The 52,123-nt window shown below is 62.7% G+C and carries 41 protein-coding genes and 1 pseudogene; 16 read left to right on the plus strand and 26 right to left on the minus strand.

Translation table 11 applies throughout. The annotated features are described in order from the left end of the window. The 5 genes and pseudogenes from GYH35_RS33685 to prpB form a co-directional block, all read right to left on the minus strand. A pseudogene (locus GYH35_RS33685) lies at nt 1-762 on the minus strand (flagellin N-terminal helical domain-containing protein); the annotation flags it as partial. 120 nt (nt 763-882) lie between these two features. Further along, the gene (prpF, locus tag GYH35_RS33690; protein WP_161816394.1) at nt 883-2,070 is read right to left on the minus strand and encodes a 2-methylaconitate cis-trans isomerase PrpF; all 1,188 of its coding nucleotides are present in this window, start codon (nt 2,068-2,070) and stop codon (nt 883-885) included. A gap of 3 nt (nt 2,071-2,073) precedes the next feature. After that, nucleotides 2,074-4,668 (minus strand): Fe/S-dependent 2-methylisocitrate dehydratase AcnD, encoded by a 2,595-nt coding sequence (acnD, locus tag GYH35_RS33695; RefSeq protein WP_161830675.1) that lies wholly within the window; start codon nt 4,666-4,668, stop codon nt 2,074-2,076. Nucleotides 4,669-4,712: 44 nt separating this feature from the next. Then, entirely contained in the window at nt 4,713-5,870 is a 1,158-nt protein-coding gene (prpC, locus tag GYH35_RS33700; RefSeq protein WP_161816396.1) for a bifunctional 2-methylcitrate synthase/citrate synthase, read from the minus strand. Nucleotides 5,871-5,909: 39 nt separating this feature from the next. Continuing rightward, nucleotides 5,910-6,788 (minus strand): methylisocitrate lyase, encoded by an 879-nt coding sequence (prpB, locus tag GYH35_RS33705; RefSeq protein ID WP_161816397.1) that lies wholly within the window; start codon nt 6,786-6,788, stop codon nt 5,910-5,912. A gap of 199 nt (nt 6,789-6,987) precedes the next feature. On the opposite strand from prpB, the gene prpR reads away from it, so the two are divergent. Then, nucleotides 6,988-8,919 (plus strand): propionate catabolism operon regulatory protein PrpR, encoded by a 1,932-nt coding sequence (gene prpR, locus GYH35_RS33710; protein WP_161816398.1) that lies wholly within the window; start codon nt 6,988-6,990, stop codon nt 8,917-8,919. On the opposite strand, the gene GYH35_RS33715 is transcribed toward prpR, so the two are convergent. The 4 genes from GYH35_RS33715 to GYH35_RS33730 all read right to left on the minus strand — a co-directional run bounded on the left by GYH35_RS33715 (nt 8,897) and on the right by GYH35_RS33730 (nt 14,335). Further along, a complete protein-coding gene (locus GYH35_RS33715; RefSeq protein ID WP_161816399.1) occupies nt 8,897-10,450 on the minus strand; it encodes a S41 family peptidase in 1,554 nt (517 codons plus the stop codon). The genes prpR and GYH35_RS33715 overlap by 23 nt on opposite strands. Before the next feature lie 99 nt (nt 10,451-10,549). Further along, nucleotides 10,550-11,896: a M20/M25/M40 family metallo-hydrolase gene (locus GYH35_RS33720; RefSeq protein ID WP_161830676.1), complete on the minus strand. Its 1,347-nt coding sequence runs from the start codon at nt 11,894-11,896 to the stop codon at nt 10,550-10,552. A gap of 92 nt (nt 11,897-11,988) precedes the next feature. Then, a complete protein-coding gene (locus GYH35_RS33725; RefSeq protein WP_161830677.1) occupies nt 11,989-13,662 on the minus strand; it encodes a flotillin family protein in 1,674 nt (557 codons plus the stop codon). Nucleotides 13,663-13,705: 43 nt separating this feature from the next. Then, complete coding sequence (locus GYH35_RS33730) at nt 13,706-14,335, minus strand: OB-fold-containig protein (protein WP_161830678.1); 630 nt, start codon at nt 14,333-14,335, stop codon at nt 13,706-13,708. 168 nt (nt 14,336-14,503) lie between these two features. On the opposite strand from GYH35_RS33730, the gene GYH35_RS33735 reads away from it, so the two are divergent. The 4 genes from GYH35_RS33735 (at nt 14,504) to GYH35_RS33750 (ending at nt 17,291) form a co-directional block, all read left to right on the plus strand. Continuing rightward, the gene (locus GYH35_RS33735; protein ID WP_161816403.1) at nt 14,504-14,824 is read left to right on the plus strand and encodes an ArsR/SmtB family transcription factor; all 321 of its coding nucleotides are present in this window, start codon (nt 14,504-14,506) and stop codon (nt 14,822-14,824) included. 13 nt (nt 14,825-14,837) lie between these two features. After that, the gene (locus tag GYH35_RS33740; protein WP_161816404.1) at nt 14,838-15,362 is read left to right on the plus strand and encodes an SRPBCC family protein; all 525 of its coding nucleotides are present in this window, start codon (nt 14,838-14,840) and stop codon (nt 15,360-15,362) included. Nucleotides 15,363-15,432: 70 nt separating this feature from the next. Beyond that, a complete protein-coding gene (locus tag GYH35_RS33745) occupies nt 15,433-16,068 on the plus strand; it encodes a TetR/AcrR family transcriptional regulator (RefSeq protein ID WP_161830679.1) in 636 nt (211 codons plus the stop codon). Next, nucleotides 16,065-17,291, plus strand: a complete 1,227-nt coding sequence (locus GYH35_RS33750; RefSeq protein WP_161830680.1) for a glycosyltransferase — start codon at nt 16,065-16,067, stop codon at nt 17,289-17,291. Before GYH35_RS33745 ends, GYH35_RS33750 begins: the two co-directional genes overlap by 4 nt. Here the strand turns inward: GYH35_RS33750 and GYH35_RS33755 are convergent. The 5 genes from GYH35_RS33755 to napE are packed head-to-tail and all read right to left on the minus strand — an operon-like array spanning nt 17,280 to nt 21,393. Continuing rightward, nucleotides 17,280-17,933 (minus strand): cytochrome c3 family protein, encoded by a 654-nt coding sequence (locus GYH35_RS33755; protein ID WP_161830681.1) that lies wholly within the window; start codon nt 17,931-17,933, stop codon nt 17,280-17,282. The two genes, GYH35_RS33750 and GYH35_RS33755, sit on opposite strands and share 12 nt — an antisense overlap. Continuing rightward, entirely contained in the window at nt 17,930-18,424 is a 495-nt protein-coding gene (locus tag GYH35_RS33760) for a nitrate reductase cytochrome c-type subunit (RefSeq protein WP_161830682.1), read from the minus strand. The genes GYH35_RS33755 and GYH35_RS33760 overlap by 4 nt, the downstream gene beginning before the upstream one ends. Next, entirely contained in the window at nt 18,424-20,922 is a 2,499-nt protein-coding gene (gene napA, locus GYH35_RS33765; protein ID WP_161830683.1) for a nitrate reductase catalytic subunit NapA, read from the minus strand. The genes GYH35_RS33760 and napA overlap by 1 nt, the downstream gene beginning before the upstream one ends. Then, nucleotides 20,888-21,241 (minus strand): chaperone NapD, encoded by a 354-nt coding sequence (locus tag GYH35_RS33770; protein ID WP_161816410.1) that lies wholly within the window; start codon nt 21,239-21,241, stop codon nt 20,888-20,890. Before GYH35_RS33770 ends, napA begins: the two co-directional genes overlap by 35 nt. 8 nt (nt 21,242-21,249) lie before the next feature. Further along, nucleotides 21,250-21,393, minus strand: a complete 144-nt coding sequence (gene napE / locus GYH35_RS33775) for a periplasmic nitrate reductase, NapE protein (protein ID WP_161816411.1) — start codon at nt 21,391-21,393, stop codon at nt 21,250-21,252. A gap of 176 nt (nt 21,394-21,569) precedes the next feature. Here napE and fdnG point away from each other — a divergent pair, with 176 nt between their 5' ends. Genes fdnG through selB form a run of 5 tightly spaced genes read left to right on the plus strand, consistent with a single transcriptional unit; the run spans nt 21,570 to nt 29,062 of the window. Further along, nucleotides 21,570-24,671 carry a formate dehydrogenase-N subunit alpha gene (gene fdnG, locus GYH35_RS33780; RefSeq protein WP_161830684.1) on the plus strand — a complete coding sequence of 1,034 codons (3,102 nt, stop codon included), beginning with the start codon at nt 21,570-21,572 and terminating at the stop codon, nt 24,669-24,671. A 10-nt stretch (nt 24,672-24,681) separates the two neighbouring features. Beyond that, entirely contained in the window at nt 24,682-25,596 is a 915-nt protein-coding gene (gene fdxH / locus GYH35_RS33785; protein ID WP_161830685.1) for a formate dehydrogenase subunit beta, read from the plus strand. After that, nucleotides 25,589-26,254, plus strand: coding sequence for a formate dehydrogenase subunit gamma (locus GYH35_RS33790; protein WP_161830686.1), 666 nt, complete (start codon nt 25,589-25,591; stop codon nt 26,252-26,254). Before fdxH ends, GYH35_RS33790 begins: the two co-directional genes overlap by 8 nt. Beyond that, nucleotides 26,223-27,152 (plus strand): formate dehydrogenase accessory protein FdhE, encoded by a 930-nt coding sequence (fdhE, locus tag GYH35_RS33795; RefSeq protein WP_161830687.1) that lies wholly within the window; start codon nt 26,223-26,225, stop codon nt 27,150-27,152. The genes GYH35_RS33790 and fdhE overlap by 32 nt, the downstream gene beginning before the upstream one ends. Beyond that, nucleotides 27,149-29,062, plus strand: coding sequence for a selenocysteine-specific translation elongation factor (gene selB / locus GYH35_RS33800; RefSeq protein WP_161830688.1), 1,914 nt, complete (start codon nt 27,149-27,151; stop codon nt 29,060-29,062). The genes fdhE and selB overlap by 4 nt, the downstream gene beginning before the upstream one ends. A 43-nt stretch (nt 29,063-29,105) precedes the next feature. Here the strand turns inward: selB and GYH35_RS33805 are convergent, their stop codons facing one another. From GYH35_RS33805 to GYH35_RS33840, 8 genes are all read right to left on the minus strand, one after another. Further along, on the minus strand, nt 29,106-30,755 hold the full coding sequence (locus tag GYH35_RS33805; RefSeq protein ID WP_161830689.1) for a hypothetical protein: 1,650 nt from the start codon (nt 30,753-30,755) through the stop codon (nt 29,106-29,108). A gap of 22 nt (nt 30,756-30,777) precedes the next feature. Then, on the minus strand, nt 30,778-32,073 hold the full coding sequence (locus GYH35_RS33810) for a conjugal transfer protein TraF (protein ID WP_161816418.1): 1,296 nt from the start codon (nt 32,071-32,073) through the stop codon (nt 30,778-30,780). A gap of 98 nt (nt 32,074-32,171) precedes the next feature. Further along, entirely contained in the window at nt 32,172-33,479 is a 1,308-nt protein-coding gene (locus GYH35_RS33815) for a peptide MFS transporter (RefSeq protein ID WP_161816419.1), read from the minus strand. Beyond that, entirely contained in the window at nt 33,476-34,474 is a 999-nt protein-coding gene (locus GYH35_RS33820; RefSeq protein ID WP_161830690.1) for a dipeptide epimerase, read from the minus strand. Before GYH35_RS33820 ends, GYH35_RS33815 begins: the two co-directional genes overlap by 4 nt. A 12-nt stretch (nt 34,475-34,486) precedes the next feature. Beyond that, nucleotides 34,487-36,415 carry a serine hydrolase domain-containing protein gene (locus GYH35_RS33825; protein WP_161830691.1) on the minus strand — a complete coding sequence of 643 codons (1,929 nt, stop codon included), beginning with the start codon at nt 36,413-36,415 and terminating at the stop codon, nt 34,487-34,489. Between the two features lie 2 nt (nt 36,416-36,417). Beyond that, the gene (locus GYH35_RS33830; protein WP_161830692.1) at nt 36,418-38,988 is read right to left on the minus strand and encodes a TonB-dependent receptor domain-containing protein; all 2,571 of its coding nucleotides are present in this window, start codon (nt 38,986-38,988) and stop codon (nt 36,418-36,420) included. A 95-nt stretch (nt 38,989-39,083) separates the two neighbouring features. Further along, entirely contained in the window at nt 39,084-40,124 is a 1,041-nt protein-coding gene (locus tag GYH35_RS33835; protein ID WP_161816423.1) for a FecR family protein, read from the minus strand. Continuing rightward, nucleotides 40,111-40,647: an RNA polymerase sigma factor gene (locus GYH35_RS33840; RefSeq protein ID WP_161816424.1), complete on the minus strand. Its 537-nt coding sequence runs from the start codon at nt 40,645-40,647 to the stop codon at nt 40,111-40,113. Before GYH35_RS33840 ends, GYH35_RS33835 begins: the two co-directional genes overlap by 14 nt. A 145-nt stretch (nt 40,648-40,792) precedes the next feature. Between GYH35_RS33840 and GYH35_RS33845 the strand changes: the two genes are divergently transcribed. Continuing rightward, complete coding sequence (locus tag GYH35_RS33845; protein WP_161816425.1) at nt 40,793-41,479, plus strand: DUF3313 family protein; 687 nt, start codon at nt 40,793-40,795, stop codon at nt 41,477-41,479. A 1-nt stretch (nt 41,480) separates the two neighbouring features. Here GYH35_RS33845 and GYH35_RS33850 read toward each other — a convergent pair whose 3' ends face one another. The 3 genes from GYH35_RS33850 to GYH35_RS33860 form a co-directional block, all read right to left on the minus strand. After that, the gene (locus GYH35_RS33850) at nt 41,481-42,998 is read right to left on the minus strand and encodes a phospholipase D family protein (RefSeq protein ID WP_161830693.1); all 1,518 of its coding nucleotides are present in this window, start codon (nt 42,996-42,998) and stop codon (nt 41,481-41,483) included. A gap of 81 nt (nt 42,999-43,079) precedes the next feature. Continuing rightward, a complete protein-coding gene (locus tag GYH35_RS33855; RefSeq protein ID WP_161816427.1) occupies nt 43,080-44,246 on the minus strand; it encodes a sensor histidine kinase in 1,167 nt (388 codons plus the stop codon). Continuing rightward, nucleotides 44,236-44,826: a response regulator gene (locus GYH35_RS33860; RefSeq protein WP_161816428.1), complete on the minus strand. Its 591-nt coding sequence runs from the start codon at nt 44,824-44,826 to the stop codon at nt 44,236-44,238. Before GYH35_RS33860 ends, GYH35_RS33855 begins: the two co-directional genes overlap by 11 nt. 93 nt (nt 44,827-44,919) lie before the next feature. Here GYH35_RS33860 and GYH35_RS33865 point away from each other — a divergent pair, with 93 nt between their 5' ends. The 5 genes from GYH35_RS33865 to GYH35_RS33885 all read left to right on the plus strand — a co-directional run bounded on the left by GYH35_RS33865 (nt 44,920) and on the right by GYH35_RS33885 (nt 51,408). After that, on the plus strand, nt 44,920-46,194 hold the full coding sequence (locus GYH35_RS33865) for an efflux RND transporter periplasmic adaptor subunit (RefSeq protein ID WP_161816429.1): 1,275 nt from the start codon (nt 44,920-44,922) through the stop codon (nt 46,192-46,194). After that, nucleotides 46,191-46,874: an ABC transporter ATP-binding protein gene (locus GYH35_RS33870; RefSeq protein ID WP_161816430.1), complete on the plus strand. Its 684-nt coding sequence runs from the start codon at nt 46,191-46,193 to the stop codon at nt 46,872-46,874. Before GYH35_RS33865 ends, GYH35_RS33870 begins: the two co-directional genes overlap by 4 nt. Then, entirely contained in the window at nt 46,874-49,309 is a 2,436-nt protein-coding gene (locus GYH35_RS33875) for an ABC transporter permease (protein ID WP_161816431.1), read from the plus strand. Before GYH35_RS33870 ends, GYH35_RS33875 begins: the two co-directional genes overlap by 1 nt. A gap of 147 nt (nt 49,310-49,456) precedes the next feature. Then, complete coding sequence (locus GYH35_RS33880; RefSeq protein WP_161830694.1) at nt 49,457-49,900, plus strand: DUF2231 domain-containing protein; 444 nt, start codon at nt 49,457-49,459, stop codon at nt 49,898-49,900. Between the two features lie 92 nt (nt 49,901-49,992). Further along, a complete protein-coding gene (locus GYH35_RS33885) occupies nt 49,993-51,408 on the plus strand; it encodes a DUF1963 domain-containing protein (RefSeq protein WP_161830695.1) in 1,416 nt (471 codons plus the stop codon). Nucleotides 51,409-51,674: 266 nt separating this feature from the next. On the opposite strand, the gene GYH35_RS33890 is transcribed toward GYH35_RS33885, so the two are convergent. After that, nucleotides 51,675-51,914 carry a hypothetical protein gene (locus GYH35_RS33890; RefSeq protein ID WP_161816434.1) on the minus strand — a complete coding sequence of 80 codons (240 nt, stop codon included), beginning with the start codon at nt 51,912-51,914 and terminating at the stop codon, nt 51,675-51,677. Between the last annotated feature and the right edge of the window lie 209 nt (nt 51,915-52,123).

Raw genomic sequence — 52,123 nt, forward strand, 5'->3', positions numbered from 1 at the left:
CGAAGCGGTCGTGTTCTGGATCATGTTGCCCAAGTTGTTGTACACGTGATCGAGACGGTTCGAAGCAGCACCGAGCTGCGCGCGCACCGTGCCGACCGCCGCGATGGCGTCGTTGATGTCCGTGATGACGGTGTTGGCACCCGACAACTCCGTGCCGGCGGTGGTCGGCGCCGTCGTCGCGTAGAAGGAGCTGACGGCCGCAAGAGCGTCGCCCAGATCGGCCAGGCCGGTTTCAGCATCGACCACCATCGTCTCGTTCTCGCTGGCGCCGATCTGGAACGTGATACCGCCCGCCGTGCCCAGCAGGCCCGCAGCCGCAGCCGCACCCGGCAACGTCACGCCGTCGTCGGTGAACAGCGTCGCGCCGCCGAACGAGGTGCTCTTGAAGATGTTCGCAACTTCAGCGCCGAGCGCGTCATATTCAGCCTGCAGCGCTTCCACGTCGTCGGTCGTCGAAGAGGCGTTGAAGGCTTCGGTCGCAAGGTCCTTCATACGCAGCAGCACGTTGGTCAATTCCGAGAACGCGCCTTCGGCCGTCTGCATCATGGAGATGCCGTTCTGCGTGTTGCGCTGAGCGACCGACATGCCCCGGGCCTGCGCATCGAGACGGGTCGCGATCTGCAAGCCGGCAGCGTCGTCCATCGCGCTGTTCACGCGGAAGCCGGTGCCGAGGCGGGTCAGCGAGGTGGTCAGGGCCTTCTGCGTGTTGCCGACCGAATTCTGCGACGACAGCGCCGCAGCGTTAGTGTGAAGAGAAAGCATGTCTGAAACTCCTGGTGGTTGTCGTCTTGAGCGCGACACCATCGGTTCCGCGCGCCCTCAGTCGTTGAAGGCGGCGGCCCGTTCGGAGTTCTTAAACAGCGAAGAGTTTTGTGACGACCGTCACATTTGTGCGGGCACCCGGACCCAACCTTCCATGAGTACGCGCGCGCTGCGGCTCATGATGGCCTTCGTGACCGTCCACTCGCCATCGACCTTGCCGGCTTCGGCGCCCACGCGCAGCGTGCCCGACGGATGGCCGAAGCGAACGGTATTCCGCTCTCCTCCGCCCGCCGCCAGATTCACCAGCGTTCCGGGGATCGCAGCCGCCGTGCCGATCGCAACAGCCGCCGTGCCCATCATCGCGTGATGCAGCTTGCCCATCGAGAGCGCGCGCACGAGCAGATCGATCTCGCTGGCCTGCACGTGCTTGCCGCTGGAAGAAACATAGCTCTTCGGCGGTGCAACGAACGCAACCTTCGGCGTGTGCTGACGCTTCGCCGCTTCTTCGAGCGTCTTGATCAGCCCCATGCGAATGGCGCCGTGCGCGCGGATGTTTTCAAACATCGCGAGCGCCTTGCCGTCGCCGTTGATGGCTTCCTGCAGTTCCATGCCGGTGTAGCCGATGGCATCGGCGTTCACGAAGATGGTCGGAATGCCGGCGTTGATCATGGTCGCCCTCAAGGTGCCGACGCCCGGCACCTCGAGATCGTCGACCAGGTTGCCGGTCGGAAACATCGAGCCGCCCGCGCCTTCTTCGTCCGCGGCCGGGTTGAGAAATTCGAGCTGCACTTCGGCGGCCGGGAACGTCACGCCGTCCAGCTCGAAATCGCCCGTCTCCTGCACGACGCCATCGGTGATCGGCACGTGCGCGACGATGGTCTTGCCGATGTTCGCCTGCCAGACGCGCACCACGACCGTGCCATTCCTGGGAATCCGGCTGGGATCGATCAACCCATTGCTGATCGCGAACGGCCCGACCGCGGCCGACAGGTTGCCGCAGTTGCCGCTCCAATCGACGAACGGTTTGTCGATGGACACCTGGCCGAACAAATAATCGATGTCGTGATCCGCCTTTGTGCTCTTCGACAGGATCACGGTCTTGCTGGTGCTCGAGGTCGCACCCCCCATGCCATCGATCTGCTTGCCGTACGGATCGGGGCTGCCAATGACACGCTGAAGGAGTGCATCACGGGCCGGGCCAGGCGCCTGAGCCGCCGCAGGCAGATCCTGCAGGCGGAAGAACACTCCCTTGCTCGTGCCGCCACGCATGTAGGTGGCGGGGATTTTGATTTGCGGTGCGTGGGCCATGCGCTATGCCACCTTCGAGGACTCGAGGAAGTCTTGAGCGAACCGTTGCAGCACACCGCCAGCCTCGTAGATGGAGACTTCTTCGGCGGTGTCCAGCCGGCAGGTGACCGGCACTTCGACACGTTCGCCGTTGCGGCGATGAATGACCAGCGTCAGATCCGCACGCGGCTTGCGCTCGCCAACGACGTCATAAGTTTCGGTGCCGTCGATGTTGAAGGTCTTGCGATTCACGCCCGGCTTGAACTCCAACGGCAGCACGCCCATGCCGATCAGGTTCGTGCGATGGATGCGCTCGAAGCCTTCGGCGACGATGGCTTCCACGCCCGCGAGACGCACGCCCTTGGCCGCCCAGTCGCGCGATGAGCCCTGACCGTAGTCCGCGCCGGCGATGATGATGAGCGGCTGCTTGCGCTCCATGTAGGTCTCGATCGCTTCCCACATACGCGTGACTTTGCCTTCCGGCTCAATGCGCGCGAGCGAGCCCTTCTTGACCTGGCCATCGACGACGGCCATTTCATTGACCAGCTGCGGATTGGCAAACGTCGCACGCTGCGCGGTCAAGTGATCGCCACGATGCGTCGCATAGGAATTGAAGTCTTCCTCGGGCAAGCCCATCTTCGCGAGATACTCACCGGCGGCGCTGTCGAGCAGGATCGCATTCGACGGCGACAGATGATCCGTCGTGATGTTATCGGGCAGCACCGCCAGCGGACGCATGCCCTTCAATGTGCGCTCACCCGCAAGCGCGCCTTCCCAATACGGCGGACGGCGGATGTACGTGCTCTGCGGCCGCCAGTTGTACAGCGGGCTGATCTTCACAGCGCTCGCGCCGCTGGCCTTGAACATCGGCTCGTAGACAGCGCGGAAGTGCTCGGGTTTGACGCTCTTGGCGACGATGGCGTCGATCTCCGCGTCGCTCGGCCAGAGGTCTTTCAGATAGACCGGCTTGCCACTCTTATCGTGGCCCAGCACGTCCTTCTCGATATCGAACCGGATGGTGCCGGCGATGGCGTAAGCCACCACCAGCGGCGGCGATGCAAGGAACGCCTGTTTCGCATACGGATGAATGCGGCCGTCGAAATTGCGATTGCCGGAGAGCACCGCCGTCGCATACAGATCGCGGTCGATGATCTCCTGCTGGATCTTCGGATCGAGCGCACCCGACATGCCGTTACACGTCGTGCAGGCAAACGCGACGATGCCGAAGCCCAGGCTTTCCAGATCGGGCAGCAGCTGCGCCTCTTCCAGATACAACTGCACCGCCTTCGATCCGGGCGCGAGCGAAGACTTCACCCACGGTTTGCGAGTGAGACCACGAGCATTGGCGTTGCGAGCGAGCAGGCCCGCAGCGATGACGTTGCGCGGGTTGCTGGTATTCGTGCAGCTCGTGATCGCTGCGATGATCACCGCGCCATCCGGCATCTGACCGGGGACTTCCTCCCACTTGCCTGCGATGCCACGCTTCGCGAGCTCCGTGACCGGCAGGCGCTTGTGCGGATTCGACGGGCCGGCCATGTTACGAACGACGGACGACAGATCGAACTTGAGCGTGCGCTCGTATTCGGCGGTCTTCAGGCTGTCGGCCCACAGGCCGGCCTCCTTCGCATAGATCTCCACCAGCTTCACCTGTTCGTCGGTGCGGCCGGTGAGCTTCAGATAGTCGATGGTCTGCTGGTCGATGAAGAACATCGCCGCCGTGGCGCCGAACTCCGGCGTCATGTTGGAAATGGTGGCGCGATCGCCCAGCGTCAGCGCCGAAGCGCCTTCGCCGAAGAACTCGATGTAGGCGCCGACGACCTTCTCTTTACGCAGATATTCAGTCAGAGCGAGCACCACGTCGGTGGCCGTGATGCCCGGCGCCGGCTTGCCCGTCAGCTCGACGCCGACGATGTCCGGCAACCGCATCCAGGAAGCGCGGCCGAGCATCACGCTCTCCGCTTCCAGACCGCCGACGCCGATGGCGATGACGCCAAGAGCGTCGACGTGCGGAGTGTGACTGTCCGTGCCGACCAGGGTGTCCGGGAACGCAACGCCGTCCACCGCATGAATCACCGGCGACATCCGCTCCAGATTGATCTGGTGCATGATGCCGTTGCCCGGCGGAATCACGTCCACGTTCTGGAACGCCAGCTTGGTCCAGTTGATGAAATGGAAGCGATCGTCGTTGCGACGATCTTCCACCGCCCGGTTCTTCGCGAACGCATCCTTGTCGTAGCCGCCGTACTCGACCGCCAGCGAGTGATCGACGATCAGCTGCGTCGGCACGACCGGATTGATCTGCGAAGGATCGCCACCCTTGTCCGCAATGGCATCGCGCAGGCCCGCGAGGTCCACCAACGCCGTCTGCCCCAGGATGTCGTGACACACCACGCGAGCCGGAAACCACGGGAAATCGAGATCCCGCTTGCGCTCGATGAGCTGCTTCAACGACGCGGTAAGCGTCGCTGGATCGCAGCGACGCACCAGGTTCTCGGCATGCACACGCGAGGTGTACGGCAACTTGGCATAGGCGCCCGGCTGGATCGCATCGACCGCGGCGCGCGTGTCGAAATAATCCAGCTGGGTTCCGGGAAGACGTTTGCGATAGGCGGTATTCATGGGGCCTTGGCGTTGAGCTTGGGCGTTGCTTACTTGCGCCGGTCTTACTTACGATCAGAGATCGGCAGGAACTTCTGGTCCTCTGGACCGGTGTAGTTGGCGCTCGGACGGATGATCTTACCGTCAATGCGCTGCTCGATGATGTGGGCGCTCCAGCCCGACGTGCGAGAGATCACGAACAGCGGCGTGAACATGGCGGTGGGCACGCCCATCACGTGGTAGCTGACGGCGCTGAACCAGTCCAGGTTCGGGAACATCTTCTTGATCTCCCACATCACCGTCTCCAGGCGCTCGGCGATGTCGTACATCTTGGTGTTGCCGGCTTCCTTCGACAGATCCAGCGCCACCTGCTTGATCACCTTGTTGCGCGGATCGGAGATCGTGTAGACGGGATGGCCGAAGCCGATCACGACTTCCTTGCGCTCGACGCGGGCGCGGATGTCCGCCTCCGCTTCGGCCGGCGTGTCGTAGCGCTTCTGGATCTCGAACGCGACTTCGTTGGCGCCGCCGTGCTTCGGACCGCGCAGCGCGCCGATGCCGCCGCAGATCGCCGAATACATGTCGGAGCCGGTGCCGGCAACGACGCGAGACGTGAAGGTCGAGGCGTTGAACTCGTGCTCGGCGTACAGGATCAGCGACGTGTGCATCGCCTTCACCCACGAGCGCGGCGGCTTCTGCTGATGCAACAGGTGCAGGAAATGACCGCCGATGGAGTCTTCATCCGACTCCGTCTCGATGCGCTTGCCGTTGTGAGCGTAGTGATACCAGTACAGCAGCATCGAGCCGAGCGACGCCATCAGCTTGTCGGCGATGTCGCGCGCGCCCGCATGATTGTGATCGTCCTTCTCGGGATTCACGCAGCCGAGCACCGAAACGCCCGTGCGCATCACGTCCATCGGATGCGCCGACGGCGGCAGCTGTTCGAGCGCCGTCTTCACCGCAGCCGGCAGGCCGCGCAGCGACTTCAGCTTGGTCTTGTACGCCTTCAGCTCGGCGCCCGTGGGCAGCTTGCCGTGCACCAGCAAATGAGCGATTTCTTCGAACTCGGACTGAGCCGCCAGATCGAGAATGTCATAGCCGCGATAGTGCAGATCGTTGCCGCTGCGACCGACCGTGCAAAGCGCGGTGTTGCCGGCGACAGTGCCGGACAGTGCAACTGACTTTTTCGGTTTGAACCCGGGCTGAGTGGGAGCGTCGGTCATCTTCAATCTCCTGGTCGTTTGTTACTTACGGCGTCGCGGTTATTTCTTGGCCTTGAAGAGCGCATCGAGATGCTGCTCATAGGCGTGATAACCGATGCGCTCATACAGTTCTTCGCGCGTCTGCATCGAGTCGACGACATTGCGCTGATGGCCATCGCGGCGGATGGCTTCATAAACGTTCTCGGCGGCCTTGTTCATGGCGCGGAAGGCGCTCAGCGGATACAGCACCATCGCCACGCCGGCGCTCTTCAGCTCGGGCACGGAGAATAGCGGCGTCTTGCCGAACTCGGTGATATTCGCGAGCACCGGCACCTTCACCGCATCGACGAACTTCTGATACGTCGGCAGGTCGTAGGCCGCTTCGGCGAAGATCGCGTCGGCGCCCGCCTCCACGCACTTCACCGAGCGCTCGATCGCGGCATCGATGCCGAACGAGGCGATCGCGTCGGTGCGCGCGATCAGATAGAAATCGGGATCGGTCTTGGCATCGACCGCGGCCTTGACCCGATCCACCATCTCTTCGGTGGACACGAGCTCTTTGCCGGGACGGTGGCCGCAACGCTTCGCGCCGACCTGGTCTTCGATGTGACAGCCGGCAGCGCCGAACTTGATCAGGCTCTTCACGGTGCGGGCGATGTTGAACGCGCTCGGGCCGAAGCCGGTGTCGATGTCGACGATCAGCGGCAGATCGCACACATCGGTGATGCGACGGATGTCGGTGAGCACGTCATCGAGATTGTTGATGCCGAGGTCGGGCATGCCCAGCGAGCCGGCCGCGACACCGCCGCCGGACAGGTAAATCGCGCGATAGCCGGCGCGCTTGGCGAGCAGCGCATGGTTCGCGTTGATCGTGCCCACGATCTGCAGCGGTTGCTCGGCGGCCAGGGCCGAGCGGAAGTTGGATCCGGCGGATGCCATGGAAGTCTCCTCGAAAATGCGGTTGCAGCGGGGTTGCCGAGGGAGAGCAAGAGTTATGCCACGGACCTCTCGTCAACAAGTGCATCTAAGTTATTGATTAACTTGGGTCACTTCATAGGTGTGCCCCGGCGCAGCCGGCTGGCGGTTTCACTCTCGAAACAGTACAGTTTCAGGCTGCAACATTGATGAAACTGTTGTCATGAACGCCCAGGTCGCCCGCTCCAATGACCCGCTCCGCATCGTCGCCGTCGGCCTGCATCGGCTGAAGGACCTGTTCCGCGACCTTGCCCCCACCTACGCGCAGGTCGCCCGCGTCGAGGTGCTCGACAGCGGCTTCGAGACCGCGGTCGACACTATTAATGAGCTGAGCCGCCAGCAGCCCATCGACGTGCTCGTGGCCGCGGGCTCCAACGGCGCCTACCTTCGACAGCACATCGAGCTGCCAGTGGTGCTGGTTCGCGTCGGCGGCTTCGACATCCTGAGTGCGCTCGGTCGGGCTCGCAGCATCTCGTCGCGGATCGCGCTCGTGACGCACGGCGCCCTGCCTGTCGAGCTGGAACGGTTCAATGAGTTGTTCGGCTTGGGCATCGAGCAGCGGAGCTATCGAACCACGGACGACGCGAGAAACTGTGTGCTCGAGCTGCGGGCGCGTGGCATCGAAGTCGTGGTCGCGCCTGGCTTGATCGCGGATCTCGCCGAAGCGGCCGGCATGGCCAGCGTCTTTCTCTACTCCGAAGACGCTGTCCGTGAGGCGCTCGACGATGCGGTCGAAATGGCTCGCTTGTCGCACATGGAAGGCGCCAAACGCGAACGTTTGAATACGATTCTCGGCCAGCTGCGCGACGGCGTGGTCGCGGTCGATATGGACGAGCGGATCGAGATTTTGAATCCCGCCATGGCGCGGCTGTTGGAGCGGCCCGCTCCAGAGCTCATCGGGCTCAAGCTCAGCGATATCGCGCCGGAGCTTTCGCTCACACGCACCCTGCGTGAGCCACGTGCGGAGATCGACGAATTGCAGAAGATTGGCGCGCGCGCGGTGCTCACGAGTCGGCTGCCGATCACAGAACAAGGCACGCAGACCGGCGCAGTGCTCACCTGCCAGGATCCCGAATCGATTCAACGCGTCGATCGCGACCTGCGCGCCCGGCGTCACAAGCCGGCGGCGAATGTTCGCTATCGGCTGACGGATCTGGTCGGCACGACTCCAGGCATCGTGCACACTCGATCGCTGGCGGCTCAGTACGCTCGCAGCGATGCGACCGTGCTGATCTTCGGCGAAAGCGGCACTGGCAAAGAACTGCTCGCTCAAGGCATCCATGTCGCAAGCAAGCGGGCGAATCAGCCTTTCATCGCCATCAACTGCGGCGCCTTTCCGGAGTCGCTGCTGGAGAGCGAGCTGTTCGGTTACGAGGAAGGTGCTTTTACCGGCGCGCGCCGCGGCGGCAAGCTCGGCTTGTTCGAAGCCGCCCACACCGGCACGATCTTTCTGGACGAGATCGGCGAGATGCCGGTGTCTCTGCAAACCCGCCTGCTACGCGTGCTGCAGGAGAAAGAAATATTGCGAGTCGGCGCGATCGAACCGACTCGCGTCGACGTTCGCGTCATTGCCGCCACCCATCGCGATCTGACGGAGCGCATCGTCACCGGCGACTTCCGACGGGACCTCTACTATCGGCTCAATATCCTGCGTTTGGAATTGCCTGGCCTGCGCGATCGTCGGCAGGATCTGCCCGAGCTCGTGGCTCACCTGGGGCGCAAGATCGCCCTGCGAACAAGCATCGATATTACGAACGACCCGCGAGTACAGAAGCTGCTGGATGCGGCGTGGAACTACGAATGGCCCGGCAACGTGCGCGAGCTGGAGAACTTGCTGGAGCGAGTGGCGATGCTCGCGAGCCCGAACGACGCGACGCTCAGTGACGTGCAACTGCGGGAATTGATGCCCGAGATCTCAGCGCCGACACCGAGCAAAGTCGTCGCATCCATCGCCGCGCATCGCGCCGAATCCGAGACCGAGTTGATTCGGCGCGTGCTCGAGGAGAGCGACGGCTCTTACGCCAAAGCGAGCGTGCGACTGGGGATCAGTCGCACGACGCTGTGGCGCAAGCTCAAAAAGCAATCCCCGTCCTAGGCCGCTCCACGATCCGATTCTCGCGAGCTGGCGACTTGATCATCTTGCCCTCGCCCCCGCCTGCCAGCGCGGGTTTCGAGCTGCTGCCGTTGGGCGCCGCGCTCACCACCGTTGGACAAGTTTGATTGTTGCTGGCCCGGAAGCCGAGGGCTGTCTGCAGACGCGCCTCGAGCGGATCGCCGAGCTCATTCGTGAAATCGTCCGCGACCCGACAGCCTTTGATCGTGCTGCCCGAGTCCGCGCTGCCCGGCACGAATCCATCGGAATAGTCGCCGAAGCCCGCGGCGTTGACTCCCTGGAACTGAATCGAGAAATACGTGGTGTCGCAGTTGTCCTCCGGATAGAAACCGTAAGGCTTGCCGCAAGTGGTCTCACCGATCTGGTAGACCTGCACGCCGATACCGCGCAGGCCGTTGATGATGGATTCGCTGGCCGAACAGGTATTGTTGCCAGTAATCACATAGACGCTCTCGAGATTCAGCGACGGCAGCGGCGTACCGCTGGTCACCGAAAATCCCTTCGCGGTGGAGTAAAACGGCGTAGGCGTGATCGGTTGACCGGCGGGATCGATGGTCGTGTATCTGTCGTTGAACGCGAGTCGTTCGAACGTGCGGCCCGCGGTTCGCGTCGTGTTGGCGATCATGTAGGCCAACTCGTTCGCGATAGCGAGATAGCCGCCACCGTTGTAGCGCAGATCGAGCACCAGGTCCTTCACGCCCGCGACACTCAGCTGGTTGATCGCCTCGACCAACTCTCGTTCCGCAGTCCCGACATGATCGTTGAACAGCAAATATCCGACCGGGCCATCGGGCTGATTGATGACGCCCCAGGCGGGCACGGGGTTATAGGTCACCGAGCTGCTGGTCATCGTGATCTGCCGCGTGCCGTTCGCGTCGCGCACCGTGAAGGTGTGCTGCTCGTTGGCCCTCTCCGGGAACAGAGCCGCGTACAGCAGGTCGACCTCCGCATCCGTGCGAATGTTTGCAACAACGATGTTGTCGGCCGCCAATATCTCGGTGCCACGCGCCACACTTTGCTGATCCGCCGCGGAGCCAGATTCGACGAACGCAGTCATGATCTGCGCGTTCGCATTGGCCCGCGGGAGCAGGACCCACTGCGCGCCATAGCCCATTTCGGCGCCCTGCTGGGACAACGCCTCCCATTCCGCGGTCGAATACGTGAAATGGAAACGATCCTTGTCGGTGCCGGTGGCAGTCTTCAGCGGGGTCTTCAATTTCTCGAAATAATCGGCGGTCGTGAAGCCGGTCGGATTGGTATCCGGCACCTCGGAGTACCAGAGATACGTCTCGTTCGTCCACGAGCGCAGAAACATGTTCTGCGCCATCGGGGTGGAACACTGGTTGGCCAGGGACGCGGAAGGCGAGTAGACGCCCGGGGTGTAACCGCCTGGCGCGTTCGATCCGCCGCCCGACGGTCCGCCGAGGGCCGGGTTACCCCCGCCGCCTCCGCCACAGCCCGCGACTCCCCACAACGCGACTGCCAGCACTGCGCCACGCGACATCCATTCCATGTAGAGGCCACTCCCGCTGTTTTGATAGTGCGGTTGTACTACATACGTCACATCGCGAGTAGTACACACCACACATCCGGGGGCTTTCCGCGTCTTCGTTCAGCGACGACGTGGCAACAATGGCTGTGGCCCGCCTTCGATGCCGGCCAACGCCAGGGTGGTCAGCAACAATCCTTGCGGACCGAGCCAGGCATTGACGGGCTCATACCATTCATTCAGCGAATGGGCCTTGTCGCCGATGCCGCCGCCCGAGGCGGTAATGGCCGGAATGCCCAGGCCCAGAGGCACGTTCGAATCGGTGCTGCCCGCGACCGGCATCGGGGGCTTTTGACCCAAAGCCACCATGGCGCCGATCCAGGTGGAAGCCATCAGGCTGTCGCTGCTGCCCGCTCCGGCGGGCCGGTCGCCGAGCAATGTTCGCTCGACTTTCACGGGCGCCGCTCCCCAGCGCTTGCCCTCTTCCGCGCCGGCTCGTTCAGCGGCGGCGAGAATCTGTTCTTCCAGGGCCGCCAGCGCGCTCGCGGATTCTGAACGGATATCGAGCTGCAGCTGAGCCTCCTCGGCAATCGCATTGATCGCCGTGCCGCCCGACACGATCGAAACAGTGAACGTAGTCTTCGGCTCGGTCGGCGCTTGCAGATCGGAGATCGCGCTGATCGCCCGGCCCATCGCATGCACGGCGCTGGGGGTCCCGAAATTCTCATAGCTGTGGCCGCCCGGCCCGGTGAACGTGATCTGCCAGCGATGGCTGCCGACGGCGCGCGCCACGACTTCAGACTCACCGGCCGGCAGGCGCGGCGAATCGGTGCCGTCGACGGAAATGAAGCCATCGATATCCTTCCGATCGCGGAACAATGCTTTCACGCCGCGCAGGTTGCCCAAGCCCTCCTCGCCCACGGTGGCGACGAATAAAACATCGCCTTGAGTGCGCAGTTTGTTCTCCTGCATCGAGCGCAACACAGTCAGCAGAACGGTCAAGCCGCGAGCGTCATCGCTGATACCCGCGCCATGGTAGCGATTGCCTTCCTTGCGAACCTTTACATCGGTGTCCGGGCTGAACACGGTATCGAGGTGCGCCGCCAGCACCAACGTCGCGCCATTACGGCTCGTGCCCGGTCGGCGCGCAATGACGTTGCCTTCGGAATCGGTGGCGATCTCGGTCAGGCCGAGCTCATGCAGGCGTCGCAGGTAGTCTTTGGCACGCACCTCTTCCTTGCGAGAAGGCGCCGGGATCTCGGAGATCTCGATCTGCTCCCGCAGCGTCCGTTCGTCTTCACGACGGATCTGTTCCAGCGCTGCCTTCACCGCGGGCTTGCTGCTGAGAGTCTTGAAGACAGCCTGATGCTTCGAGGCTGCGTCGGCGGCGTGCGCCTCGAACGCGAACACAGCGCTGAGCAGACACACCACACTGGCGAACTTCACGCTGCACGATGTAACAACTGCCATGAGCTTCGATTCCGTCTGGGCGCCTGGCGGCGGATCGCGGAATCATAGCCCGCGCCATGCACCGATGGCGCGGGCTAGTCATCAGCCCGACATTACGATGGCAGCGGCACCGGCGGAGCCGCAGGTTGGGCAATGGCCGACGTGGCCTTCACCAGTCCATCCAAGCCGTTGCCGGACAGCCCCACTTCCTTGATCAGCTGATCGACCACCGGTGCATAAGCGCGATATTTCAGAGCCGCGCCCACCGCTTGCTCGGCGAGGTTGCCCGAGCCATTGCCGAGCGTCGGCTCGCCCGCCTGCGCACCGGCGGCGCCGGTGTTGAGACCGTCGACCTGCATGATCCGGATCGAGTCGATGTTCTGCATCGGCCGCACCGCCTCTTCGATGATCTTCGGCAGCGCCTGGATCAACGCCAGCTTTTCCTGCAGCGAGACCTGCGCATTCGAGAGCGTGTTGATGGCCTCGTTCAAAGCGCGCTTGCCGGCCGCTTCCGCTTCGTAATTTTCGCGGTTCGCCTTGGCGAGCGTACGGATCGCATCGGCCTTCGCCTCCGACGCTTCTTTTTCCGCGAGCGCCGACACCTTCACGCTGATCGCCTGACGCTCCGCTTCCTGCGACGCCAGCACCAGCGTCACTTGCTTCTCACGTTCGGCCTTGGCGACTTCCTCGGCCGTCTTCACGGCCTGTTCGGACTTCACCGCTTCGGCCAAAGCCAGGTTGGCGCTGGCCTGAGCCTTGGATTGTTCCTCCGACTTCTGCGCAATCGAGATCGCTTTGTTCTGATCGGCGATCTCCGTGGCGCGCAGCTGTTCGATGGTCGCGATCTTGACCTCGCGCTCGGCTTCGACGACGCGCTGGCGCACGGCCTGTTCCTTGGCGACTTCGGCCTCACGAATCTGGCGTGCGGCGGCGATCTTCGCCTCTTCGGCTTCCCGAGAGCGCTCGGCTTGCACCTTGGCGACGATAGACTGCTGCTCGGCCTCGCGAGCCGACACTTCCTGCGACTGCGCCAGCTCGGCGAAACGCTTCTGTCGATCGATCTCCAGCTGCAATTGCTTGGCTTCGAAGTTCTTGCGCGAGATTGCCACGGTCGTGTCCTGCTCGATCTCGTTGCGCTCGCGGCTGCGACGCTGCGTTTGTTCGGTGAGCCGCGTCAGACCTTCGGCGTCGAACGCATTGTTGGGATCGAAAAATTGCATCGCCGTCTGGTCGATGCGGGTCAACGACACGCTCTCCAGCTCCAGACCGTTCTTCAACAGATCCTCGCTCACGGCGTTCTGCACGCCCTGGATGAAGTCCTGACGTTTGTCGAGCAGCTCCTGCATGGTCATCGACACCGCGGCGGCGCGCAGCGCGTCGACGAACTTATCCTCGACCAGCTGCGACAACTGCTCGGGATCGATCGTGCGCTGGCCCAAGGTCTGGGCGGCATTCGCAATACCTTCCTTGGTCGGCACGACCCGCACGAAGAACGCGACGACCACGTCCACGCGCATGCGGTCCTTGGTGAACAGCGAGTCCTTGCCGAAACGCGTCACTTCGAGCTTGAGCGTGTTCATGTTCACCAGGATGGTCTCGTGGAACACCGGAAAGACGATGGCGCCGCCATCCATCACCACCTTCTGCCCGCCCAGTCCGGTGCGCACGAAGGATCGCTCTTTCGAGGAGCGGCGATACAGCCGCGAGAAAATGATTCCTATGACCAGCAGCGCGAAGAACGCGATGCCCGCCAGAATCAGGTTGTCCAGGATCAGGTAGTCCGACATTTGCTCACTCCCCAGCAATGTTGCCCATCGAAACCCGCTCGAGTCAGATCAGATCGGGCCAGGGATTCACGGCCCCAGCAAACCGATTTCCGGCAATGCGCTTGTTGAGCAGCACGCGTTCCCCGCTTTGAAACGTCATGCCCTCGGCCTCCGGCTCGACCATCACATACAACATCTGTCCATGCTCGTTCGCCACCTTCGCCTGCGCCGGATAACCGGGCCGCGCGGTGCCGGTCACGATGGTCGCGACCCGGCCGACCAGCGAATCGAACGAGACTGCATAGGTCTGATCTTGTGGAATCACGCGCGCCAGTCCCGCTCCGGCGAAGCGCACGACAGGCAACGTAATGAGGAATGCCGCAAGCGCCGAGATCGACGGCGGAGCCCAGAAACCAAACATCTGCTTTACGACCAAATTGAGCGCGAAGCCCGTCAGCGCAAAGCTCGCGAGGAACAGCACCAACAGCACGAGCGCCGGCACACGGCCGAACGAGAGCCAGCCGAGCAACTTGTCGAACACGCCCACGTGGACATCGCCAGGCTCGGGAAGCAAGTGCTGCAGCGATTGGGAGAGACTCGACCCCAGCAGCATCGCAATCCCTTCCACGATCGCGATCAGCAGGAGCAGGAACGTCGCCACGGTGAATGGCCAGGTCTCTGGAGCGAACAGCACGTGTTGTTTATCCCTCAACAATAGAAGCCGTTGAGGTCAGTATCCGGACGGCAAGCCACCAATGCAACGCACTGCCGGTGAATGGCCACACGCTACCGGCGAAATCGAGCTTGTGTCTTCAGCGGTTGTTATTTTAGTATTTGCTAAATTAAGCATTGGCTACATTCCATGAGCATTTTCGCGGCCCTGGCAGATCCGACCCGGCGCGGCATCGTCGAGTCATTGGCTCGCGGCGCTCTATCTTCCGGTGAAATCGCCGACCAGTTCGATATCAGCGCCTCCGCGATCTCACAGCATTTGAAAGTGCTGCGCGAGGCGCAGATGGTTCGGGTCCGCGCCGAGGCCCAGCGCCGCATTTATGAGCTCGATCCACAAGGAGTGAACGAGCTGGCAGGCTGGGTGGATGAGCTGCGGAGCTATTGGGCAACCCGATTCGATGCTCTGGAAGCCGAGCTGCGCAAACCCGCGGGCAAGTCACGCAAACGTTGAAGAGGGTGATGCGATGGTTACCACGGAACTGCACGAACGCGGCGAGATGTCTAACGTTCCCTGCGTCACGTTCACTCGCCTGCTGCCGGGGCCGATCGAGCGAGTGTGGGCTTATCTCACCGATCCGACGAAGATGCCGACCTGGTACGGCAACGTGGCGCTGATCGAGCCGCGCCAAGGCGGCAAAGTTCGTCTCGTCGACGGTCACATTCGCGGCATCGTCACGCAGTGGCAACCGCCGCGAAAGCTCGTGTACACCTGGAATGTGTTCGATGGCGGCGCAGCCGAAGATGCCGTGTCTGCCTATCCCGAGTCGTATCCCACCTTCGAGCTGGAGCCGCGCGGCGAAGACGTGCTGCTGACCTTCAAGCACTTCCCCATCCTCGAGCGCTTCGTCCCTCAGAATGCGATGGGCTGGCACACCATGCTCGACATGCTGACCGCCGCACTGAACGATCAACCCATCAAGGACCGCATCGAATATGTCACCAGGAATGCGGCGCTCTACGGCGTCGATCTGAAGAACCTGGCGCGCTGACCTCACTGCGATTGCGCTCAATTTCTGAACGACGTACAATTCTGCACGTCGTTCAAGTTTTGTGGTTGCCATGACCGAACCGGGTCGCCGCGAGCGCAAGCGTCAGGAAAAGCTGGATCACATCGCGCAGACCGCTCATCGTCTGTTCGAGTCGCACGGCTATGACGCCGTCACCATGGAGCAGCTCGCCGTCGCTGCCGACGTGGCCAAGGGCACGCTCTACAGCCACTTCCCCGTCAAGGAAGCCGTGCTCGCGCACTGGCTCCATATGCAACTGGAGCAGGATCTCGAACAGCTCCTGCCGATCTGTCTTGCCGAGGGCAATTTCAAGCGAGGCATGCGCAAGTTGCTCGATGCGTCGGCTGCGGGGCTCGAGCAGCATCGCGACTATATGCTTCCTTATTTGCGCTACCGGTTCGTCAATGTCGGCCAACCGCAGGCTGAGGCGAATGACGCGCGCTCCGATCTCGTGCGGGCATTCCTGGCGTTGATCACGGCCGGTCAGAAGTCCGGTGAGTTACGAGATACGCAGCCGGCGGCGCGGCTCGCCCTCTTCTTTCATTTTCTATATCTCGCCGCGCTGATGCGCTGGCTGCTCGATCCGAAGTCCGATCTGCATGAAGAGCTCGCGGGCGTGCTGGATCTGTTCTTGAAAGGCTCGCTCAAAGCGAGCGCCGCGACTGGCAAGCGCCCCTCCAAATCATGAAATTTCTCGTTCTGACCTACGGCACGGACGGCGACACTCGACCGCTCGCGGCCTTGAGCCGCGCATTGATGGACGCCGGCCACGAAGCGCATCTGCTCGCAGATGGAGCATCGCTCGGCACAGCGACCGCGCTCGGTGTTCCCGCCACAGCAATTGCTGGCGATATCCGGCAGTCGTTGCGACACGACGGCGCGTCTGCAGGCTTGTTCGAGAAGAACAGCGTCAACAACACGGCAAAGGAGCTGGCGCGAATCGCGAATGATAACGCCGAGCCTTGGCTCCGCTCAGCCGTGCAGTATGGTAAGGGCTGCGACGCCATCATCCTCTCGGGGCTCGCGGGTTTCGTTGGCCTGTCCGCCGCCGAGCATCTGGGTGTGAAACCGATTGGAACGGGAATGTTTCCTCTGACGCCCACCAGGGCGTTCCCCTCTCCTTTCCTGCCGCCGGGCAAACTGCCGCGCATGTTCAACCGGCTGAGTCAGAGCCTGATCAACAACCTGCTCTGGAAAGCCTTTCGCAAAGCCACGAACGAAGCTCGCGCACGCGTATGCGGATTGCCGCCACGAAAGTCGCTCTGGGTCGGGCATCCCATGTTGTATGGTGTGTCGCCCAGTTTGCTGCCTCGACCTCACGATTGGCCGGATAACGCACTGGTCTGCGGTCAATGGCTGGTCCCCGCCAGACAATGGACTCCGCCCGACTCCCTGAATGAATTCCTCGCTGCCGGCGAGCCGCCGATCTATATCGGCTTCGGCAGCATGGGCGGCTTCGAGCCGCGGCATATGCTCGAAACCCTCGTCGATGGATTGGCCGGTCGCCGGGCGTTGTTTTATCCGGGCTGGAGCGGCGTGGAAGTGTCGCAACTTCCAAAGAACATCTTCGTCGTCGGGGAGACACCGCACGACTGGCTGTTGCCGCGAACCTCGCTCGCCGTCCATCACGGCGGCTCCGGCACCACGCACTCGGCCGCGCGGGCCGGCATTCCTTCAGTCGTCGTGCCGTTCGCCGGCGATCAGGCGTTCTGGGCCGAACGGCTTTATCAAGCGGGCGTCGCGGCCAAGCTGTCCAGCTGGAAAGCGTTGAATGCCGCCTCTCTCGCCGAGAGCATCCGCTTCGCGGAGCAAGCGGAAGTACGAGCGCGCGCCCGCACGCTGGGCGAAAGGATGCGTGCGGAAGACGGCTTGACGACGGCGGTCAAAGCGATCGAAGCGCTAGTGTCCTGACGAGCCTTCGGACTCGTTCGAGGAAATCTGCTCGAGCGGCGCGCCGTACAGCATCTCGATGCCTTCCATGTTCGGCAGACGATGCGCGATGCCCTTGTGGCAATCGATGCAGGTGTGCTCGTTGCCCGCCAGCGCCGTCGAGTGGACATACACTGCACGCTGGCTCTGACGTGTCCAGTCCATATATTTGTACGCGTGACAGTTGCGGCACTCGAGCGAATCGTTCGCTTTCAGGCGCGCCCACTCGTGCTTGGCAAGATTCAAGCGCTCCTCCAGGAACTTCTCCCGCGTGTTGATCGTGCCGAAGATCTTGCCCCACACCTCTTTCGAGGCCTGCATCTTGCGGGCAATCTTGTCCGTCCATTCGTGCGGCACGTGACAGTCCGGGCAGGTGGCGCGCACGCCGGAGCGGTTGCTGTAATGGATCGTGCTCTTCAGCTCGGCGAACACGTTATCCCGCATCTCGTGGCAACTCGTGCAGAACTGCTCGGTGTTGGTCGCTTCCAATGCGGTGTTGAACCCGCCCCAGAAGAGGATGCCGCCGATGAAGCCGCCGATCACCAGGAAACCGAGGCTGAAGTAACGGCTCGGAGAGCTGAGCACCCGCCACCAGCGCACCGCCCTGTCGATGAGCGCCTTCACTCTTTCTTTTCCTTGGCTGCCGGCGCCGGCGGATCCGCCACTTGCTGCTCCTGTTCGACCAGGTCGTAGACATCGATGAAGCGATTGTCCACGGGCGGCCGCGCATCGGTCTGGACCACGTGGCACTGCGTGCAGAAGTAGCGTCGCGGCGAAATCTCGGCGAGGAAGTTCGCGTCGCGATCCATATAGTGAGTCGCACTCACCATCGGAGCTCCGAACTCTTCGTTACGCACGCGCGAATGGCAGTACATGCAGAAGTTCACATTGCGCGTGAGCTCGTAGCGGTCGATGGCATGCGGAATGGTGGGCGGCTGGCTCGTATACGCGCGGCCCCGTCGCACATCGAAGTTCTCGACCGTCGCCATGCGCGGGGCCTTCGGCTCTTGATTGAGCGGCGTCGGGCCGCGCAGTCCTTCGAGATTGTCGGCCGCCAGCGCCGCGCTGAAGCACAGCACGCCGATGATCGCGACTCGTCGTACGCGAGGTGTCATCACACCGCTCCCATCGGCACGATCTTCACCGCGCACTTCTTGAAATCGGTTTGTTTCGAAATCGGATCGGTCGCGTCCAGCGTGCACTTGTTGATGAGCTGCGACGCGTCGAACCAAGGCACGAACACGACACCTCGCGGCGGCTTGTTCCGTCCACGCGTTTCGACACGCGACCGCATCTCACCCCGCCGCGAGACTACTTTCACTTCGACGCCCCGACGCACACCGAGCGCTTCGGCATCGTCGGGATGCATGAACACCACGGCATTCGGAAACGCCTTGTACAACTCGGGCACGCGACCTGTCATCGAGCCGGAATGCCAGTGCTCGAGCACGCGACCGGTCACCAGCCAATAGGTGTACTCGGTATCCGGCGCTTCGGCCGCCGGCTCGTAGGGAAACGCGAAGATGTTCGCTTTGCCGTCAGGATTGCCATAGAAATTGAAGCCCTCGCCCGCCTTGACGTACGGATCCGAGCCTTCGCGATAACGCCAGCGGGTTTCCTTGCCGTTCACGACCGGCCAGCGCAGTCCGGGGACTTCGTGATATTTGTCGAACGGCGCGAGATCGTGGCCGTGACCGCGGCCGAACGAGGCGTACTCTTCCCAGAGGCCCTTCTGCACATAGAAGCCGAATGCCTTCGACTCGTGGTTCTCGTAATCCTTGTTGAGATCGCTCAAGGGATAACGATTGACCTGTCCGTTGGCGAACAGCACGTCGAACAGCGTCTTGCCCCGATAGCTTGGATTCGCGTTCAGCAACTCGGCGGGCCACACTTCGTCGGTCTTGAATCGTTTCGAGAACTCCATCAGCTGCCACAAGTCCGAGCGCGCCTGACCCGGCGCATTGACGAGCTGGTGCCAGAACTGCGAGCGCCGCTCGGCGTTGCCGAATGCGCCCTCCTTCTCCACCCACATCGCGGCCGGCAGGATCAAATCCGCGGCCTGCGTCGTCACCGTCGGATAAGCATCCGAGACGACGATGAAGTTCTTGGGATTGCGATAGCCGGGCAGCACTTCTTGATTGAAGTTGGGCGCGGCCTGCACGTTGTTGTTGACCTGCACCCAATAGGCATTGAGCTTGCCATCGGTCAGCATGCGACTCTGCTCGACGGCGTGATAACCGACCTTCGGGCTGATCGTGCCGTGAGGCAGCTTCCACAACTCCTCGGCGTGCTTGCGATGCTCGGGATTGGTCACCACCATGTCCGCGGGCAATCGATGCGAGAACGTTCCAACCTCACGCGCCGTGCCGCAAGCGGACGGCTGACCGGTGAGCGAGAACGGGCTGTTGCCCGGCGTGGCGATCTTGCCGGTCAGCAAGTGCAGGTTGTAACAAAGATGATTCGCCCACACGCCGCGTGTGTGTTGATTGAAGCCCATCGTCCAGAATGAAACGACGCGCACCTTCGGATCCGCGTAGAGCTCGGCGAGCTGCTTCAGCCAGGATTCGGGACAACCAGAGACCTTGGCCGCGTGCGCCAAGGTGTACGGTTTCACGAAGCGCGCGTACTCCTCGAACGACATCGGCGAAGAATCGCCGGCGCGCGACGCGTTCTTCGCCTTCTTTTCGAGCGGATGCTCCGGACGCAATCCATAGCCGATGTCATCGACGCCGCGCTTGAAGTTCACGTGCTTGCCGATGAAGTCGCGATTCACCCGGCCGGTCTCGATGATGTGATTGGCGATGTAGTTCATGATCGCCAGATCCGACTGCGGCCGCATGACCAGCGGAATGTCGGCGAGATCGAACGACCGGTGCTCGAACGTCGAGAGCACCGCGACTTTGACCTTGGGCTCAGACAAGCGGCGGTCGGCGACGCGCGACCAGAGGATCGGATGCATCTCCGCCATGTTCGAGCCCCACAGCACGAATGCATCGGCGGATTCGAAGTCGTCGTAACACCCCATCGGCTCGTCCATGCCGAAGGTCCGCATGAAGGCGTAAGCCGCCGACGCCATGCAATGCCGGGCGTTCGGATCGAGGTTGTTGCTGCGGAAGCCGCCCTTCATCAACTTGTTGGCGGCGTAACCTTCCCAGATGGTCCATTGGCCCGAGCCGAATATGCCGATGGACTCCGGCCCGTTCGCCTTCAGCGCCTCCTTGAACTTCTGCGCCATGATGTCGAACGCAGCGTCCCAGCTGACGGGCGTGAACTCGCCGTTCTTGTCATAGACGCCATCCGTCATACGCAGCAACGGCTGCGTGAGCCGATCCGCGCCATACATGATCTTCGACAGGAAATATCCCTTGACGCAGTTGAGCCCGCGGTTGACCTCGGCGTTCGCGTCGGCGTGGGTCGCGACGACCCGATTGCCCTTTACCGCTACGCGCACGCCGCAGCCCGTGCCGCAGAACCGGCAAGGCGCCTTCGACCATTTCAGCTTGGTGAACTGCGATTCGGTAATGATGTTCTGGGCCGGCGCATTCGAGCTCGCCGCGGCGATGGCCGATGCCGCCGCACTACGCCGCAGGAACTGTCGTCGATTCATCGTCATGTTGTTCTTCCAGGGCCGAAGCACTTTCCATCAAGTGCGCCACGATCGAAACGGTGAGCACGCCGGAGAGCTGCTGTAATTCGGTGGTGGCGTCGGCGAGCGCGCGGCTGTCCGTCGATTCGAGAACGATCGCGACTTTGCCGGAATGTCCGGTTTCGTGCAGTTCGGCGCCCGGCATCGAGTCGATCAGCGCGCGCACGGCCTCGCAACCTGCCGGAGTGGCTTGCACCAGCAGGCTTGCGATGTGCACGAGTGGCTCGTCGGCATCGCTTGCAGTGGGCCCGAATTTCAGAAAATCACGACGTGAAAGCCAGCGCATGGCCACCCTTACACCGACGGCGGCCCGGCGATGAGTTGATACATCCAGACCGCGAAGCCGTAGCCGGCGACGATGAGCACCGCCAGGATGGGCGCCAGAATGAATGTAAGAAAGAAAAACACGGCGAACTCGCGCCGCTTCTCGGCTTGCATGCCGACGTTGTATGCGGGCACTGCTTAGGGAGGAATCACGGATTACCGAGAGCAGTTCCGCAGAGTTCCGGAGCCCATTTCATCGCAGTCGGGCCGAAAGGGGCCGCGTTTGCGAGCCCTGCCATGCAGGCATAGACTGCCCTGACCCATGTCATGGCCGCACGGGAGTTCCTTCCATGAGCGATATGACTAGGCGCCAGTTCCTGGCGATCACCGGCAGCGGGCTGGCAGGTTCCAGCCTGGCGCTGCTGGGATTCTCGCCGGGGCCAGCGCTGGCCGAGGTGCGCGAGTTCAAGCTCTCGCGCGCCACCGAGACTCGCAACACCTGCCCCTACTGTTCGGTGTCCTGCGGCTTGCTGATGTATTCGCACGGCGATAGGTCGAAGAATGCGACGGCAAGCATCTTTCACATCGAGGGCGATCCCGACCATCCGGTGAATCGCGGCACCTTGTGTCCCAAGGGCGCGGCGCTGATCGACTTCATCCACAGCCCGAGCCGGCTCACGCATCCGGAATATCGAGCGCCGGGCTCGGATCGCTGGCAGCGCATTTCCTGGGACGAAGCGCTGGAGCGCGTCGCCCGGCTGATGAAACAGGATCGCGACGCCAATTTCATTGCCAGGAACGCCGCTGGTCAGACGGTCAACCGGTGGCTCACCACAGGCATGCTGGCGGCCTCGGCGAGCAGCAATGAAGCCGGATACATCACGCACAAGGTGATCCGCAGTCTCGGCGTACTGGCGTTCGACAATCAGGCGCGTGTGTGACACGGCCCGACGGTGGCAGGTCTTGCCCCGACGTTTGGCCGTGGAGCGATGACGAATCACTGGGTCGACATCAAAAATGCCGACCTGGTCCTCATCATGGGTGGCAACGCCGCCGAGGCGCATCCGTGCGGTTTCAAATGGGTCACGGAAGCGAAAGCGCATAACAAAGCGCGGCTGATCGTCGTCGATCCTCGTTTCAATCGCTCGGCTTCGGTCGCCGATGTCTATGCGCCGATTCGCGCCGGCACCGACATCGCGTTCCTCGGGGGCGTGATCAATTACCTGCTGGCGAACGACAAGATCCAGCGCGACTACGTCATTCATTACACCGACGCGAGTTTCATCGTGAGGGAGGACTTCGCGTTCAACGAGGGGCTGTATTCGGGCTACGACCCGGACAATCGCAGCTACGACAAGACCAGCTGGGAATACGAAATCGGCGGCGATGGCTTTGCGCACGTGGATCCGACGCTTGCGCATCCTCGCTGCGTCCTGAATCTGATGAAACAACACTATTCGCGCTACACGCCCGAAATGGTCGAGCGCGTGTGCGGCACACCGAAAGAAAAGTTCCAGCAGATCTGCGAGATGATCGGCTCCACAGCGACACCCACGCGCGCCATGACGATCATGTACGCCCTCGGCTGGACCCAGCATTCGGTCGGATCGCAAATGATCCGCTGCGGAGCCATGGTCCAGTTGCTATTAGGAAATATCGGCGTCTCCGGCGGCGGCATGAACGCGCTGCGCGGCCATTCCAATATTCAGGGCCTCACCGATCTGGGGCTGCTCTCCAATACGCTGCCAGGCTACATCTCCTTGCCCTTCGACAGAGAGCAGGACTATGACAAGTACGTAGCCATGCGCGCGTACCGGCCGTTGCGCCCGAATCAGATGAGTTATTGGCAGAACTTCTCGAAGTTCTTCGTCAGCTTGCAGAAAGCCTGGTGGGGTGACGCGGCGACCGCCGAGAATCACTGGGCCTACGACTATCTGCCCAAGTTCGACAAGCTCTACGACATGCTGCAGGTCTTTGACATGATGGAGCACGGCGAGATGAACGGCTATCTCGCGCAGGGCTTCAATCCGCTCGCCGCCGCGCCTAACAAAGCGAAGATGACGGCGGCGCTGTCGAAGCTGAAGTTCCTGGTGATCATGGATCCGCTGGTCACGGAGACGTCGGAGTTCTGGCGCAACTACGGCGTCCACAACGACGTCGACTCGAGCAAGATCCAGACTGAAGTCATTCGTCTGCCAGTGACGTGCTTCGCCGAAGAGGACGGCGCACTGGTCAACTCCGGGCGCTGGCTGCAATGGCATTGGAAAGGCGGCGAGCCTCCCGGCGAAGCGCGCACCGATATCGAGATCATGGCCGAACTGTTCAACCGGCTGCGCAAGCTCTATCAAACCGAGGGCGGCGCATTTCCGGATCCCATCGTGAATCTGTCGTGGCCCTACATCCGACCCAACAAGCCGACACCCGAAGAGCTCGCCAAGGAATACTCCGGCCGGGCGCTCACGGAACTCGTCGATCCAAAGAATCCGACCAATGTAGTTCGCAAGCGTGGCGAACAATTGGCGGGCTTCGGCGAGCTGCGCGATGACGGCTCCACTGCGAGTGGCTGCTGGATTTTCTGCGGCGCCTGGGGACCGGCCGGCAATCTCATGGCGCGACGGGATAACTCGGATCCCACCGGCATCGGCCAGACATTGAACTGGGCCTGGTCGTGGCCGGCGAATCGACGTGTGCTCTACAACCGCGCCTCCTGCGATGCCAACGGCAAGCCGTTCAATCCGGAGCGCATGCTGATCGCCTGGAACGGTAAACAATGGATCGGCGCCGACACGCCGGATTTCAAAGTCGATGACGATCCGACCGCCGGCGTTGGACCGTTCATCATGAACCAGGAGGGCGTCGCCCGCTTCTTCGCTCGCGGCCACATGACTGAGGGTCCGTTCCCGGAACACTACGAGCCGTTCGAATCCCCGCTCGGTTACAACCCGCTCAGTCGCAACGAGCCACGAGCCGTCAGCAATCCTGCCGCACGCATCTTCAAAGCCGACCGGGAAGCCCTTGGCAACGTCGCTCAGTTCCCGCACGTGGCGACGACCTATCGATTGACGGAGCATTTCCACTACTGGACGAAACACGTCCGCCTGAATGCCATCACGCAGCCGGAACAGTTCGTCGAGATCGGTGCGGCGTTGGCCGATGAGCTCGGAATCGCCGCGGGCGATCGGGTCCGGGTCAGCTCGAACCGGGGACACATCGAGGCCGTCGCGGTGGTCACCAAACGCATCCGAGCACTGAACATCGACGGCAAGACCGTGCACACCGTGGGCATTCCGATTCACTGGGGATTCACCGGCCTCGCCCGCCCAGGATATCTGGCCAACACGCTCACGCCCTTCGTCGGCGACGGCAATTCGCAGACGCCGGAGTTCAAGGCGTTCCTGGTCAAAGTCGAGAAGATCGCAGATGCCTCGCCCGCCTCGGGCCAGAAGACGTGAGGAACCGGCCATGGCGCTTCAATCGCTCGATATCGTCCGGCGCTCCGCAACCACGACCTCTTCGCCGAACGTGCGACAGGCGCAAACCGGCACGGTTGCGAAGCTGATCGATACGACCAAATGCATCGGCTGCAAAGCGTGCCAGGTCGCGTGCATGGAATGGAACGATCTGCGCGACGAGATCGGCACGAACATCGGCGCCTATCAGAATCCGCACGATCTCACCGATCAGTCCTGGACGCTGATGCGTTTCGCCGAGTACGAGAATCCCGACAAGGGCAACGATCTGGAATGGCTCATTCGCAAGGACGGCTGCATGCATTGCGCGGATCCCGGCTGCCTCAAAGCCTGCCCCGCGCCGGGCGCAATCGTGCAGTACGCCAACGGCATCGTCGACTTTCACGAGGAGAACTGCATCGGCTGCGGTTATTGCATCGCCGGCTGCCCGTTCGACATTCCGCGCATCTCGAAGCGAGATCACAAGGCTTACAAGTGCACGTTGTGCTCGGATCGCGTTGCCGTCGGTCTCGAGCCCGCCTGTATCAAGGCCTGCCCGACCGGCGCGCTCGTCTGGGGCACGAAAGAAGACATGCAACAGCACGCCGCCGAGCGAGTCGAAGATCTGAAGTCACGCGGCTTCGATAACGCGGGTCTGTACGATCCGCCGGGCGTGGGCGGCACGCATGTGATGTATGTGCTTCATCACGCCGACCAGCCCCAGCTCTATAACGATCTACCCGCGGACCCGCACATCAGCCCGGCAGTGAGCCTGTGGAAAGGCGCGACCAAGCCACTCGCACTCGCCGGCATCGTGCTGACGGCCCTCGCCGGCTTCTTCCATTACATTCGCGTCGGCCGCAACGAGGTTCACGAAAGCGATGAGCAAGCCGCCGCGCGGGAAACGGAGCGCGCTCGCCATGAGTGATCCTACAACCGATCCATCACGCCGCACGATCCAGCGCTACACGCCCAATGAGCGCACCAATCATTGGGTCGTGGCCATCGTCTTCGTCTTGACCGCGATCTCCGGGCTGGCGTTGTTTCATCCGGCGCTCTATTGGCTGAGTGTGTTTCTGGGCGGCGGCACCTGGACACGAATACTGCATCCGTTCCTCGGGCTGATCATGACCCTCGCCTTCGCGGTGTTGGCGGCCGCGATGTGGAGGTTCAACAAGATGGAACCGCGCGACTGGCAATGGCTGCGCCAGGGGCGCGACGTGGTCAACAACCGAGAGGATCGCCTGCCCGAGGTCGGCCGTTTCAATGCCGGGCAGAAGCTGGTGTTCTTCGTATTCGTCGTCTGCATGCTCGCGCTGCTGCTGTCCGGCATCGTCATCTGGCGTGAGTATTTCTCCCTGTACTTTCCGGTAGGCGTGATTCGCGCCGCGGCCGTGGTCCATGGGCTCAGCGCCTTCATCCTGATCTGCGCCATCGTCGCGCACATCTATGCCGGCATCTGGGTGAAAGGCTCGATTGGCGCGATGACGCGTGGTACCGTCACGCCTGGCTGGGCCTGGAAACATCACCGCGCCTGGTTCCGGGAAAAGCTCCATGCAACGCATCCTCGACCCCGGTCAGATTGAAGCGTTCGCGCAACGAAATATTCAGCGCTTGCGCCTTCCGGATCGTGCGCGCGTATTTTCCACTCGCGCCGCGCGATTGCGCCAGCAAAGCGAGCGTGGCGCGGTCGGCCATTCCATTGGCGACTACCTGCAACTGATGGCGCATCTTGCCGATGCGCAGCAGGCCGCCCTGGCCACCATCGAGCCCGCTTTACCGACTGCCGAGCAGATTGCACACGCTCGGACCTTTCATATGCCAGTTGTTCCGGTGGGCAGTTGGCAGCGCGAAGAGCAGTGGCGTGAGTCGCTGCGCTCGATCTGCGATGCTCTCGCGGCTCTGCCAGACATTCCCATACCGGTGCGCTCGGTCTGCGATCGATTGCGAGCTCTGGAGCCAGAACAGCTCGAAGCGCAAGCAGAAACTTTATTAGCGACGCAGACCTCGCCCGTCGATGCCGCCTCGGCTCCGTTCGTGATGGCGGCATTGCAGGTGTATTGGGTGGCGCTCGCCAGCCGCATGAGCATCGATGCGATCGGGGAACTCGATGTTCCGGGCGTATGCCCGACCTGTGGCTCGTTGCCGGTGGCGAGCGTCGTGCGTGCAGATTCTCGGTCGCAAGGACTTCGCTATCTGCATTGCGCTCTGTGTGCCACCGAGTGGCACATGGTGCGCGTGAAGTGCAGTCATTGTCAGAGCACGAAGGGCATCAGCTATCAATCGATCGAGAACGGACCGCGCGGCCTGCGCGCCGAATGCTGTGACACGTGCCATACGTACCGCAAGATTTTGTATCAGGAGGAAGACGTCGCCGTCGAACCCGTCGCGGACGATCTCGCCAGTCTGGCGCTCGATCTGCTGCTCGGCGAGGCCGGCTATCGCCGAGCCAACCCGAATCCTTTGCTGTGGAACCCGTCATGATCATCGGCACCGCCGGCCACATCGATCATGGCAAGACTTCGCTGGTCCGGGCGCTGACCGGTGTCGATACCGACCGGCTGAAAGAAGAAAAGGAACGTGGCATCTCGATCGAGCTCGGCTACGCCTATACGCCGCTGCCGAACGGCGGCGTGCTCGGATTCGTCGATGTGCCAGGCCATGAGCGCCTGATTCACACGATGGTCGCGGGCGCATGTGGCATCGACTTCGCGCTGCTGGTCGTCGCCGCTGACGATGGGGTGATGCCGCAGACTCGCGAACATCTGGCCATTCTGGAACTGCTCGGCGTCGGCCGGGGCGCAGTGGCGCTGACCAAAGTGGATCGAGTGCGCCCCGAACGTGTGCGCGAAGCGGAAGCTCAAGTAAGGGCTCTCCTGCATCACACTGCATTAGCGAGCGCACCGATCTTCCCGGTAAATGCCGTCGCTCCCGACGATCCGGGCGCAGCCGCTCTTCGCAAGCATCTTCACGAAGCGGCCGCAGCCCTGCCGGCGCGTAGCAACGCCGGTCTGTTCCGGCTGGCAGTGGATCGAGTCTTCACCCTGCCCGGCCACGGCACGATTGTCGCGGGTACGGTGTTTTCAGGACGCGTCCACGTTGGTGACAATCTTATCGTGATGCCAGGCAGCGCTCCCGCGCGGGTACGTAGCATTCATGCGGAGAATCGCGCGAGTGATGACGGCGTGGCCGGTCAGCGCTGCGCACTGAATCTCGCTGGCATCGAGAAGAGCGCCATCTCGCGTGGCGACTGGCTTGGCGATCCGCGTGTGCTCGTTGCGACCAAACGCGTCGACGCGCGAGTTCATTTGTTAGCTCACAGTGAGCGGAAGCTTTCGCCAGGAACATCCGTTCACGTACACATCGGAGCCGCGCACGCTCTCGCTCATTTGATGCTACTCGAGTCGGAGCATCTCACGGCTGGCGAATCGGCACGAGCACAACTCGTGTTCGAAACCGCGATCTGCGCGCTGCCGGGCGATCGATTCATCGTTCGCGATGCGCAAGCCGCCCACACGATTGGCGGCGGCGTGGTGCTCGACTCGTCAGCTCCATCGCGCAAACGCCGGTCAGAGCAGCGCCTGCGCTACCTCGATGCTGTCGAGAAAATGCTCGCTGGACACGGCCTGTCGCAGTTGTTGGCCGATGCGCCGAACGGCGTAGCCCTGGCGGATCTCGAGCGATTGACCGGCCACAACGCGGCGAGCGTGATACTTCCGGTCGGCACGCTCCTCAGAGGCACGAAGCAGGAGCAGTTCGCAATACTAGAAGCCGCGTGGGAAACGCTGCGTGACGATGCACTCCGTGCCTTGCGAGAATTTCACACGGAATCTCCGGACGATCCCGGTCCCGATAGCGGCAGACTGCGACGAATTACCCGACCCGACTTGCCCGCACCGCTCTGGGCTGCGCTCGTGGACGAGCTCACCCACGACGGCTCGATGACTCGTCACGGTCCATGGCTGCAACTTCCCGATCACGCCGCATCGCTGTCGGAGAGCGATCGAGAGCTCGCTCGTCAGTTGCAATCTCTCATAGCGCAGGCGCGACCCGAGCCTCCTTGGGTGAGAGATCTGGCCAGTGCCGTTCGACAGCCCGAAGAACGAGTCCGCCAGGTTCTACGCCGGCAGGTGGCCTGTGGAACGGTCTGCCAGATCGTGCATGACCTGTTCTACGACAGCGATCGCGTCGACACCCTGGCCGGCGTGGTCGCCTCGCTGGCTCGGGAGCAAGGGAGTGTCGATGCCGCGAGCTATCGAGATGCGATCGGGCTGGGCCGCAAACGATCCATCCAGATTCTGGAATTCTTCGACCGCGTCGGCTACACGCGGCGCGTTCACGATGTCCACGTGCTGCGCAAGGACAGCGGCTGGAACGTGCAATATCCCCATTGATGAAGGCAGGGCCCGTCATGAGCCCTGCCCTCACGATCTCAGATCACATCTGGCCGAAGCGCTCGAGCAACGACGCTTTGCACGTCGCATCGCTCGTCGGCACCGAGCCTGCCGAGAAGCCGGCCGGCGCCAGGCCGCTCCAGTTCTCCAGGTCGTCGCCGAAGTCGAAGCGATAGTCGAGGCCGGTGGCGTTGGTGCCGACCGCCTTGAGCAGCATCGAGCGCGCACCGCCGGCAATGTTCAGACTCAGCGTCAACGTGTGATCGTCCAGCAGGCTCCAGTGACCGCCGACCAGCAGCGCACCGTTCGGATCGCTGCTGCTCGTCGTGTCGAAATCGCCGTCGTCGCCGCGATAGCGCACGCAGACTTTGATCTCGCCCGAGCGAGCGCCGTTGGCGCCGGTGACGAACAACAGCGCGTCGCCCTGCTCATCCGGCTTGTCGAGGCTGACCGAGAACGCAGTATTCACGAGGGCTGCGAATGCGGTCGCGGCTTCCGCCGGGATCGTCGCGCTGGCGCTGATCGAATTGGAGATCGGATCGAAATCGAACTGCCTGTCGACCAGCTTGGCAACGTCAATGTCGCTCATACCCAGCCCGGTGAGATCCGTGCCCAGTCCGCCCGGCGTAATCTGCGCGCGAGCCCAATCGTAGAGATCGGGCAACTCGGGATCGTTCGGATTCTGCAACGCACGCTCGGCGGCGATTCGCTGCAGTCGCAGGATGGCGGCCAGTTCTTCCGGCGTCGCCGAGCCGTTCAACGCGGCGAGCAGCTCCTCGTTCAACGCGATGATGTCCGCCGTGTTCTGTAACAGCGGCTGGATCAAGGCTGGATTGGGGAGTTGGTAGCTGCCGGGCATGATTTCGCCGGGATTCACCGCAGTGAAGATTGCGCGGCGCGCGAGCTCTTCCAGCGCTTCGGCGGAACCGAAGGTGGACTGGAAAATTCCCGAGCCGGTGTCGATACCCTCGATGAGCTGCGCCGACATGGCAATGTAGCTGTTGGCCCAGACACTGCTTTCAATGTCCTCGAAAGTCGCGGCCGGCAGGCTCAGTTCGGCAACTGTGCCAAACACCTGCGAAATGATCACTGCCGCCTGCGCGCGAGTCATCTGCCCGGCGTTGTCGAACGGATCGCTATTCAAGCCCGTTGAATCCAGGATACCTGCCTTGATGAGCGCATCGAGCTTGGCCTGCGTGGCGCTCCCAGCATCCGCGACCATGCTGGTCTGCGGCGTCACCAATCGCAAATCGTCGCGATCCAGATCGCTCGAGCGCAGGCTCAGCATGCCCTCGAACGGCAGCTGGGTGATCGTGTCGTAGCCGCCGGTCACGCGAATGACCACTTCGGCGTCCGCAGCAATCCCGCCGCGCAGACAGAACTGAGTCAAGCCGCCAGCAGCACAATAGTCCGTGCCGGTACGATGGTTGTAAGAGAAATAGCCGTCGCTGTCGGTCAGCGCCCGCGGCTCGAACGCATCGAGCTTGCCGTTCGCGTTCTGATCGACATACACCGTCGCGCCGGCCAGATAGCCGTCGATCGCACGGGCATGAAACACTCGGCTGCTGGCGCCGCCGTCGCCGCTCGGACCGGTGCCGACGTCCTGCGTGCCTTTGCTGCCGCCACCGCACGCCGCCAGTCCGATCATGCTGCTGGCGACCGCACCCGCCAGAATCTGTTTGCGAATTTTCATTCTGATTATCTCCATGCCTTGATCAATAGCTCATTTCGAAGCCGAGGTTGAACGCTGCCGTTCTCGGCACGGAGCTACCGTCGATATCCGTCGATTCGAGGCTGCACGACACGTCGAAGTGCACGGCGCCGAAGAAAGTGAAGCCCAGCGATGCGCTGCTCAGCTCGCTGCCGGCCAGGTTCTTGCGATAGCCGACGCGCAGGTCGGGCAGCCAGTTGGTCTGCGTCTTGTAGCCGAGCGCGACCTTCGCGTTCTGGTTGAGATCGCCGACCGGATCGTGCACGTCGTTGAGATCGACGCTGGCCGCGAGCGAGCCCCTGCCGGAGGCGAAGAACAATGCGCCTTCCACCGTCGCCAGGCGCTCCAGCGTCCAGGTCTCGTTCAGAGCGATGCGATTGCTGAAGTACGCAGCGCTGAAACAGTTGTACTGCGCGCTGCCGCTGAGCAGTTCGCAATTGGCGCCGATCGCGCCGTACTCGAAGTCCGGCTCGGTGAGATTCGCGAGCGTCACACCGACGCGGTAGTTGTCGGCGTCGTAGATCGCGCCGATATCCACCGTCACGTTGCTCGACTTGCGCTCGTTGGCGTCGTAGCTGTCTTCGAGCACGTCCTGGACGTCCTCGTCATCCTCGATGGATTCCAGCGCGACCACTTGCTTGCTGAGCTTGGCCTGCAGATAGCGCAGGCTGCCGCCGACGATCACGCGCCGTCCGGGCTGCTGCCAGACCGGCCGGCTGTAGCCGAGCGCGATCTCGTTCACCTGACCTGCTTTGACGTACGCCGCCGAAGCCGTCTCCACCTCTTCCGACACCGAGTTATAGGTCAGCGGAGCATCCAGCAATCCCAATCGCGCCTGCGCGCTGAGGTTGGCGTCGAGCGTGAACACGCCCAGGCTGCTGCGATAGAGCATCGGGAACAGCGGCACCTGCACGCCGCCGTGCACCTTCACGTAACCGTCGCGGCTCAAAGGATCGAGGATGGCGTTGAAGCGCTCGACCAGCGCATTGCCTTCGGACAGCGTCAGATCGTCCCGGTCCAGCGCGTCGGTGAGATCGTCGATCTCATCGGAGAAGTTGTCGACCGGCCCCACCTCCATGCCGATGCCGATCGAGCTCAGAATACCCATGCGGAACGACGCGTCCGGCGCAATGGCGAATTCGGAGCCGGCCGGATTGCGTGTCGCGTACAGCGAAGTCCACGCGCCAGAAGCGCCGTTGTCCGAAAGATTGGGCCCCGCATCGACAAATCCCGGCGCCGCGAGGGACGCGCACGAGAACAGAGCCGCGCCAACTGCGGCTGCAATACCGACACTCTTCACTGAAAGACCTCCGCTGCAATCGTTCTGATTTTCGTCGCCTTACAAACGGCAGCGACTGCACCGAACTGAAGCGAAGGGCAGGTCCTTTACTGGATTTTCTAGACGCCAGTCACGCTGTCCCGGCGCGCTTGCGGAAACTCCATCGATTGCGACTCAGGGAATTCCGTAACGCGCCTTCCGATGACGAGCAGCAGCACCGCGGCCAGCCCCGCTACGCCACTCATCAGCACGAAGAACCCGCTCGCGCCCATCGAGGTCCAGAGCGAACCAAGCACACCCGCCAGCAGGTTTCCACCAAACGAGCCGAGAAACCACAGCGCCATCACCGTCGCCGCAAAACGTCGCGGCGCCAGCTGGCCGAACAATGCGAGGCCCGTCGGCAGGATGAATAGCTCGCCCGCTGTCAGCAGAAGCACAAACAGCGCTGCCCACAGCCAGCTCACTGCACTGGCCTGCACGCTGAGCACGAGCGCCAACATGAGATAGGCCGAAGCCACGAGCGCCGCGCCTATCGCCATCTTGACGAGTGGCGATGGATCGCGCCCGCGCCGGGCAGCTCGAGTCCACGCGATCACCAATACTGGCGTCAGCAAGAATACAAACATCGGGTTGAGCGATTGAAACCAGGTCATCGGAATCGTCAACTCCGCCGAGATGCGTCGATCCACGCCCTGGTCAGCCCAGATCGCAAAGGTGTTGCCGATCTGTTCGTACGCACCTCGAAACACCACGACGACCAAAGCAATGCTCACGAGCAGAACGATCTGGCGCGTCACGTCACCCGATCGCTCTGAGACGCTCTGGGCGGCCGCGCGTGGCGTATCCGGAGGCAGATAACGAGCACCGCCCACATAGATGAGCAAACCAAGCAGCATGCCTATGCCCGCCGCACCGAATCCGTAGTGCCAGCCGTAGAGCTCGCCCAAGGTGCCGCAGATCAGTGGCGCGAAGAACGCGCCAAGATTGACGCCTGCGTAATAAAGGTTGTACGCCGGTCCGCGGCGCGGATCCTGCGCCGAGTACAGGCCATGAATCTGACTGGGCAGATTGGGCAGGAACAATCCATTGCCGAGTGCGATCGTGGCCAGCGCCGGCAGAAACAATGCCTCCGAGGCCATCATGAAGTGCCCCACCGACATGATCGCGCCACCGGCGATCACAGCGCGCCGAGTGCCCAGCCACCGATCAGCGATGTATCCGCCGGCGATCGGAGTGAGATACGCGCATGCCGCGTACAGCCCATAAATCAGCGACGCATTCTCCTGCCCGATCAACAGCTGTTTGGTCATGTAGTAGACCAGCAGCGTGCGCATGCCGAAGAAGGAGAACTTCTCCCACATCTCGGTCAGAAACAGGATCGCGAGTCCTCGCGGCTGACCGAACCATGTGGCCTGAGGCGTGCTCATGCGCGCGTCACAACCGGGTTGCCCCATAGCGATTCCGGACACGAGATGTGTCCATCTTCATAGCTCACGCCGGGCGAGCGATCGTTGGCCAGCACCAGCGGGCCATCGAGATCGACCAGATCGCACAACTGCGCCAGCAGGAACCCCGGCGCCATGGCGAGCGAGCTGCCGCCCATGTTGCCCACCATGACTTTGAAGCCCAGCACCTTCGCGACGCGCGCCATCGCCAGCGCTTCGGTCAGGCCGCCGCATTTGTCGAGCTTGATGTTGATCGCATCGAAGCGGCCCACACAGCGCGGCAGATCCGCCAGGCACAACACACTCTCGTCGGCGGCGATGGGAATCGGCGATTGCAGACCGGGCAAGCCGTCATCCAAGGCCGGCGGCACCGGCTGTTCGATCAAACGAACGTCGGCCGCGATGAATGCCGGCATCACCTGCCGCAGCGAGTCCATGCCGAAGCCCTGGTTGGCATCGACTCCCAACCACACATCGGGCCGCACCGCGCGAACCGCCCTCACCCGCTCGGCATCGATCGGCTCACCGGTCAATTTGAGTTTCAGAGCACGCGCCTGCGGATAGGTGCGCGCGAGTTGCGCCATTGCATCGGGATCATCCGCTCCCAGCGTATACGTTGTGATTTTGGGGACCGGCGCCTGCAGCCCGGCGAGCTGCCACGCAGGCTTGCCTGTGCGCTTCGCCTCGAGATCCCAGAACGCACAATCGAGCGCGTTCCGAGCACCGCCCGGCAACAGCAGATGAGCGAGCATGCTTCGGTCCGCGCCCGCGGACAGCACCGGCCGGATCGCGTCGATCTGAGCGATCATCCGCTGCGGCGATTCGGCTCGATAGTAGATGCCCGCCGCTTCGCCTCGGCCCACATGCTCTCCCTCCCGCAGCTCGACCACGATCACCGGCACTTCGATGAAGGTGTAGCCCGTGATGCGAACCGGCGCCCGCAGCGGCAGGCGCTCCACTCGAACATCGATTTCCATGCAGACTCTCGACTAATAGTTCACGCCGGAAGCGATCACGTTGTAGGCGACGGCCATCCACAGGCTCACATTCATCGCCAACACCATCGCGAGCGCCCATACCTTCGCGTACCAGCGCCGCTCACCGCGAAGCACACGTTTCGCGTGCCAGAGAGCGGCGATCACTCCGCCCAGCAGCGTGACAATGGAAAGAACGCGCAGCGTCCACAGCCAGGTATCGAACTTCTCCGACAGATTCGACAGGTCGGACATCATCGTGCCGATGGTCGCGATCCACGCCAGCCACATAGCGACAGTTGTAATGGCAGCGATTCGCAACCACCGATAGGCCTTCGCGTCTGCTGCGGAGCGCGTGTCCACCATGCCGTAGCGTCGACGCATGAGTGCACCGAGGGGCCATGCGACGGCTGTGGCAACCATCGCGATCAGTGAAGCGAGAAATGCAGGCGTCAACCAGCTCGCTCTCGACGGCGCAGGCCGCTCGAACATCATGAACGGCGAGACTTCGTCGAACGAAAATCGTGCGACCGCTCCATCTCGCACTTCCGCCGACAGCAATCGCGGGCTGCCGTCGAGCTGCCACACGAACGGCTGCACTTCACGCCAGCGTCGTGGCTGGCCCGAGCCATTGCGAACCATCGACACGCCGATCGTGCCGTCGCGATAGTCGATCACGTCGATAGCGCCGACCAGATTGAGCAGGCTCATGAAACTGGACTCGGAGCGCCGCGAGTTGACGTAGTGTCCGGCCATGAGTTGCGCATGCTCCCCCGCCGTCTGCTCATCGACCCCGGGGCCGGCGCTCCACTCCGGGACCGGCAGATATCGATTCGCAAACTCCTCGAACAGCTCGATACGCATGTCGATCGCGGCCATGCCCTTGCCCATGCTGTTGCACGCGACGAACATGCCGACGCCGTCATCGATGTAGAGCCGCAAATCGCTGTGGAACCACTGCGTGTCGCCGCCGTGTGCGATCACGCGCCGGCCTTTGTAATTCGCCTCCCAGAAGCCGAGGAGCATGCGATCCACGCGAGGCAGAATGGTCAGCGGCGTTCCGTGCATCAGCTGAGCCGTTTCCGCTCGCAGAATCTCGGCCTCGCCCAGCCTTCCTTGATTCAGATGCGCCAGCATGAATTTCGCGATGTCGGTCGCAGGCGCCGACAGAGCGCCCGCGGGCGCGAGGCCGATGATCTCGAACGGACGCGCAGGCCCGGACGCCGCGGCATATCCTTTCGCCATCCTCGGTTGCAATTCACTCGGCAGCGGCTGACGAAATGTCGAGCTCGTCATGCCGAGCGGACCGAGCACATGCGTGTCCATGTAATCTTCCAACGGCACGCCGGAGATTCGTTGCACGATGTAGCCGGCCAGCGCCGTCGCGTAGTTTGAATACGCCGGCGTCGTCCCAGGCGCGAAGATCCGCTCTGGCGTCCAGCGCTTCAGCAGCGTTTCAAACTTCGGCGCCGTCGCGGGATCGTATGCCACCGCGTTCTTCAACTGCTCTTCAAATCCCGGCGTGTGCGTCATCAGGTTGCGCACAGTGATGGGCTGGCCATCGAGCGGCGGGATCCGGAAATCGAGATACGAGTTCACGTCGGCATCGAGGGATACCTGGCCACGCTCGACCAGCTGCATCAGTGCCGTCCACGTGAACAACTTCGAGATCGAGCCCACGCGCATCAATGTACGCTCGGGGTCCATGGGCTCGTGTGCCGCGAGGTCGGCATAGCCGAAGCCCCGCTGCGTCAGGATGCTGCCATCTTTAACCACGACGACGACCGCACCCGCGATGTCTCCTTGCTGAAGCGCATACGGCACGAACCCATCGAGCCAGGCATCGACGTCGGGTTTCGTCAGCTCGGGCGCCGGATCGGCGAGTACCGTAGACGCGCATAGCAGGGCCGCCGCGAGGGCGGCCCTCTTCAACCGTGCGAGCACGATCAGAAGCTCACATCGACGCCGAGACCGTAAGTCCTTGGCTGCAGGATGCTGACGTTCGCGGGACCGCCAAACAAGGACGTGCCCGTGATCGCCGACAGCTGACCGCGCTCGTTAGTGACGTTCTTGCAGTAGAGCTGGAAGCGCGTGCCGCCCAACGTGAGGCCGGTGCGAAGATCGACCACCGTGTAGTCCGGCAGCTCGTACTGTGGCATGCCGGTGCTCAGATCGAAGTTGGCGTGTCTATCGTCGACGTACCGTACGGTGCCGCCGGCGAACGCGTCGTAGCTGGCCAGGCCAAAGCGATACTCAGCCGACAGCGCCGCCGTCACTTCCGGTGTGTCCGGCAACGACTCGCCTTTCACACCACCAAGATCCGGGGCGTCCGCCGCGAGCTCCGCATTCGTATAGCCAAACGTACCCATCACGGTCAGATCAGGCACCGGCAGCGCCGTCAGCGTCATCTCCACGCCTTCGCTTTGCGCTTTCGCGGCGTTGGCAATCACGCCCAGACCGTTGCGGATCGCGGTGATCTGCATGTCTTTCCAATCGACGTGATACACGGCGATGTCCGCGTTGAAGCGGCGGTCGGCACTGCCGAACTTGACGCCTGCCTCGTAGCTGGTGAGCCGGTCGTCATCGAACGTCGGATCGGCCATGGGCTCGCCGTTCAGATTGTTCACCACCGCGTTCGGGCCGCCGGGGCGATAACCCGTGGCGAAGCGCAGATACGGCATGAAGTTGTCGTTCACGCGATAACGAACGTTCGCAAGATAGGTCGGCACGCTGTCGCTGTCCCGACGCACCGGCACCACACCCACCAACAATCCCGAACCGAGCTGTGCTTGCTGCTGCTCGTTATGGGCATAGCGAACGCCGCCTGTCACATCGAGCTTGTCCGTGACATGGAAAGTGATGTTGCCGAACGCAGCGTATTCCTCATACTTGCTCGGGATCGTCAGGGTGAGGAAGTTCACGGGCGACGGCGCGCCGGTCGGGTCGAACGGCAGCAGTTGCTGGAACTGCTCGCTGTCCTCCTTGGTGTAGAAGCCGCCAATCAACCAGTCGACGACCGGGCCGGTAGCAGACAAGCGCAGCTCCTGTGTGAACTTGTCCGTATCGGCATTGCGAGCCAGGCCGATGGCGCTGAAGGCGCTGGGGCCGCCGAACGCCGGAACGTACAACGCCGAGAAGTCGGTGATGGCATCGCTGCGCACCGTCTGATAGCTGCTGATCGAGGTCAGGGTGGCGAAGTCGAACGAGTACTTCACCGTGGCGCTGGCCAGACGGAAGCTCTGCTCGAAGGTTTCTACCATTGCGCGCCGCTGATCGAGCTCGCCGTCGATGGCGACACCGGTGGTGCGATTGAAGTCGGCTGCGATCGAGCCGTCGCGGTCGATATCTTGCGCAAATGCCGTGACCCGCACCGACAAACGATCGGTCGGCGCAAACAGGAAATCGACGCGACCGCCGTACATGTCCGCCGCATCCACGTCTTCGTCATTGAGCGCGACATTGTCGACGTAGCCGCCGTTGTGGGTATAGAAGCCGCTGGCACGCAGCGCTGCCTTGTCATCGGCAAGCGGAATGTTGACCGCGCTCGCTGCGTCGTAACCCACACCGCCATCCTGCGTGCTCGAAATATTGGCTCGCACGGTGCCGCTGTACGCCGTGGTGTTCGGAACATTCGTCACGTACTTCACCAGGCCGCCCATCGTGCTGGCTCCGTACAAGGTTCCTTGCGGGCCGCGCAGAATCTCGACACGGCTCATGTCGAACAAGCCGACATCCAGCGCCAGCTGCGCACTCGATGTGAACGCGGTGCTCGAACCGTAAGGCACGTCATCCACATAGATACCGACGGTCGGCGAGACGTTGTAGCCGCTTGTGATGCCGCGCAGATTGACTTGGGTCTGACCCACGCCGCTGCTGGTGAAATTCAAGCTCGGTACCGTGTTGGCAAAGTCGACGAACTGCGTGGCGCCGAGCGCCTGCAGGTCGCGGCTCGTCATCGCCGTGATCGACATGGGAATGTCCCGCAGACGTTCCTCGACCTTCTGCGCCGTGACGATGATTTCTTCGAGCGCCGCCGCTTCGTTCGACGGAGCCTTGCCCGGCGGGCTGTTTTCAGCCGGTATGCCGCCACTCACGACGGGCGGTTCCGCCTGCGCGAGCTGCAACGACTGGGGTGAGACGTCGGGCGGCAGCGCCAGGCTCTCTCGCGCCGTGGTCACAGCACCCGACTTCTGTGTCAGCTCTTGCGTCGTGACGACAATATATGCGCGATCGTTGAGCGGCCGATACGTCAGGCCCGTGGGAGCAAGCAACTCTCGCAGCGCCTGCTCGGCGGAGTAGTTGCCGTTGAGCGGGCCCACCATCGCGTCGCCCTTCACGGCATCGCTGAAGCGAACGATCTGCAAGCCGGTTTGTTGGGCGAGATCCTTGAGGGCCACATCCAACGTTTGTCGGGGAATGTGCAGGTTATGCCGCAAAATGGCGGCGTTGGACTCCGCCGCCAGAGAAACACTCACGATCCCGACACAAGCAAGCGCCGATGCCACGCCGATCCGCATGATTTTTCTCCCCGCCCCTGTTAAGCATGAATGTATGGGCAGGCAGAAGACTGGCCGAGGGTTCGATTCCTCCCCCCGTCGTGCGCACGGAAATTTCATCGAGCGTGCGTGCCGATGACGATCCCTGCATCGGTCCGAGTGATGCTGATCTCGGCGCCGCTCTCACGGATGAACGCCAGCAAGGTCTCCGAATCGGTGGCCTCGAACACGCCGCTGACCTTGCGAGCGGCAAGCTGCGCATCGTCGATGCTCAGCTGCACACGATTGTAGCGATTGAACTCCTGGATCACGTCGGCCAGCGTGTCGTTTTCGAACACGAGCTGACCTTGCGCCCAGGCGAGCGCGCGCGTGGTGTCGACGACTCGCACCGGAGCCACGGCGCCGGAATCCTGCACCGTCACTTGCTGTCCGGCCGTTAGATAGATCTCAGCGCCATCGGCTTGCGCCTTGGGAGAATCGGTCACCGCCACCTTCCCTTCGGCGACAGTCACAACCACGCCTCGCGCTCCGCTCTCCACCCCGAAGGCGGTGCCGACTGCGCGCACCGATGTTTGATCGGCGCTGACCAGGAATGGCCGCTGCGGATTCTTGGCCACGCGAAACAGCGCGCGCCCGTGTTCGAGCTCGACTCGACGCAGCTTGTCCTCGAACTTCACTCGCAATCGGGTCTCGGGCTCCAGCTGTACGACCGTGCCGTCTTCGAGCATGACCTGCCGTCGCTCGGCCAGCTTCGACTCGAGCACATCGCCGCGAAGGCTCAACGCGAACCACGCACCGAGGATTGCGATCAGGCAGCTGCTTGCGGCGATTGCCCAGGTGCGGACTCGCGAGCGAGCTTCGCGATCGACGTTCGATTCCTCGGGCGCACGCTCGTCGACATCGCAAAGGTGCACGATATTGTCGGGCGCCTCGGCGCCACCGACCTCCACCTCATTCCAGAGCTTGAATCGCTCCAGCGAATCGTGAACATGCGCGACGCGCAGAAATTCCGCGACATGCAGCGGCGACTCACGCAACCACTCGGTGAACAGCTCACGCTCGGACTGCGAGACTTCCGTCGGCTTCTGGATGCTGAGCCGATTCCACCACTGGGTTGCCTCGTGGGTGGCGCGGGCGCGCCGGTCATTCGTGTCCATACTGGAGCGCTCTGATCAATTCGTCGTTGAGCTCGCGTCGCAATTTGCCGTAGCTCTTTTCGAAGTCACGCCGCACGATCCGAAAAGAAACATTGAGCCGGATTGCGATCTCCGCCTGGCTCAGGCCCTCCTCGAAATACAGCTTCAATATGGCGCGCTCGCGCGGTGACAACGTGTTGAGCGCGCGCAGGATCTCCCGCTGCGCGGCCTCGGAATCCAACGCCTGCTCCGGACTGTCTTCGGCCGCCAGCGATGCGAGCCAATGGGGCTCGTGGAGCAGCCGGTTGCTGGAGCGGATGCTCCACTCCGCAGCGACGTTCGACGCCATCTTGAACAGGTACGCCTGCGGGTGTTCGACGATCTGAGCCGCGTCATAACGCAGCAGGCGCAGGAACACCTCCTGCGCCACATCGTCGAAATCGGCGGGACGCACGGCGTTGCGGCTCGCCAGGAATCGACGCAAGGGGGTCCGCCAGCGGCGAAACCACTCCACCAGTCGATTCTGTGGGTCAAGGTTGGACATAACTCGTGCGCGCCCGGGGCACAGTTCCGGTGCGTTTAAGACTGGGCGACAGTCTAAATCCTCCCCCCTCCCGCCGCCGAAATCGGCACGCTTTCAATCCCCTTGCACGGATGGATCGGCCGGGGCTCGCGCTTATAACGGGCCGATGAAGCCACTCCATCCCTCCCTGGCCCTGCTGCTCTCGGCGACCGCTGTTTGCGGACTCGTCGCCTGCCAGACCACGAAGCAGTCTCCCATCGATGAGCTGTCAACCCAGGAAGGGCTGCAGCGTGCCGAGGTCAAAGGCGTGGATGCGGTCTATCGGCGGCCCGGCGCGAACCTGACTCCGTACAACAAGCTGCTGGTGCGGCCGGTCTACGTCGAGTTCAGCAAGAACTGGAAGCCGGATCAGAATTCGGATCTGTACCGGATGAACGAGCCGGATCGCGAAAAAATCCGCCAGGAGCTGGCGCAACTGTTCGCCGAGGTCATGGTCAAGGAGCTGCAGACCGAGGGCGGTTATCAGCTCGTCACCGAGCCGGCGGCCGACGTTCTCGAAGTGCGGCCCGCCATCGTCAATCTCTATATCACCGCGCCCGACGTCTCCATGCAGACCGCCGGACGCGTGCGCACTTTTACTGCCGACTCCGGCGAGATGACGTTGATCGCGGAGCTGCGCGACTCAGTCACCGGCACATTGCTGGCCAGAGCCTTCGATCGACGCGAAGATGACGGCATGATGTGGCAATGGACCACTTCGGTGACCAACAGCGCCGACGCACGACGCATCATTGCCAGCTGGGCCGACACGCTGAGGAACGCGCTCGACACAGCGCGTGGTAAACAAACCTGATTTACAACTGCGCGTCGAGATGGAACGCGCGGGCGAACCAGGCCTGAAAGCGCCGGCCGAGCGACGCGTCCGGTTCTTTGTCGAGCCGCTCCCTGCCATCGCTCCACGACATCTTCCCCTCCTCCAGCGCCACATGCCACGCATGCTCGCCATCGGTTTGTTTCTGGAAGATCTGTTCGAGCTGCTGCGCCAGTACGTCGTTCTCGACGAGCACGCCTTGCTCGCAGTTCAACCAAGCGGAGCGCGGGTCGAGGTTGTAGCTGCCGACAAAGAGCGTCCGGCCATCCACGGCAAGCGCTTTGGTGTGCAAGCTCGCGCCGGACGATCCGAAGAAGCTGGAGTCGGCCTTGCTGGCCGCCAGGGGCTTCAACTCCCAAATCTGCACTCCCGCTTCGAGCAATGGCTCGCGATAACGCGAGTAACCGCCGTGCACGGCTGCCACGTCGTTTGCAATGAGGGAATTGGTCAGCACGCGCACGTTGCGTTCGCTGCGAGCAGCGCTGGTCAGCAATGCTGTGCCGTTGTCGCCGGGGACAAAATAGGGAGAGATGATCGATAAGCGCGTCTGTGCCGCCTGCGCTACGGGCACGAGCGCGGCTGAAACCTGCGCGCGCTTCGCGTCGCGTTCTTTCATCGTGACTTTATCGGGGTCGTCCGCCACGAATTGATATTTGCGCGCCCACTGCATCGGCCAATCGCCCTCGACCATGCGGTTGATCGCATCGTTGGCTCGCAACGCCCGGGCATACGGGCTGTCTTCCGCCCGTGCTGCCTGCGCGGCCAATTTCGGCCGCAAGCGGTCCAACGCCTCGATGCTGACCTTGTCGGGATCCAGCGCTTGCATCGGATACGCGGAAGGCGAATTCCAATATTCGTCGAACGACGCCGACGCCTGGCGCACGACCGGGCCAATCATCGCGAAATCGAGATCGACGAAGTTCACCTCGTCGCTGGCGCTGAAGTATTCGTCACCGATGTTGCGGCCGCCGACGACCGCGAGCCGGTTATCCGCGATCCAGCTCTTGTTGTGCATGCGTCGATTGACGCGCGAGAAGCTGCGCAGACCCTCTGCGATCAAGCTGAGCGTTCCTCGCCTCGATGCGAACGGATTGAACGTGCGGACCTCGATATTTGGATGCGCCGAGAGCGCGGCAATCGCATCGTTGTTCCGGCGCGCGTCGACATCGTCCAGCAGCACCCGCACCTTCACTCCACGGTCCGCGGCCAGGAGCAGTTCGTTCGCGAAGAACATGCCCGTGAGATCGGCATGCCAGATATAGCTTTGAACATCGAGGCTGCGCTTGGCCATGCGCGCGGTTTGAACTCGAACGACAAACGCTTCGGTGCCTTCGACGACCAATCGAAATGCCGATTCCTCCGGATGGCTCGCCTCGACGGCCGCGGTCGCCCGATCCAGTGGCGCGTCGTCAGCGACCGCCAAGGCGATTTCTTCGGCGATGTGCGGGCGCGGATCGAGCTGAGCGCAGGCAGCAAAGTACGCCAGCACGGCTGCTGCCACTAAGACTGCCAGGAAGCGTTTGATTGGAGGTGCGGTACGGCTCATCGCTCAGCCGTAGGATAGGGGGACACGCGGCCGAGATCAAAAGCTCAGCACGAACATCGCCCCTCTTTCCAGCGGCCGGACGTGGCGCACGCGGCCGCCCATCCCGAACATCAGCTGCCGGACCACCGTCAGCCCGATGCCCTGACCGCCCTCGCGAGTGCTGAAGAAAGGCAGAAAGATCTGCCGCTCCAATCCGGCCGGTACGCCCGAGCCGTTGTCGCGAACGCTGATCTGCAACCGCCCGCCACGGCTCTGGCGCGCCAGCACCCACACCTGCGGCTTGAACTGCTCAGCCGTCGCCTGCTCCGCGTTATTGATGAGCGCCAGCAGCACCTGCTCGAGCTGCCCTTCGTCCGCCATCAAGCGCAACCCCGGCGAACTCACTTCGAATGAAATCTCTCCACCGCGCGCCGCCCATGTTTGCGCCACTGCCTGTTGCAGCCGTTTGAACAGCGCGGCCAGGTCGACGGGCGCCAGCGTCGGCTGCGGCCATTGGCTGACCTTGCGATAGTTGTTCACGAAGCTCGATAAGCTGTCGGCACGACGCGCGATCGCATCGAGTGCAGTCCGCAAGTCGGCCTTGCCGTCCGGCTCGCTCAACAAGCCGCCAGCCGTTTCGCTGAGACTCTTGATGGGCGTGAGCGAGTTCATGATCTCGTGCGTCAATACTCGCAAGAGCTGCTGCCACGCATGCAGCGATTCTGACTCCAGTTCCTGCTCCAGCGGCGTCAGCGCAATCAACGTCTGCGCCTTGCCTTCGACCGCCAGCACCTGACGCTGCAGTTGCCAGCGCTCGCTGCCTCTCTCGGTGTCCAAAGTCACGGGACCGTTGCGCTCGCTGCTACGTAATAGTTGATTCACAACGTCGCGATCACGCACACCGCCCGGCGCCGACAGGCGGCGAGCGCGACTGGTCAAAGGCTCGAGCGCCTGCTCTGTTTGAATCCAGGCGGCGACCGGCAAATGTTCCAGCTGAACCTGCAACGTCGACAATCGCCGTGCATCCGGATGCGGCGGCGGTTCGGGCGCGGGCGATGCCGATAAACGTGATCGCGTGAGTGGCCAGAGGCCCGCGAAAGCCGCAAGCACCAGCACCGAAGCGGTGATCCACGTGCGTGTCGAAGCATCCGCTGAAGCGGCGATGGCTCCGGCAGCAAACAGCAGTGCTGCGCCGATCAGAAGTCGCGACTTCTCAAAGGCCATACCTTTCCAGGCGTCGATATAGCGCCGCGCGTGACAAGCCGAGCGCTCGAGCGGCGGCGCTGAGATTTCCCTGCGCCTCTGCCATGGCGGCGACCACGGCGGCTCGCTCTTGCTCGGCCAGTGGCCGCAGCGGCTCGGTTGGTTTGGGGGGTGGCGCCGGCTGCCCATCGCGCGTGGCCTGCGATCTCTGCAACGCCTCCGTGCAAGTGGCGATCAGACGCACGTTGTCCCACGGCTTGGTGATGAAATCGAAAGCCCCGCGCTTGATGGCTTGTACCGCCAGATCGATATCGGCGTACGCGGTCAGCACCACCACCACCGGCGGCGTGGTCCGGCCACAGACATCCGCCAGTAAACGCAGGCCCTGCGCGCCATCGGTGCGGCCGGGACCGAAGTTGAGATCGAGCAGCAGCACCGCCGGCTGCAGCCGATCGAGCGCCGCAAACAACTCCGCTGGCCGGCGCAAGCACACGACGGGCGCGACTCGTCGCTGCAATAGCAGCTGAGCGGCGATCCCCACATCGGGATCGTCGTCGAGCAGCAGGATCGATGGCGACGGCGTATCGGACACGACGCGCATCTTCGCAGCCCGAGTCGGCCGCGCGCCAGCGCAGTGTTCGAAACCGGACAGGGGGCTTGGCTCGAGCGAGCCTCCGGTCGCAGGCTGCGCCCGATGCCCCTGAAATCGCCCCTGCATGCCGTCGATCCGAGCGCCCTCCACAGCGGCGCTTCGATGGACCGTCCGCTGCCGATGACGCCTCCCTGGCAGCGGAATCTGCGACATCTCGCGATCGCCGTGGTCGCGGCGATTGTCATTGCCGTCCTGTTCTGGCAGCGGCCTTCGCAGCTCCAAGTGGTCGACGTTCCGCAGCTGGCGAAGGTGGTTGCGGGCGAATTCCGGGACGAGCTGGCGATACGCGCCCGTGTCGAGCCGATCCGGTCGGTGCTGCTGGATGCGGCCGAGGCCGGTCGTGTGGAGGCCGTCTTCGCACGGGAAGGTGAATGGGTGGAGGCCGGCGTACCGCTCTATCAGTTGCATAGCCCCGAGCAGGAGCAGCTCTTGTTGGAACGAAGCGCGGAGGTCGCGCAGCAGATCGCCAATGTCTCGGTACAGCGGAGCGAGCAAGCGGCGAGTCTGGCGCAAAGTCGACGCGAGCTTGCGCAGTTACGAGCGTCACAGCAGCAGGCGGAGTCGGAATATCGACGCATAGCCAAGTTGACGCATGACGGATTCATGTCGGTGGCGGCGCTGGAGCAGGCGGAACGTCAGCACGCGCTGGCGACGCAATTGCTGGAACAGGCCCGGGAAGACCAGCGCTTCGAAGCCGAAATCCGCCAACGCTCGCTGGATGAGATGGCGCGCGCTGTGGAAGGTCTGCAACGCGGACTGCAACTGCTCGAGCGTGCACGCGATCGTTTGACTCAGCGCGCACCGACGGCAGGAAGGTTGAGCGGCTTTCGTTTGCAGGTGGGCGCGAGCGTCCGGCCCGGCGATCGCCTCGGTCGGATCGATGACGTGAGCGGCGGGATGCAGCTGGAGGCCGATATCGATGAGTATTATCTGCCGAGATTGGAACCGGGCCTGCAAGCCAACAGCACCATGGGCGTGCTGAAACTGATGCAGACGCTGCCCCAAGTTCAGGATGGCAAAGTGCGCGTGCTGCTGCAGTGGCCGGACGATGCTTCGCCGCCTCCGAATCTGCGTCCCGGACAAACATTGGAAACACGCTTGCAACTCAGCCTGCCCTCGACCGCACTGATTCTGCCCGACGGCCCAGGCGTGCAAAGCCAAGTCTATGTTCGCGACGGCGAGCAACTCGTCCGTCGCAATGTTCGTCTGGGTCGGCGTGCCGCCGGCCAGGTCGAAGTGCTGGCGGGCTTGCAGCCAGGCGATGAAGTCCTGATCTCCCAACCTCCAGCCGATGCCGCGAGGCTCGCATTGCCATGATCGAATTGACGCAAGTCACCAAACGTTATCGAACCGGACAGGTCGAGACCACGGCGCTGGACCGGATCGATTTGCAGATCGAAGCCGGCGAATACGTCGCGATCACGGGCCCTTCGGGCTGCGGCAAATCGACGTTGCTCGGCCTGCTCGGCTTGCTGGATGTGCCCACGAGCGGCAGCTACCGGCTGCAAGGCGAAGAGGTCGCCGCCCGCTCCTCACGCGAGCTCGCGGCAATCCGTCGCGGCCGGATCAGTTTCGTCTTTCAGAGTTTCAATCTGGTCGATGAAATGACCGTGCATGACAACGTGCAGCTGGCGCTGCGCTATGGCGAGCTGTCGGGGAAAGCGCAGCGTCAGCGCGTCGCCGAAGTGCTCGAACGTCTGGGACTGAGTCATCGCGCCGATCATCATCCGAGTCAGTTGAGCGGTGGCCAGCAGCAGCGCGTAGCGATCGCTCGCGCCATTGCCTCGCGCCCCGCCCTGCTGCTGGCAGACGAGCCCACAGGCAACCTCGACAGCGCTCATGGCCAGGAGGTGATGCGGCTGCTACGCGAACTGAACGACGAAGGCACGACGCTGGTGATGGTGACACACAGTGCCGAGCATGCAGCGCTCGCCTCACGCGGAGTGCGATTGCTCGACGGCAGAGTGTTAGTGGACACGTACGCGGACCAGCTCTGATGAAAGCACTGTTGCTGGATGCCTGGCGCGGCGCCCGGAGTCGAAGCGCATCGACGTTCGCAGCAGTCAGCGGCCTGATGGTTGCGATGGCTGCGTGTTCGATCGTGGCGCTGCTTGCCGTCGCGCTCGCCGAACCGGATCCGACCATTGCCGATCCCGAACGCATTGTGCTGCTCGATATGAAAGGCAATCCCCCGGGCCAACCGAGCCCGTGGTTCACCGGTTCGCCCCTGTCGTTCGGCACGATGTTGAAGGAACGCCGCGTGCCGCTGGATCTCATCAGTCGCACCAGCGCCAATGGCCTGGACATCGATATCGAGGGCCGGAAGCAATCGGCGTTGCTGTTGATCGCCGATTCGGATGTGGTGCCGTTGCTGAGCCTCACTTCATTGCGGGGCGATTTGCAGAGCACGCTGACTCGACGAGACGCGATCGCGATCACTCTCGATCTCATGCGCAAGCTGTGGGGAGATATTTCACCGGAGCAGGCCATCGGCCGGCGCATCGATGCACGTGGCGGCGTCTACACCGTTACCGCAGTCATCCCGGATCCCGATCCGCGAACGCCGCTTGGCAGAGCGAATCCGATGGTCGGCAATGCCTGGGCCATGGTTGGTTTCGACTCGCCGGCGAATCCGATGAGTGAGCAAGAGCTCGCGGCGATCTTCGCAATCAACGGTCGCGTGTTTGCACGCTTGCGCCCGGAAAGCTCGGTCGATCAAGTGGCCGGCTGGATGCGCGAGGCGTTCAAGGCCAATCCGCTGTATGCGCAATTGCCTGCGGACTGGAAAGCTGGCCGCGAGGCCGCCTATTTTCGCGGCATCACGCTCGCTCAGTTACCTTTCGAAGGCGCCGGCAATGAGCAGCGCTGGCGATTGCTCGGGACCGTCGCAGCCGCCAGCGCGCTCCTGCTGCTGATGGCCGCGTTCAATTGTATGAATCTGCAGACCGCCACCTTGCTGCAGCGACAACGAGAAACAGCATTGCGTCGAAGTCTCGGCGCAGACGGTCCGCAGCTGGTGCGACTGTGGAGTCTCGAAGTTCTGATATCGCTGCTGCTGGCCGCTACGGGTGCTTTGTTGATCGCGTGGTGGGCGACGCCTGCTGTCGCAACTTGGGTGGGCCTGCCACCGGAGCAATCCGTTGCCGATCCACTGCCATTGCGCGTCGTGCTGGGGTTGGCCATCGGTGTGCTCGTGTTGCTCGCACTCACAATTGCGTTGCCTGCATCGATGGCTCTGCGCCAGCCGCCTGCCCCGGCTCTGCAAGGTCGCACCGCCAGCGAAGGCCCGTGGGGACGTCGCGTTCGTCAGGCTCTGTTGACGGTTCAGCTTAGCGGCGTCGTGCTGCTGCTCTCACTCGCCGGCGTGCTGACTCAACAGCAGCGATATCTGCTGAGCCTGGACCGCGGCTTCGACACTCACAACCGCTTGTGGCTGGGCGTGATGGTGGATCCGGAGGCCATTCCCAGCATGAGCGCCTTCACCGCCGCGCTCGATCGTCATCCGGCGATCAAGAGTTGGGCATTCAGCAATGCTCGACCCGCCGGGGACACCGAGGGACCGAACGAGTTGCACGTCAGCCGCTCGCAGCACAGGCAGGTGTTGCGCGTGACGACTGTTTCGCCGGGTTTCTTCTCGACCTACGGCATGACGCTGCTGGCCGGCACACCGACGCTGGGCACAGGAGAAGCTCACGTCGCGATCGATGAGAAAGCCGCGCGTTTGCTCGGTTTTTCCAATCCACAGTCCGCGATCGGCGAATTGATTCGCGGTGGCGGCGGCTTCCTGCAAGAAGGCTCCGATGTAAGACGCGTCGTCGCTGTGGTGAAGAGCGTGAAGCTCGAATCCGCACGCGATCCGGCACTACCGCAAGCGTTCCTGCTTAGTGACAAGCCTCAGTGGGACGTGACGGTCCACGGCAATGACCTGACGACACTGCGCCAGACACTGGACGATCTATGGAAGGCCCACGGCCCGCGATTGTTATATGACATCCAATCCGTCGACGATCAGCTCGCTTCAGTCTACGAACAGGAGCAACAACTGACCACGATGCTGACTGCCGTCGCACTGCTATCGGTCGGTGTCGCGATGCTCGGTGCTTACGCACTGATTGCCGATACGGTGCGACGACGACGTACGGAGCTCGTCCTACGACGACTGCACGGCGCCGACGACGTCGCGATCATCCGCCAGCTAGGCCTGGAATTCGTACCGCCGCTGCTCGTTGCCGCCGTGATCGGCTTGCCTCTCGCAACGTGGCTCGGCGGGCGATACCTGGCCGGCTTCGTCGACCGCGTCGATATGGGCGTCGGCTTGGTCATGCCGTTGGCGATTGCCGGCGCGGCGACGTTGTTTGTTACAACGCTAGCGACGCTTAGACATGTGCGGCAGGCGCTGGCGATTCAGCCGATCGAGGCGTTGCAGCCCTGAGTTAGCTGCCATGCACCAGCAACTTTCGATGCACTGAAACGTTTCCAGGGCGTAGGCCGCGTCGGACATCCATGGTCGTCCCGGGCGGCAAACCGAGGAGCTTTCTATGAGTACGCGCATCACTGTGGCCGGGCACCCCACCATGCCATGCTCGTGACCGTCCCGATCGGGTTGTGGGTCTTTTCGTTGGTTTGTGATTTCGTGTTCGTCTACACCGGCGACACCCGCTGGGCGGTCACGGCCTATTTCACGTTGGCCGGAGGAATCGTCGGCGCCTTGCTCGCCGCCCTGCCCGGCCTGATCGACTTCCTGGGCCTGCACGATGAGCGAGCACACCGAGTCGGCACGTATCACTTGGTGCTGAACCTCGCCATCGTCGCCGCGCAGGCCGTGAATTTCTGGCTGCGCCTGCAAGCCGATGGCGACGCCGCCGTGCTACCGCGAGCGATCTCCATGGTCGCCGTCGCGGCGCTGATCGTCTCTGGCTGGCTCGGCGGTCATCTGGTTCATGTCCTCGGCGTGACACAACCGCAGGCTCACGCAGCAGGTGAGGTCGCAGGACGTCACGATCGATTGCATCCGCGAATGTGACTTAATTGGCGCCTCGCTGAAATAGCAAACCCGCCGCCGACTCCGTCATAATGCCCGCCGCCGAGTACAACAACAGCGGCGGGAGCGGCGGCATGGATATTCGCAAGGCGTTCGAGATCATTCGCAATTCCATCCTGCGAATGGCCGGCAAGGATCCAGTGAGCCCAACGCCCTCGCTGGAGAGTCTGGCCAGACGCTTGTCCACCCCACTCGTGCCGCCGGCGCCCCCGGCCGAGCCGGCGGATGTCCCGAAATTTCTCGAACCGCGAATGCGTCCCGCGGTGATCCTCAGACGCTCGGGGCTGCCGGTGCGCGGCAATCATCCGGCCCGTTCTTTTTTCGGCGGCCTGCCACGACTGCCGCCGGAACTCTCGTGGCCGGTAATCGATGTTCACGAAGGCACTGCCAGCCCGATGTTCATCGCGCAGATCGATCTGGCCGAGGCGCCATTGCCGCCGGACACGCCGATGCCCCGCTCGGGCACGCTGTTCATTTTCTACGATGCCAGCAACGACGCACCGAATGACGATGAGGCGGTGGTGCTGTATCACCCGTGCGCCGGCAACGAGTTTCCCGAGCGACCGCCCACGCATAGCGTGCAGTTCTGGCTCGATGGCGGCTGGCAATGGCTGGAGCCCAGCGACGATCCACCGCGCGGCATCGGCTTCAAGTATCCGATCGAGTTCGTCGCGTTCACTTCGTACTGCGACTACGTCGGCGCCGAAAATTACAACCCCCTCGACCCGATCGAGACGCCGGATGCGCGCGAGCTGCTGTTGAACGAGCTCGAGGAAAAGCTCGCGCACGAGCGCGTGGAACCGTGGCCTGGCTACTTCCACGAGGCCGTGAAAGCAGCGGGATCGCAGTGGCTGTTCGTTTGGGGAGTGATTCTGCACAGCGCGCGCGGCGTCTATCACGAAATCGATACGATTTACGACTTCAAACTGCGCAACCAACCTCCTGAAGTCCTCGCCGAGCTCGCTCGCCTCAAGGAGATCGCGGCATCGTGGGTTCAACGCGCTCGCGAGCACGCGATCTCCGAGCCTTGCGACTTACAGACGCAGAAAGAGTATGACCAGGTCTGGAAATCTCTCGAAGCCGCGGCGCAGGCGCTCCAACGCAAGAAGTTCTACCTCGACATCCGAAAGTATCCGGCCTCTGCCACCCATCTCGTGTGCAATCTGTGCGCCACCGAGTCCGAGGACGCGCTGGCAAGAATTCCTGAGAGTTTCCGCAAATGCCTCGAAGCCGAAGCGCGCTGGGACTTTCAAAAGGACCCGCGCAGGCTGACCCGGCCCCGTGCGATTCATCAGATGCTGGGCTACGGCGAGTCCGTGCAGAGTGGCCCCCTGGAGCACGACAGCGACGTGCTGCTGTTTCAAATGAAAGGCGATGTCGGCCTCGAGTGGTTCCAGAACATTGGCTGCGTACTGCAGCTGTGGATCACGCCGGAGGCGCTGGCCAAGCGCGAGTTCGGGAAGGTGCGCATGGGGTTGGAGTGCGACTGAGGAACGAAAGCGGTGCTTGTGATATCGCGCGCTCGTTGCGGTTGAATCGGAAAGGCGGTCTTTCTACTCAATCGCGAACATCCCAACGCCGAGCATCGACAAACGATAAGACTACTCGGCCGGCAAAGCGCCCAGCCCGAAATAACAAACTCGCTGCCAGCATCGCCGACAGCGGGATTGTGTTTTGAAGGTTGGTAGCGGGAGCGGAATTTGGACCGTTCCGCCGTTGGCGCAGTCGGTGCGGCTAAGTAGCAGCGATGCCCTAGCTACCTGGTCGATGGGTTCTTTCGTCGCCGCTCAATCTCGTCCACAAGCTCATCAACTGTAGGGCTTCCGAGAATGTCATCCCGCTCCGCCGTGTAGTCACCCCGGCCCGGATCGAACTGCTGAAGGAAGCGCGCCATGCCCACAGGTCCGAGAGCTTTTACAAGCGCCTCGATGCCCGCTTGTCGCAACTCCGGCAGAGTCGCTTTGCCGCCATCAATAACTTCTACTACGGCGTTCATGGTGCGATAACCTCCGAATACCACTTTGCGGGATTCTCAACCCGCAACGCAATTTTGTCTTGGTGCCGGACCGCTCGATTGCGTAAGCGATCGTCGGTCGTCAACAGCGCCTCAGCTCCCCCACTCTTCAGCGGATTGCGTCCCGGGACGTGGTGTACGAGTGAGGCGTGACCGCTGAAGCGGCGGTCACCGTGAGTCTTGATAGAGTT

The organism is Steroidobacter agaridevorans (assembly GCF_009932555.1).
Lineage (GTDB): Bacteria > Pseudomonadota > Gammaproteobacteria > Steroidobacterales > Steroidobacteraceae > Steroidobacter > Steroidobacter agaridevorans.

Excerpts from the sequence above, each read along its gene's own strand:
- GYH35_RS33745 (WP_161830679.1), top strand. The coding sequence starts at position 15,433 with ATGACCGAACCGGGTCGCCGCGAGCGCAAGCGTCAGGAAAAGCTGGAT.
- GYH35_RS33715 (WP_161816399.1), bottom strand. The coding sequence starts at position 10,450 with ATGGAATGGATGTCGCGTGGCGCAGTGCTGGCAGTCGCGTTGTGGGGA.
- GYH35_RS33830 (WP_161830692.1), bottom strand. The coding sequence starts at position 38,988 with ATGCGGATCGGCGTGGCATCGGCGCTTGCTTGTGTCGGGATCGTGAGT.
- GYH35_RS33760 (WP_161830682.1), bottom strand. The coding sequence starts at position 18,424 with ATGACACCTCGCGTACGACGAGTCGCGATCATCGGCGTGCTGTGCTTC.
- GYH35_RS33865 (WP_161816429.1), top strand. The coding sequence starts at position 44,920 with ATGCCCCTGAAATCGCCCCTGCATGCCGTCGATCCGAGCGCCCTCCAC.
- GYH35_RS33750 (WP_161830680.1), top strand. The coding sequence starts at position 16,065 with ATGAAATTTCTCGTTCTGACCTACGGCACGGACGGCGACACTCGACCG.
- GYH35_RS33845 (WP_161816425.1), top strand. The coding sequence starts at position 40,793 with ATGAAGCCACTCCATCCCTCCCTGGCCCTGCTGCTCTCGGCGACCGCT.
- fdhE (WP_161830687.1), top strand. The coding sequence starts at position 26,223 with ATGCAACGCATCCTCGACCCCGGTCAGATTGAAGCGTTCGCGCAACGA.
- GYH35_RS33805 (WP_161830689.1), bottom strand. The coding sequence starts at position 30,755 with ATGAAAATTCGCAAACAGATTCTGGCGGGTGCGGTCGCCAGCAGCATG.
- GYH35_RS33860 (WP_161816428.1), bottom strand. The coding sequence starts at position 44,826 with ATGCGCGTCGTGTCCGATACGCCGTCGCCATCGATCCTGCTGCTCGAC.
- GYH35_RS33875 (WP_161816431.1), top strand. The coding sequence starts at position 46,874 with ATGAAAGCACTGTTGCTGGATGCCTGGCGCGGCGCCCGGAGTCGAAGC.
- prpC (WP_161816396.1), bottom strand. The coding sequence starts at position 5,870 with ATGACCGACGCTCCCACTCAGCCCGGGTTCAAACCGAAAAAGTCAGTT.
- napA (WP_161830683.1), bottom strand. The coding sequence starts at position 20,922 with ATGACGATGAATCGACGACAGTTCCTGCGGCGTAGTGCGGCGGCATCG.
- GYH35_RS33840 (WP_161816424.1), bottom strand. The coding sequence starts at position 40,647 with ATGTCCAACCTTGACCCACAGAATCGACTGGTGGAGTGGTTTCGCCGC.
- prpR (WP_161816398.1), top strand. The coding sequence starts at position 6,988 with ATGAACGCCCAGGTCGCCCGCTCCAATGACCCGCTCCGCATCGTCGCC.
- fdxH (WP_161830685.1), top strand. The coding sequence starts at position 24,682 with ATGGCGCTTCAATCGCTCGATATCGTCCGGCGCTCCGCAACCACGACC.
- GYH35_RS33790 (WP_161830686.1), top strand. The coding sequence starts at position 25,589 with ATGAGTGATCCTACAACCGATCCATCACGCCGCACGATCCAGCGCTAC.
- GYH35_RS33885 (WP_161830695.1), top strand. The coding sequence starts at position 49,993 with ATGGATATTCGCAAGGCGTTCGAGATCATTCGCAATTCCATCCTGCGA.
- prpB (WP_161816397.1), bottom strand. The coding sequence starts at position 6,788 with ATGGCATCCGCCGGATCCAACTTCCGCTCGGCCCTGGCCGCCGAGCAA.
- GYH35_RS33855 (WP_161816427.1), bottom strand. The coding sequence starts at position 44,246 with ATGGCCTTTGAGAAGTCGCGACTTCTGATCGGCGCAGCACTGCTGTTT.
- GYH35_RS33740 (WP_161816404.1), top strand. The coding sequence starts at position 14,838 with ATGGTTACCACGGAACTGCACGAACGCGGCGAGATGTCTAACGTTCCC.
- GYH35_RS33725 (WP_161830677.1), bottom strand. The coding sequence starts at position 13,662 with ATGTCGGACTACCTGATCCTGGACAACCTGATTCTGGCGGGCATCGCG.
- GYH35_RS33770 (WP_161816410.1), bottom strand. The coding sequence starts at position 21,241 with ATGCGCTGGCTTTCACGTCGTGATTTTCTGAAATTCGGGCCCACTGCA.
- napE (WP_161816411.1), bottom strand. The coding sequence starts at position 21,393 with ATGCAAGCCGAGAAGCGGCGCGAGTTCGCCGTGTTTTTCTTTCTTACA.
- GYH35_RS33870 (WP_161816430.1), top strand. The coding sequence starts at position 46,191 with ATGATCGAATTGACGCAAGTCACCAAACGTTATCGAACCGGACAGGTC.
- acnD (WP_161830675.1), bottom strand. The coding sequence starts at position 4,668 with ATGAATACCGCCTATCGCAAACGTCTTCCCGGAACCCAGCTGGATTAT.
- GYH35_RS33735 (WP_161816403.1), top strand. The coding sequence starts at position 14,504 with ATGAGCATTTTCGCGGCCCTGGCAGATCCGACCCGGCGCGGCATCGTC.
- GYH35_RS33890 (WP_161816434.1), bottom strand. The coding sequence starts at position 51,914 with ATGAACGCCGTAGTAGAAGTTATTGATGGCGGCAAAGCGACTCTGCCG.
- GYH35_RS33880 (WP_161830694.1), top strand. The coding sequence starts at position 49,457 with ATGCTCGTGACCGTCCCGATCGGGTTGTGGGTCTTTTCGTTGGTTTGT.
- GYH35_RS33720 (WP_161830676.1), bottom strand. The coding sequence starts at position 11,896 with ATGGCAGTTGTTACATCGTGCAGCGTGAAGTTCGCCAGTGTGGTGTGT.
- selB (WP_161830688.1), top strand. The coding sequence starts at position 27,149 with ATGATCATCGGCACCGCCGGCCACATCGATCATGGCAAGACTTCGCTG.
- prpF (WP_161816394.1), bottom strand. The coding sequence starts at position 2,070 with ATGGCCCACGCACCGCAAATCAAAATCCCCGCCACCTACATGCGTGGC.
- GYH35_RS33815 (WP_161816419.1), bottom strand. The coding sequence starts at position 33,479 with ATGAGCACGCCTCAGGCCACATGGTTCGGTCAGCCGCGAGGACTCGCG.
- GYH35_RS33820 (WP_161830690.1), bottom strand. The coding sequence starts at position 34,474 with ATGGAAATCGATGTTCGAGTGGAGCGCCTGCCGCTGCGGGCGCCGGTT.
- GYH35_RS33835 (WP_161816423.1), bottom strand. The coding sequence starts at position 40,124 with ATGGACACGAATGACCGGCGCGCCCGCGCCACCCACGAGGCAACCCAG.